At 32.5% G+C, this 53,275-nt stretch carries 55 protein-coding genes and 1 pseudogene (1 of these 56 running past the window's edge); 36 read left to right on the top strand and 20 right to left on the bottom strand.

Annotated elements, in window-relative coordinates; all coding sequences use genetic code 11:
* The 5 genes in view from B2745_RS01245 to B2745_RS01265 are tightly spaced (at most 13 nt apart) and all read left to right on the top strand, a layout consistent with a single transcriptional unit that may run on beyond the window.
* Positions 1 to 167: the 3' portion of a YbbR-like domain-containing protein gene (locus B2745_RS01245; RefSeq protein WP_304062580.1), read on the top strand. Its footprint begins 781 nt before the window's first position; 167 of the gene's 948 nt are visible here — the last part of the coding sequence; its start codon lies off the left edge, out of view; the stop codon is at positions 165 to 167.
* Positions 167 to 763: a dephospho-CoA kinase gene (gene coaE / locus B2745_RS01250; RefSeq protein WP_304062583.1), complete on the top strand. Its 597-nt coding sequence runs from the start codon at positions 167 to 169 to the stop codon at positions 761 to 763. Before B2745_RS01245 ends, coaE begins: the two co-directional genes overlap by 1 nt.
* Positions 760 to 1,698, top strand: coding sequence for an MBL fold metallo-hydrolase (locus tag B2745_RS01255; RefSeq protein ID WP_304062586.1), 939 nt, complete (start codon positions 760 to 762; stop codon positions 1,696 to 1,698). Before coaE ends, B2745_RS01255 begins: the two co-directional genes overlap by 4 nt.
* Positions 1,698 to 1,856 carry a DUF5522 domain-containing protein gene (locus B2745_RS01260; RefSeq protein WP_304062589.1) on the top strand — a complete coding sequence of 53 codons (159 nt, stop codon included), beginning with the start codon at positions 1,698 to 1,700 and terminating at the stop codon, positions 1,854 to 1,856. Before B2745_RS01255 ends, B2745_RS01260 begins: the two co-directional genes overlap by 1 nt.
* Positions 1,857 to 1,869: 13 nt before the next feature.
* Complete coding sequence (locus tag B2745_RS01265; RefSeq protein ID WP_304062592.1) at positions 1,870 to 2,319, top strand: MarR family winged helix-turn-helix transcriptional regulator; 450 nt, start codon at positions 1,870 to 1,872, stop codon at positions 2,317 to 2,319.
* A gap of 2 nt (positions 2,320 to 2,321) precedes the next feature.
* Here B2745_RS01265 and B2745_RS01270 read toward each other — a convergent pair whose 3' ends face one another.
* From B2745_RS01270 to B2745_RS01280, 3 genes are read right to left on the bottom strand one after another with little or no spacing between them, the layout of a single operon-like run.
* Positions 2,322 to 3,026, bottom strand: a complete 705-nt coding sequence (locus tag B2745_RS01270) for a ZIP family metal transporter (RefSeq protein WP_304062595.1) — start codon at positions 3,024 to 3,026, stop codon at positions 2,322 to 2,324.
* Entirely contained in the window at positions 3,023 to 3,595 is a 573-nt protein-coding gene (locus B2745_RS01275; protein ID WP_304062597.1) for a phosphatase PAP2 family protein, read from the bottom strand. Before B2745_RS01275 ends, B2745_RS01270 begins: the two co-directional genes overlap by 4 nt.
* Positions 3,592 to 4,323: an SAM-dependent methyltransferase gene (locus B2745_RS01280; protein ID WP_304062600.1), complete on the bottom strand. Its 732-nt coding sequence runs from the start codon at positions 4,321 to 4,323 to the stop codon at positions 3,592 to 3,594. The genes B2745_RS01275 and B2745_RS01280 overlap by 4 nt, the downstream gene beginning before the upstream one ends.
* Positions 4,324 to 4,438: 115 nt before the next feature.
* Here B2745_RS01280 and glmM point away from each other — a divergent pair, with 115 nt between their 5' ends.
* The 5 genes from glmM to B2745_RS01305 all read left to right on the top strand — a co-directional run bounded on the left by glmM (position 4,439) and on the right by B2745_RS01305 (position 8,776).
* Positions 4,439 to 5,821 (top strand): phosphoglucosamine mutase, encoded by a 1,383-nt coding sequence (gene glmM / locus B2745_RS01285; RefSeq protein WP_304062603.1) that lies wholly within the window; start codon positions 4,439 to 4,441, stop codon positions 5,819 to 5,821.
* Between the two features lie 67 nt (positions 5,822 to 5,888).
* Complete coding sequence (locus tag B2745_RS01290) at positions 5,889 to 6,269, top strand: four helix bundle protein (RefSeq protein WP_304062604.1); 381 nt, start codon at positions 5,889 to 5,891, stop codon at positions 6,267 to 6,269.
* 112 nt (positions 6,270 to 6,381) lie between these two features.
* Positions 6,382 to 7,515, top strand: coding sequence for a cysteine desulfurase family protein (locus B2745_RS01295; RefSeq protein WP_304062607.1), 1,134 nt, complete (start codon positions 6,382 to 6,384; stop codon positions 7,513 to 7,515).
* A gap of 62 nt (positions 7,516 to 7,577) precedes the next feature.
* Positions 7,578 to 7,787, top strand: coding sequence for a hypothetical protein (locus B2745_RS01300; protein ID WP_304062610.1), 210 nt, complete (start codon positions 7,578 to 7,580; stop codon positions 7,785 to 7,787).
* Positions 7,788 to 7,873: 86 nt separating this feature from the next.
* Positions 7,874 to 8,776 (top strand): MBL fold metallo-hydrolase, encoded by a 903-nt coding sequence (locus tag B2745_RS01305; RefSeq protein ID WP_304062613.1) that lies wholly within the window; start codon positions 7,874 to 7,876, stop codon positions 8,774 to 8,776.
* Between the two features lie 36 nt (positions 8,777 to 8,812).
* Here the strand turns inward: B2745_RS01305 and accD are convergent, their stop codons facing one another.
* Complete coding sequence (gene accD / locus B2745_RS01310; protein ID WP_026904803.1) at positions 8,813 to 9,658, bottom strand: acetyl-CoA carboxylase, carboxyltransferase subunit beta; 846 nt, start codon at positions 9,656 to 9,658, stop codon at positions 8,813 to 8,815.
* A gap of 163 nt (positions 9,659 to 9,821) precedes the next feature.
* On the opposite strand from accD, the gene fbaA reads away from it, so the two are divergent.
* The 7 genes from fbaA to B2745_RS01345 all read left to right on the top strand — a co-directional run bounded on the left by fbaA (position 9,822) and on the right by B2745_RS01345 (position 15,946).
* The gene (fbaA, locus tag B2745_RS01315) at positions 9,822 to 10,901 is read left to right on the top strand and encodes a class II fructose-bisphosphate aldolase (protein WP_026904804.1); all 1,080 of its coding nucleotides are present in this window, start codon (positions 9,822 to 9,824) and stop codon (positions 10,899 to 10,901) included.
* A gap of 84 nt (positions 10,902 to 10,985) precedes the next feature.
* Positions 10,986 to 11,405, top strand: coding sequence for a GNAT family N-acetyltransferase (locus tag B2745_RS01320; RefSeq protein ID WP_304062616.1), 420 nt, complete (start codon positions 10,986 to 10,988; stop codon positions 11,403 to 11,405).
* A gap of 125 nt (positions 11,406 to 11,530) precedes the next feature.
* Positions 11,531 to 12,271 (top strand): SGNH/GDSL hydrolase family protein, encoded by a 741-nt coding sequence (locus B2745_RS01325; RefSeq protein ID WP_304062619.1) that lies wholly within the window; start codon positions 11,531 to 11,533, stop codon positions 12,269 to 12,271.
* A 164-nt stretch (positions 12,272 to 12,435) separates the two neighbouring features.
* Positions 12,436 to 13,398 carry a fasciclin domain-containing protein gene (locus B2745_RS01330; RefSeq protein WP_304062622.1) on the top strand — a complete coding sequence of 321 codons (963 nt, stop codon included), beginning with the start codon at positions 12,436 to 12,438 and terminating at the stop codon, positions 13,396 to 13,398.
* A gap of 45 nt (positions 13,399 to 13,443) precedes the next feature.
* Complete coding sequence (locus B2745_RS01335; RefSeq protein ID WP_304062625.1) at positions 13,444 to 14,490, top strand: sensor histidine kinase; 1,047 nt, start codon at positions 13,444 to 13,446, stop codon at positions 14,488 to 14,490.
* Positions 14,471 to 15,217, top strand: coding sequence for a LytR/AlgR family response regulator transcription factor (locus B2745_RS01340; RefSeq protein ID WP_304062629.1), 747 nt, complete (start codon positions 14,471 to 14,473; stop codon positions 15,215 to 15,217). The genes B2745_RS01335 and B2745_RS01340 overlap by 20 nt, the downstream gene beginning before the upstream one ends.
* A 21-nt stretch (positions 15,218 to 15,238) precedes the next feature.
* Positions 15,239 to 15,946 carry a hypothetical protein gene (locus tag B2745_RS01345; protein ID WP_304062632.1) on the top strand — a complete coding sequence of 236 codons (708 nt, stop codon included), beginning with the start codon at positions 15,239 to 15,241 and terminating at the stop codon, positions 15,944 to 15,946.
* A gap of 78 nt (positions 15,947 to 16,024) precedes the next feature.
* On the opposite strand, the gene B2745_RS01350 is transcribed toward B2745_RS01345, so the two are convergent.
* Positions 16,025 to 16,408, bottom strand: coding sequence for an acyl-CoA thioesterase (locus B2745_RS01350; RefSeq protein ID WP_304062635.1), 384 nt, complete (start codon positions 16,406 to 16,408; stop codon positions 16,025 to 16,027).
* On the bottom strand, positions 16,408 to 16,845 hold the full coding sequence (locus B2745_RS01355; protein WP_304062637.1) for an acyl-CoA thioesterase: 438 nt from the start codon (positions 16,843 to 16,845) through the stop codon (positions 16,408 to 16,410). The genes B2745_RS01350 and B2745_RS01355 overlap by 1 nt, the downstream gene beginning before the upstream one ends.
* Before the next feature lie 141 nt (positions 16,846 to 16,986).
* On the opposite strand from B2745_RS01355, the gene B2745_RS01360 reads away from it, so the two are divergent.
* Together B2745_RS01360 and B2745_RS01365 are read left to right on the top strand one after the other, a co-directional pair.
* Positions 16,987 to 17,427 carry an Hsp20/alpha crystallin family protein gene (locus B2745_RS01360; RefSeq protein ID WP_304062640.1) on the top strand — a complete coding sequence of 147 codons (441 nt, stop codon included), beginning with the start codon at positions 16,987 to 16,989 and terminating at the stop codon, positions 17,425 to 17,427.
* A gap of 104 nt (positions 17,428 to 17,531) precedes the next feature.
* Positions 17,532 to 18,830 (top strand): hypothetical protein, encoded by a 1,299-nt coding sequence (locus B2745_RS01365; RefSeq protein ID WP_026904813.1) that lies wholly within the window; start codon positions 17,532 to 17,534, stop codon positions 18,828 to 18,830.
* Here B2745_RS01365 and B2745_RS01370 read toward each other — a convergent pair.
* Genes B2745_RS01370 through ribD form a run of 3 tightly spaced genes read right to left on the bottom strand, consistent with a single transcriptional unit; the run spans position 18,823 to position 21,338 of the window.
* Positions 18,823 to 19,437, bottom strand: coding sequence for an IMPACT family protein (locus B2745_RS01370; RefSeq protein ID WP_304062642.1), 615 nt, complete (start codon positions 19,435 to 19,437; stop codon positions 18,823 to 18,825). The two genes, B2745_RS01365 and B2745_RS01370, sit on opposite strands and share 8 nt — an antisense overlap.
* Before the next feature lie 3 nt (positions 19,438 to 19,440).
* Positions 19,441 to 20,289: an EamA/RhaT family transporter gene (locus B2745_RS01375; RefSeq protein WP_304062645.1), complete on the bottom strand. Its 849-nt coding sequence runs from the start codon at positions 20,287 to 20,289 to the stop codon at positions 19,441 to 19,443.
* Positions 20,286 to 21,338, bottom strand: coding sequence for a bifunctional diaminohydroxyphosphoribosylaminopyrimidine deaminase/5-amino-6-(5-phosphoribosylamino)uracil reductase RibD (ribD, locus tag B2745_RS01380; RefSeq protein WP_304062648.1), 1,053 nt, complete (start codon positions 21,336 to 21,338; stop codon positions 20,286 to 20,288). Before ribD ends, B2745_RS01375 begins: the two co-directional genes overlap by 4 nt.
* A gap of 59 nt (positions 21,339 to 21,397) precedes the next feature.
* Between ribD and B2745_RS01385 the strand changes: the two genes are divergently transcribed.
* Together B2745_RS01385 and prmC are read left to right on the top strand one after the other, a co-directional pair.
* Positions 21,398 to 22,462: a sensor histidine kinase gene (locus tag B2745_RS01385; protein ID WP_304062651.1), complete on the top strand. Its 1,065-nt coding sequence runs from the start codon at positions 21,398 to 21,400 to the stop codon at positions 22,460 to 22,462.
* Positions 22,440 to 23,258 (top strand): peptide chain release factor N(5)-glutamine methyltransferase, encoded by an 819-nt coding sequence (gene prmC / locus B2745_RS01390; RefSeq protein ID WP_304062655.1) that lies wholly within the window; start codon positions 22,440 to 22,442, stop codon positions 23,256 to 23,258. Before B2745_RS01385 ends, prmC begins: the two co-directional genes overlap by 23 nt.
* On the opposite strand, the gene xerD is transcribed toward prmC, so the two are convergent.
* A complete protein-coding gene (xerD, locus tag B2745_RS01395; RefSeq protein WP_304062658.1) occupies positions 23,243 to 24,142 on the bottom strand; it encodes a site-specific tyrosine recombinase XerD in 900 nt (299 codons plus the stop codon). The genes prmC and xerD overlap by 16 nt on opposite strands.
* Positions 24,143 to 24,178: 36 nt before the next feature.
* Between xerD and aroQ the strand changes: the two genes are divergently transcribed.
* Positions 24,179 to 24,592, top strand: coding sequence for a type II 3-dehydroquinate dehydratase (gene aroQ / locus B2745_RS01400; RefSeq protein ID WP_304062661.1), 414 nt, complete (start codon positions 24,179 to 24,181; stop codon positions 24,590 to 24,592).
* On the opposite strand, the gene B2745_RS01405 is transcribed toward aroQ, so the two are convergent.
* Together B2745_RS01405 and B2745_RS01410 are read right to left on the bottom strand one after the other, a co-directional pair.
* Complete coding sequence (locus B2745_RS01405; protein ID WP_304062664.1) at positions 24,593 to 25,609, bottom strand: glycosyltransferase family 2 protein; 1,017 nt, start codon at positions 25,607 to 25,609, stop codon at positions 24,593 to 24,595. It abuts the gene before it with no gap.
* A complete protein-coding gene (locus B2745_RS01410; RefSeq protein ID WP_304062667.1) occupies positions 25,596 to 26,495 on the bottom strand; it encodes a lysophospholipid acyltransferase family protein in 900 nt (299 codons plus the stop codon). The genes B2745_RS01405 and B2745_RS01410 overlap by 14 nt, the downstream gene beginning before the upstream one ends.
* A 40-nt stretch (positions 26,496 to 26,535) precedes the next feature.
* On the opposite strand from B2745_RS01410, the gene B2745_RS01415 reads away from it, so the two are divergent.
* The 9 genes from B2745_RS01415 (at position 26,536) to B2745_RS01455 (ending at position 34,922) form a co-directional block, all read left to right on the top strand.
* The gene (locus B2745_RS01415) at positions 26,536 to 27,147 is read left to right on the top strand and encodes a WbqC family protein (protein WP_304062670.1); all 612 of its coding nucleotides are present in this window, start codon (positions 26,536 to 26,538) and stop codon (positions 27,145 to 27,147) included.
* A gap of 2 nt (positions 27,148 to 27,149) precedes the next feature.
* Positions 27,150 to 28,277: a magnesium/cobalt transporter CorA gene (corA, locus tag B2745_RS01420; protein ID WP_304062673.1), complete on the top strand. Its 1,128-nt coding sequence runs from the start codon at positions 27,150 to 27,152 to the stop codon at positions 28,275 to 28,277.
* Positions 28,278 to 28,315: 38 nt separating this feature from the next.
* Positions 28,316 to 29,665 carry a magnesium transporter gene (gene mgtE, locus B2745_RS01425; protein ID WP_304062676.1) on the top strand — a complete coding sequence of 450 codons (1,350 nt, stop codon included), beginning with the start codon at positions 28,316 to 28,318 and terminating at the stop codon, positions 29,663 to 29,665.
* A gap of 59 nt (positions 29,666 to 29,724) precedes the next feature.
* Positions 29,725 to 30,720: a biotin synthase BioB gene (gene bioB, locus B2745_RS01430; protein WP_414691914.1), complete on the top strand. Its 996-nt coding sequence runs from the start codon at positions 29,725 to 29,727 to the stop codon at positions 30,718 to 30,720.
* 60 nt (positions 30,721 to 30,780) lie between these two features.
* On the top strand, positions 30,781 to 31,263 hold the full coding sequence (locus tag B2745_RS01435) for a GNAT family N-acetyltransferase (protein ID WP_304062678.1): 483 nt from the start codon (positions 30,781 to 30,783) through the stop codon (positions 31,261 to 31,263).
* A gap of 62 nt (positions 31,264 to 31,325) precedes the next feature.
* Complete coding sequence (locus B2745_RS01440; RefSeq protein ID WP_304062681.1) at positions 31,326 to 31,976, top strand: DsbA family protein; 651 nt, start codon at positions 31,326 to 31,328, stop codon at positions 31,974 to 31,976.
* Entirely contained in the window at positions 31,973 to 32,851 is an 879-nt protein-coding gene (locus B2745_RS01445) for an SDR family oxidoreductase (RefSeq protein WP_304062684.1), read from the top strand. Before B2745_RS01440 ends, B2745_RS01445 begins: the two co-directional genes overlap by 4 nt.
* A 44-nt stretch (positions 32,852 to 32,895) precedes the next feature.
* Positions 32,896 to 34,155: a putative DNA modification/repair radical SAM protein gene (locus tag B2745_RS01450; protein ID WP_304062687.1), complete on the top strand. Its 1,260-nt coding sequence runs from the start codon at positions 32,896 to 32,898 to the stop codon at positions 34,153 to 34,155.
* Positions 34,155 to 34,922: a TIGR03915 family putative DNA repair protein gene (locus tag B2745_RS01455; protein ID WP_304062690.1), complete on the top strand. Its 768-nt coding sequence runs from the start codon at positions 34,155 to 34,157 to the stop codon at positions 34,920 to 34,922. The genes B2745_RS01450 and B2745_RS01455 overlap by 1 nt, the downstream gene beginning before the upstream one ends.
* Positions 34,923 to 34,932: 10 nt before the next feature.
* Here the strand turns inward: B2745_RS01455 and B2745_RS01460 are convergent, their stop codons facing one another.
* Positions 34,933 to 37,059, bottom strand: coding sequence for an FUSC family membrane protein (locus B2745_RS01460; RefSeq protein WP_304062693.1), 2,127 nt, complete (start codon positions 37,057 to 37,059; stop codon positions 34,933 to 34,935).
* Positions 37,060 to 37,160: 101 nt separating this feature from the next.
* Here B2745_RS01460 and B2745_RS01465 point away from each other — a divergent pair, with 101 nt between their 5' ends.
* The 3 genes from B2745_RS01465 to B2745_RS01475 are packed head-to-tail and all read left to right on the top strand — an operon-like array spanning position 37,161 to position 39,275.
* Positions 37,161 to 37,886, top strand: coding sequence for a ThuA domain-containing protein (locus tag B2745_RS01465; protein ID WP_304062696.1), 726 nt, complete (start codon positions 37,161 to 37,163; stop codon positions 37,884 to 37,886).
* A 47-nt stretch (positions 37,887 to 37,933) separates the two neighbouring features.
* Positions 37,934 to 39,055: a DEAD/DEAH box helicase gene (locus B2745_RS01470; RefSeq protein ID WP_304062698.1), complete on the top strand. Its 1,122-nt coding sequence runs from the start codon at positions 37,934 to 37,936 to the stop codon at positions 39,053 to 39,055.
* 4 nt (positions 39,056 to 39,059) lie between these two features.
* On the top strand, positions 39,060 to 39,275 hold the full coding sequence (locus B2745_RS01475; protein ID WP_304062699.1) for a VF530 family protein: 216 nt from the start codon (positions 39,060 to 39,062) through the stop codon (positions 39,273 to 39,275).
* Positions 39,276 to 39,378: 103 nt separating this feature from the next.
* Here B2745_RS01475 and B2745_RS01480 read toward each other — a convergent pair whose 3' ends face one another.
* The 7 genes from B2745_RS01480 to B2745_RS01510 all read right to left on the bottom strand — a co-directional run bounded on the left by B2745_RS01480 (position 39,379) and on the right by B2745_RS01510 (position 52,341).
* Positions 39,379 to 41,592: a cation:proton antiporter gene (locus B2745_RS01480; protein ID WP_304062702.1), complete on the bottom strand. Its 2,214-nt coding sequence runs from the start codon at positions 41,590 to 41,592 to the stop codon at positions 39,379 to 39,381.
* A gap of 431 nt (positions 41,593 to 42,023) precedes the next feature.
* Complete coding sequence (ligD, locus tag B2745_RS01485; protein ID WP_304062705.1) at positions 42,024 to 44,477, bottom strand: DNA ligase D; 2,454 nt, start codon at positions 44,475 to 44,477, stop codon at positions 42,024 to 42,026.
* Position 44,478: 1 nt separating this feature from the next.
* Positions 44,479 to 45,246 (bottom strand): Ku protein, encoded by a 768-nt coding sequence (locus B2745_RS01490; protein WP_304062729.1) that lies wholly within the window; start codon positions 45,244 to 45,246, stop codon positions 44,479 to 44,481.
* Between the two features lie 101 nt (positions 45,247 to 45,347).
* Complete coding sequence (locus B2745_RS01495; RefSeq protein WP_304062708.1) at positions 45,348 to 47,936, bottom strand: phosphoenolpyruvate carboxylase; 2,589 nt, start codon at positions 47,934 to 47,936, stop codon at positions 45,348 to 45,350.
* Positions 47,937 to 48,091: 155 nt separating this feature from the next.
* Positions 48,092 to 49,270 carry a tetratricopeptide repeat protein gene (locus B2745_RS01500; protein ID WP_304062711.1) on the bottom strand — a complete coding sequence of 393 codons (1,179 nt, stop codon included), beginning with the start codon at positions 49,268 to 49,270 and terminating at the stop codon, positions 48,092 to 48,094.
* Between the two features lie 41 nt (positions 49,271 to 49,311).
* Complete coding sequence (gene gyrA / locus B2745_RS01505; protein WP_304062714.1) at positions 49,312 to 51,909, bottom strand: DNA gyrase subunit A; 2,598 nt, start codon at positions 51,907 to 51,909, stop codon at positions 49,312 to 49,314.
* Positions 51,910 to 52,014: 105 nt separating this feature from the next.
* Positions 52,015 to 52,341, bottom strand: coding sequence for a Rieske (2Fe-2S) protein (locus B2745_RS01510; protein ID WP_304062717.1), 327 nt, complete (start codon positions 52,339 to 52,341; stop codon positions 52,015 to 52,017).
* Positions 52,342 to 52,412: 71 nt separating this feature from the next.
* Here B2745_RS01510 and B2745_RS01515 point away from each other — a divergent pair, with 71 nt between their 5' ends.
* Together B2745_RS01515 and B2745_RS01520 are read left to right on the top strand one after the other, a co-directional pair.
* Positions 52,413 to 53,036 (top strand): 7-carboxy-7-deazaguanine synthase QueE, encoded by a 624-nt coding sequence (locus B2745_RS01515; RefSeq protein WP_304062720.1) that lies wholly within the window; start codon positions 52,413 to 52,415, stop codon positions 53,034 to 53,036.
* A 38-nt stretch (positions 53,037 to 53,074) separates the two neighbouring features.
* Positions 53,075 to 53,275, top strand: a pseudogene (locus B2745_RS01520) (hypothetical protein); the annotation flags it as partial.

Raw genomic sequence — 53,275 nt, forward strand, 5'->3', positions numbered from 1 at the left:
CTTATTATGCTGATATTACTGAAGAAGATTTTACTGTAATTGCTGATTTAAGCTTATGGCGAAAATCTGGTGCTAGTAAGCTTCCGGTTGTTATCAAAAATAAAAATGCCTATGTGAAAATAAGTCAGGTAATGCCACAACAGGTAGATTTTATGATTCTTAAATAATGATGAAAGTAGGCATTACAGGCGGTATTGGTAGTGGTAAAACCACAATATGTAAGTTGTTTGAACTTTTAGGAATCCCTGTTTTTTATGCTGATACAGCAGGAAAAGAATTGATGTTGAGTGATTTAGAGGTTAAAAAAGCTGTTGTTAACTTATTTGGAGAGGCTGCTTATTCCCCTAACGGAAATTTAGATAGAAAGTATATTGCTGATATTGTTTTTAAGGATGACCAAAAATTAAAGGCTTTAAACGCTATCATTCATCCCGCTGTAAAAGATGCTTTTTTACTTTGGAGCGAGCAACAAAATACTCCTTATGTTTTAAAAGAAGCAGCTTTACTTTTTGAAAGCAAATCTTATTTGGACAATGATTATAATATCTTAGTTTCTTCGCCTACTGAATTACGTATACAAAGGGTAATAGCCAGAGACCAAACTAGTAGAGAAAAGGTTTTAGAACGCATAGAAAAGCAACTTCCAGAAGAGGAAAAACAAAAGCTGGCTGATTTTTTTATCCTTAATAATGAGGAATTACATATCATACCACAGGTTTTAAAATTACATCATCAATTGGTGCTTTTAGCTCAACAGAAATGATTATAGATGATTTTTTAGTCCTTAAACCAGAGGGAATTTATTGCCGATACGCCGATTTTTATTTAGATCCACAATTGCCAGTACAACATGCTGTCATTTCTCACGCACATGGTGACCACGCAAAGGCTAATAACCATAACGTATATTGTACTTCATTTACAAGAAAGTTAATGGAGCTTCGTTATAGAAAGCAAGCTGCTAAAAACTTTAATATTATCCATTATCATCAAGAGTTTTTTATTAAGGACGTGAAGCTAACTTTTTATCCAGCTGGGCATATTTTAGGTTCTGCTATGGTGAAAATGGAATATCTAGGCTGCTCTTATTTATACACTGGAGATTATAAGCTACAAGAAGACGCTACTTGCGAACCAGCCGAATTGGTTAAAGCCGATGTTTTGATTACTGAAACAACCTTCGCAAATCCAGAAATACAACATCCAAACGTAGAGGATGAGATAAAAAAGTTAAATGAAATAGAACAAAATATCATTCTTGGAGTGTACGGTTTAGGCAAAGCACAAAGAATTACAAGTTTAATAAACCAGTTTTGTCCGCAAAAAGAAGTTCATGTACATTACGCTATTTATCCAATACACCAGCTTTACGAAGCTTCTGGATATCAATTAGGCAAATATCAATTATATAATAGAAAAAGTTTAAAACAAAATCAGTTACAACAAGTATATTTAGTGCCACCATTAACTTTTAATAGTTATATAAGAGCTAAAGGAGTAGCCAGAGTATTTGCATCAGGGTGGAAATATTTACAAAAAGGTAATGATGCTGCTTTATATATTTCTGACCATGTAGATTGGAACGATATTTTGTATACTATCAAAGAGGTAAAACCTAAAGAAGTTTGGACTTTACATGGCGATGGTTTGGTGCTTAAACAGTATTTTAAAGAAGATTTAGTTGTTAAATTGCTTTAATGTTGGTAGAGAATATAGATTATTATATAAACGAAGAGGGTAATTTTGTATTTACAGAAGCATATCATTTAAAGCGTGGGTATTGCTGTAAAAACGGATGTAAGCATTGTCCTTGGTCTTATAAAAAGGAAAAAACCGATAAAAATTTAAAGAAGTAAATTTGCTCAAATTATGGAATTAGAAAAAGAGATATTTAGCAAAGGTTTTGATAGTTTTTACAATAAAGCTATCGTGAATATTCTTTACACACATGGTTGGTTAAGCAATCATTTAAAAAGCGAATTAGATAAATCAAATATTACTCCGCAACAGTATAATGTTCTTAGAATTTTAAGAGGACAACTTCCAAACCCGGCTACCATAAATTTACTTAAAGAGCGTATGTTAGATAAAATGTCTGACGCTTCGCGTATTGTAGACCGTTTGGTACAGAAAGAGTTGGTAAAGCGCTCTATCAATAAAAAAGATAGGAGAGCTGTTGATATCATCATTACAGATAAAGGACTTAAGCTATTGGAAACCATCCAAATGGAAGCACATGTTATCAATATCCTAAAAAACAATCTTTCAGAAGAAGAAGCAAAGCAATTAAGCGATTTATTAGATAAGTTTAGGGGTTAAACTTAGTGTAAAAAGTAACCCACTAAAGCCAATATAATACCCAAAGATACTGCTAAAGTCTTTTTTAAAGTAAAACGATGATCTACTGTAGATTCAAATAATATGGTTGTAGAGATATGTAAAAATATACCAATTACAATACCCATAATAGAAGAATAATACTCGCCCAAGAAAGCACCATTTTTAAGAGAAAAGCTGAATAAGTAGCCAAAAGGCGACATTAATGCGAAAACAACCAATAAAATAGAGGTCGTTTGTTTACTGATATGGTTACTTAATAAAACGCTTCCAAGTGCAAAAGCAGCCGGTATATGGTGAATTGCAATTCCTAAAACCAATTCTTGATTGTTGGCCGCTGCAATAGGCATTCCTTCTAAAAAAGCATGCAAACTTAAACTCAGCATAATTCCCCAAGGAAAGCTTTTTTGATGGCTGTGTTTATGGATGTGGCCATGCTCAATACCATCAGAAAATTGTTCTAACAATATCTGTAAGATAAAACCTCCCAAAATAAATAAACCTACCTCATGGTTATGACCTTGATAAACATCTGGTAAAAGATGTAAAACGGTTATGGCAAATAAATAAGCACCACTAAAAGCTAAAATAAGTTTAAGTCTTTGCGGATGATCTTTCTTAACAAAGAATACAGCAAAACCGCCAATAATTGCCCCAGTGGTAAGGATAAGGATGATTAAATAATTCATGATTGCGTAGAAAGAGCAAAATATTTTTGATATAATTTAGCTATACCAAAACCAATAAAAGAACCTAATAAAGCGCCAACAGTAATATCTATAGGAAAATGTACCCCTACATAAACTTGTGCTATAGCTATAGAAGCAGCCCAAATAAGACCAGTTGCAAGGGTATATTTCCAGCGTTTTCTAAATGTCGTAATCAGAAATACAGCTATGGCAAAATGGTCTGTAGCATGCGTAGAAGGGAAACTCAAGCCAGAACCGCAAGGAACCCGGCTAATGACTTGTTCCTTAAGCTCTGTATTGTTACATGGTCTTATTCTCTGGAAAGCAGGTTTTAAGATGCTGGCACTGCCAAAATCTGCGATAGAAACTGTAATGGCTAAGAAAATAACCAGGTACAAGCCTTTCATTTTATACCATTTGATGGCAAAGAATATGATGGCCAGGTAAAGCGGAATCCAAGTGTATTTATTACGCAAAATTGGCATCAGAAAATCAAACACAGGATTGCTTAGGCCATTATTGATTGCAAAAAATAGCTGATGATCTAATTGAATAAGCTGTTCTGTCATATTTTTTCACAAACAAAAATAAGTCTATCAGAATGGTTAATGTCAAACGCGTTTAGCTCATAATTACCAAAGGTATGAGCTATTTCTAAGCCAGCTAGTTTAAACATCCTTTCAAAATCTGTTAATTTAAAATCTCTTACTTCTTCTTTAAAAGAATAGTGTTTAGCATGATGTTCAAAATCTATAGTTTTGATGATTTTACCATCTTTAACTGTTCTGCTGATATGAAATTCAATACCATCAACCTCTTTAACTTCTCTTAAAACCAGTTTGTTGATAATTTTCTGACTGTTCATATAGTCGAAAACTAGTTTTCCATCCGCTTTAAGCGATTTACGGAAAGTTTTTAGCGCATTGATATGCTCTTTTTCAGTTTCAAAATAGCCAAAACTGGTAAACAAGTTAAAAGCAAAATCAAAGTAATTGATATAAAATAGGTAGCGCATATCATGCACTAGAAAGTGCAAACGGCTATTCTCAAAAGAATGTGCGTATTTTATATTAGCAACAGAAAGGTCTATCCCGGTAACGTCAAAGCCTTTTTTGTTCAGATAAATGGCATGTCGGCCTCTTCCACAAGCAATGTCTAGCATTCTTGAGTCTTTGGCAGGTTTTAGTAAAGTACACAGGTTATCAATAAAAAGTTCAGCCTCTTCATCGTCTCTTTGTTTATAAAGAATATGATAGAAAGGCGAGTTAAACCAATTCTGAAACCACTTTTTCGGCATAAATATCAATATTAGAATTGTTGCAAATATAGCTAATTAAGCTTTCAATTTGTTTTTATCCCCAATATTAAGAATTGCAAATGCTTATGTTTATTTTTGCCCAAAATATAAGATCGTGACTTTAATAAAATCAATCTCAGGAATAAGAGGTACTATAGGTGGTAAAGCCGGAGACGCTTTAACCCCGTTTGATGTGGTGAAATTTACAGCTGCTTTTGGTAGTTGGGTAATACAACAAGGTGGAAATAAGAAAATTGTAGTAGGTAGAGATGCTCGTATTTCTGGCGAGATGGTGAGAAACTTGGTTGTAGGTACTTTACAAGGTTTAGGTATTGATGTTATAGATTTAGGCTTGTCTACTACACCAACGGTAGAAATTGCCGTACCGGATGAACAAGCCGGTGGCGGTATTATTTTAACCGCTAGTCACAATCCAAAACAATGGAATGCCTTAAAATTATTGAACCATAAAGGTGAGTTTATCAATGATGAAGAAGGTAAAAAAGTACTTGAAATTGCAGAAAGCGATGCTTTAAGTTTCGCTGATGTAAATGATTTAGGCTCGGTAAAATTTGATGATTCTTATCTGCAAAAGCATATTGACAAGATTTTAGCTTTGCCTTTGGTTGATGTTGAAGCTATTAAAAAAGCTAATTTTAAAATCGCTATAGATGCTGTTAACTCTACCGGAGGTATATTTATTCCTGCTTTATTGAAAGCATTAGGAGTAGAAACTGTTTACGAGCTTTACTGTACGCCGGATGGACATTTTCCTCATAACCCAGAGCCATTGCCAGAAAACTTAACTGAAATTTCTAAAGTAGTAGTACAAAACAGAGCCGATTTGGGCATTGTTGTAGACCCAGATGTGGATAGGTTATGCTTTGTTTGTGAAGATGGTTCTATGTTTGGCGAAGAATATACGTTGGTAGCTGTTGCTGATTATATTTTGAAAAATAATCCGGGTAATACAGTTTCTAATCTATCTTCTACCAGAGCGTTGAGAGATGTTACTGAGGCTGCTGGTGGTGTTTATAAGGCTTCTGCAGTTGGTGAGGTAAATGTTGTAAACCTCATGAAAGCAGAAAATGCTATTATCGGTGGCGAAGGAAATGGTGGAATTATTTATCCTGAATTACATTACGGAAGAGATGCTTTGGTTGGAATTGCCTTATTTTTAACGCATTTAGCTAAATATGGCAAGTCAATTTCTTTGCTAAGAAAAAGCTATCCTTCTTATTTCATTTCAAAAAACAAAATCACGCTTACACCAGAAATGGATATCGATAACTTGCTCAAACAAGTTGAAGAGAAATATAAAAATCAGCCTTATTCTACAATTGATGGTCTCAAAATAGAGTTTGATAAACAGTGGGTACACTTACGTCGATCTAATACAGAGCCTATCATCAGGATTTATTCAGAAGGAGATTCTGAAACTGTTGCCGATAACTTAGCAAATAAGATTATTGCAGATATTAAGGAGATATTAAAGTAATGTTGATTGATTTTTGAATGATAGAATGATAGATTGCGTATACTGATTAACTCATTAGGATTAACAAATGGAAAGAATAAGTAAATCTGAATTTGCGGATATTTTTAAATCTAGAACTAAACAATTTGTGATAGATAATATTTCACTTTTCAGGTTACTTCCTAAAACAGAAGAAGCTAGGATAATTGGTAAGCAGTTATTAAGGTCTTCATCATCAGTTGGGGCAAATTATAGAGCAGCTTGTAGAGCAAGGTCAAAAGCAGAATTTTTTTCTAAATTATCAATTGTAGTAGAAGAAGCAGATGAAAGTGCGTTTTGGTTGGAAGTTTTGGTAGAAAGCAACATATTAAAACTAAATGAAGTAGAAAGACTTTTAAATGAAGCAAATGCGATTTTAAAGGTCGTTTCTTCGGCTAGAAAAACTGTTTCATCAAACAATACTAAATAATTATAAAAGTCAATAAAAGGCAATCATTCAATCAAAAATCACTCAATCAATAAATAAGTAATCATTCAATCAAAAATCACTCAATCAATAAATAAGTAATCACTCAATAAAAATGACTCGTGTATATTTAGATAATGCCGCAACTACGCCTTTAGATAAAGAGGTGATGCAAGCAATGATGGATGTGATGGAGCAAAGTTATGGCAATCCATCTTCTATACATGCGCATGGTAGAGAAGTAAGAACTATTGTGGAGAAGGCAAGGAAAAATGTAGCCAACTTACTTCATACCGCTCCGGCGAATATATTTTTTACTTCCGGAGGTACCGAGGCTGATAATACCGCTATACGTTCTGCTATTCAAGATTTAGGAATTACCCATGCCATTACTTCTAAAATAGAACATCATGCTGTTGGTCATACTTTAGAGATGCTAGAGAAAACAGGTAAAATAACTCTTAGTTATGTGGATATTGATAGCAAAGGAAATATTGATTTTACGCATTTAGAAGAGTTACTAAGTAAAGCTGATAAATCTTTAGTGTCTTTAATGCATGCTAATAATGAAATTGCGACCATCACAGATATTGAAAAGGTTGGTGAGCTTTGCGAGCAATATGGTGCTATTTTTCATTGTGATACAGTGCAAACTATGGGACATTATGCTTTTGATGTTAGTAAGCTGAAAGTGCATTTTATGGTATGCTCTGCCCATAAGTTACATGGCCCAAAAGGAGTAGGCTTTTTATATGTTCATCCATCTATAAAAATAAACCCTATGATTTATGGTGGTTCGCAAGAGCGTAATATGCGTGGTGGAACAGAAAATGTTTACGGAATAGCAGGTTTATCTAAAGCGTTTTCTATCGCTCATGAGCACATGGAAGAGCATCAGAAACATATTCAGGCACTAAAAACATATATGATGGAAAAGCTAAAATTGGCGATTCCAGATATCCATTTCAATGGAGAAACAGCTGCTGATAAAAGCTTATACACTGTTTTAAGTGTTTGCTTTCCTGAAATGGATATGGCAGATATGCTCTTATTTAATTTAGATATCAATGGTATTTCGGCATCTGGTGGTAGTGCGTGTTCATCCGGAACAGATATAGGCTCTCATGTACTTACAGCTATAGGTGCAGATGCTCATCGGCCATCAGTAAGGTTCTCTTTCTCTAAGCTTAATACTACAGAAGAAATTGATTATGTGGTAGAAAAGGTTAAAGAAGTGTATAAACTGTAGATTTAAACTGGCAAGCTATTTGTTTTTAACATCATGCATAAATTTATTTAAAACATGATGTTATGGAAAGTAAAGTAGAAAAACTGAATGAGCTTAAAGAAAAAGAACTTAAGTTAAAAGAGCAATTGTTAAAAGAAGGGCATGAGGATATAAAAGATAATAATCCAGACCCTGTTGTAGATAGTAAGGATACGTTTACAGTATCGCCAGCTAATAAATCAAGAGTACATAAAGGACATATAGGGCCTGATAAAGAACCCGGAACATTTTAAAATAAACGAGAGTCTGCCACAAGCAGGCTCTTTTTTTTGAGAACATTTTATCCTTTTAAACTGTATTAATCTAGTAACCTATTAGCATGATGAAAAGAAGAGATTTTATTAAAACCGGGGCGCTAGCAGTAGCTGCTTCTCAAATACCAGGAAAAGCTTGGGCTTCTTGGTTTAGTATGGCTGATTATCAAATCAAGATGTTAAGTGATAATCTGGGTGTTTTTACAGAACAAGGTGGTACTATCGCATTTTTAAAGTCTAAAAGTGGTATAGTAGTCGTCGACTCTCAGTTTCCAAATCCAGCTCAGCATTTGATAGATGAATTGAAAAAAAGGTATGAGGAAACTCCTTTTCAATTATTAATCAATACACATCATCATGCTGATCATAGTAGTGGTAATATCGTATTTAAAGGATTGGTGAAACATGTGGTGGCACATGAAAATTCGGCTAAAAACCAAATCAGGGTATCGGAAGAAGCTAAAAAAGCAGGTAAAGAAAGCGTGATTTTAGCTCCGGATAAAACTTTTCAAACCACATGGAACTATAAATTAGATAAAGAAAATATCAAGCTCTATTATTTTGGAGCTGGACACACCAACGGAGATTCCTTTGTACATTTTGAAAATCAAAATGCTGTGCATACCGGAGATTTAGTTTTCAATAGAAGATTTCCTTATATCGATAAAACAGCAGGAGCAGATATCCAAAATTGGATTAAAGTTTTGGATAAAGCGGTAAACACATTCGATGCAAAAACGCAATATATTTTTGGTCATGCCTTAAACCCACAAAAGATTATTGGCACACAAGAAGATATTAAAGCGTATCAAAATTATCTAGAAAAGCTTTTAGAATACGTTTCTAAAGAGAAAAAAGCAGGTAAAAGCTTATCAGAGATTTCTAAAGTGAAATTTATATCCGGTGCAGAAGAGTGGCAGGGGCAAGGGATAGAGCGAAGTATAAATGCCGCTTACCAAGAGTTGTAAAACAAAAAGAGCCGAATTTAAATCGGCTCTTTTCGTTTAGTTATTCATGATTCTGATGAAAGTAGAGAGTTTGTTTTTGATTTCTCTTCTATCCACAATAAAATCTAGGAAACCATGCTCTAAAACAAATTCAGATGTTTGGAAACCTTTGGGTAAGTCTTTTTTGATGGTTTCTTTGATAACTCTTGGACCTGCAAAACCAATTAATGCACCTGGTTCTGCAATATTAATATCACCAAGCATCGCATAAGAAGCTGTTACACCACCTGTTGTAGGGTCTGTTAATAAAGAGATGTAAGGTATTTTTGCTTTACTTAATAAAGCTAGTTTAGCTGATGTTTTAGCCATTTGCATTAAAGAGAATGCAGCTTCCATCATCCTTGCTCCACCAGATTTAGAAATCATCAGGAAAGGAATTTTATGCTCAATACAATAATCTATAGATCTTGCAATTTTCTCCCCAACTACTGAGCCCATAGAACCTCCAATAAAGTTGAAATCCATACAAGCGATAACTAAATCCTGTCCATCTATCTTACCATGAGCAGCTCTTATAGCATCTTTTAAGCCTGTTTTTTTATAACTTTCAACTAATCTGTCTTTATATGATTTCGTATCTGTAAAATTAAGTGGATCTCCAGAGGTTAAATTGCCAAATAACTCTGCAAAAGCATTATCATCAAAGAAAATCTCAAAATACTCTTTAGAACCTACTCTTAAATGATAATTGCAATACTGGCAAACGTATTTATGCTCAACCTGCTCAGAGTAATGGAGTGCTTTTTTACAATTAGGGCACTTATTCCATACGCCATCCGGTGCTTCTTTTTTATCCTCTGTAGAGGTAAATATTCCTTTTGTACTTCTTTTAAACCAAGCCATTCTTTTAAAAAAGTGAGAATGCAAATAAACAAAAAATTGATGAATACTTAACCTCTAATGTTTTTTAGTAAGTATAGAAATTACAAAAGGCTTATTTTCAATAAGTATTCAGCCGGTTTAATAAATTTTTTTAACTTCGAGTCTTAGAAAAATTGAAATAGAAATGAGTTTAAAAGATTTTAAAGGGGTAATTACCGGAGAGCAAGTTCAAGAATTATTTGAAGCCGCAAAAAAACATCAGTTTGCTTTACCTGCTGTTAATGTGATTGGTACAAATTCTATTAACGCTGTAATGGAAACAGCTAAAGCTGTTAATTCGCCAGTTATTGTACAACTATCTAACGGAGGAGCACAATTTTACGCAGGTAAATCTCTTGATAATGATAAATTACAAGCATGTATCTTAGGTGGTGTTTCTGCCGCACAACACGTACATTTATTAGCAGAACACTATGGTGTTGCTGTTATTTTACATACCGACCATTGCGCTAAGAAATTATTACCTTGGTTAGATGGATTGTTAGATGCTGGAGAGAAATTTTACGCACAGCATGGTAAACCATTATTTTCTTCACACATGATAGATTTATCTGAAGAGTCTATTGAAGAAAATATAGAGATATGCAAAACCTATTTAGAGCGAATGAGCAAAATGGGGATGACATTAGAAATAGAATTAGGTGTAACCGGTGGTGAAGAAGATGGTGTTGATAATTCTGATGTAGATTCATCAAAACTATATACCCAGCCAGAAGAAGTTTCTTACGCTTACGAAGAGTTAAGCAAAATAAGCCACAGATTTACTGTTGCAGCAGCTTTTGGTAACGTACATGGTGTTTATAAGCCAGGAAACGTAAAACTACAGCCAGTAATCTTACATAACTCTCAAGAGTATGTTAAACAAAAGTTTGGTTTAGATGCAGAGAAACCTATCAATTTTGTGTTCCACGGTGGTTCTGGTTCATCACAAGAAGAAATTAGAGAAGCAATTTCTTACGGTGCTATCAAAATGAATATTGATACAGATATGCAATGGGCATTCTGGGAAGGTATTTTAAACTACTACAAAGGAAAAGAAGGTTACTTACAAGGTCAAATTGGTAACCCTGAAGGTGATGATTCTCCAAACAAAAAATATTACGATCCAAGAGTTTGGTTAAGAAAAGGTGAAGAGCAATTTGTAAAGCGTTTAACCGCAGCATTTGAAGATTTAAATTGCTTAGACGCAAATTCAAAACTTTAATAAACATAAAATAAGAGGAGAGGGTAGAAGAAATTCTACCCTTTTTTATTTGCTTAAAATGCCAGAATAAGATAAGTTTAAGGTATGATAGAAGTTAAGAAGGTTAGCGCCCAAGAAGAACTAGATAAAGTTTTTGCTATTAGAAAAGAAGTTTTTGTAGTAGAACAAAACTGTCCGCCAGAGCTAGAATGGGAAAATGAAGATGTTTCTCATCATTTTTTAGCTTTTTTAGAGAGTAAGCCGGCAGGTGCTTGTAGATGGCGAAAAACAGATAAAGGCTATAAATTAGAGCGTTTTGCTGTATTAAAATCTTGTAGAGGTAAAGGAGTAGCGCAGGCTATGCTTAAAACTGTTTTGGCAGATTTGCCCAAAGATGCTGAGTATGTTTATTTACATGCACAAATAACAGCTATCGGTTTATATCAGAAATTTGACTTTCAAGCGGTAGGTGATATTTTTGAAGAAGCTGGTATACAGCATTATAAAATGGTTTTAAAGAAATAATTTGATTTTGTATTTCAGTAAAAGATAAATTTAAAGCCATACAAGTTTGCTAAGAAATAGCATCAGATAATTTAAATAGAAAGTCTAAAACAATACTAGTAGATATAAAATCAATCATAAACACCATGATAAAAAGAAGAGCATTTTTAAAAAACACCTCTATGGCAGGTGTTTTAGCTTTAAGTATTCCAGAAATTGTGCAGGCGGCTATGCCCAAAGCATCAGGTATAAAACTCCAAAAAGGAGATGTTATCCTTTTTCAAGGAGATTCTATTACAGATGCTGGTAGAAAAAAGGATGATTTAAATTTTAACACACCTAATAGCCTAGGCGGAGGTTATGCCTTACAAGCAGCAGCAGAAATGCTTTTAAAACATCCAGATAAAGGACTTAAAATTTACAATAAGGGTATCAGCGGAAATAAAGTGTACCAATTAGCAGAAAGATGGGATAAGGATTGTTTAGAGCTAAAACCTCAGGTTTTGAGTATTTTAATTGGTGTTAACGACTATTGGCATAAGCACAATGGTAAATATGATGGCACTATAGAAACCTATAAAAAGGATTTTAGAGCTTTATTAAACAGAACAAAAGAGAGCTTACCCAACGTTAAATTGATTATAGGAGAACCATTTGCTGTTAAAGGTATTAAAGCTGTTGATGAATCTTGGTATCCGGCTTTTGATGAATATAGAAAGGCAGCTAAAGAAATAGCAGAAGAATTTCAAGCTATTTTTATCCCGTATCAAAAAGTTTTTGATGAAGCGCAAAAAACTGCCCCCGGCGTTTACTGGACTTATGATGGTGTTCATCCATCTTTAGCTGGTGCAAAACTTATGGCCGAAGCTTGGTTAAAAGCTTTATAATTTTCTCCCTTCGGATAAACAAACATCTATCCGAAGGGAATTTTTAAAAACATTTGGATTTTAAATATGTACAATTCATCCATTAAAATGGCGTCTTCAGTAGGTTAAGCAAATCTAATTTTCGGCTTTTAAGTTATTTCATCATAACTAAAAAAATGAAAATCATGAAAAGCACAACAACACAAAAATGGATGAAATTAGGCATCATAGCCAGCCTAATTCTAGTAACAGTTTCTTTTACGGGATGTAAAAAAGACGATGACCCTGCACCAGTACAAAATAATATTGTACAATTGGTGGTAAACAATCCTAATTTTAGTTTCTTAGAAGCCGCGGTTGTAAAAGCAGAGCTAGTAGAAGCTTTAAGTGGACGAGGACCTTTAACTGTATTTGCACCAACCAATGATGCTTTTATTGCAGCAGGTTTTGCAAATGAGGCAGCAGTTTCTGCATTATCAAAAGAAACTTTAGTTTCTATTTTAACTTATCACGTAGTAGGAAGTGGAATTACTTCTTCTGCTATTCCTACAGCTGCAAACACTCCAGTAGAAACTTTAGCAGAGACAGATGTTTTTGTTACTAAAGATCAAAGAGGGGTTTTTGTAAATGGTGCACAAGTGGTACAAGCAGATGTACAAGCTTCTAATGGTATTATCCATGTAATTAACAAAGTTTTAATGCCAGCAGTAGGCAACATTGTGCAAGCAGCACAAGGCAATGCTAATTTAAGTTATTTAGTAGCTGCAGTATTAAGAGCTAGTGAAGGGACTACCAATGTAGCAGAAGCATTATCAGCAGCAGGACCACTAACTGTATTTGCACCAACAAACCAAGCTTTTATTAATGCAGGTTTTGCAACTACTGCCGCTATTCAACAGGCTACTCCAGCTTCTTTAACCAGTATTTTAACTTATCATGTTGTTCAAGGAAGAGTACTGTCTACAGATTTAACAGAAGGTGCTACACCAACTACACTAAATGGTGGCACCGTAACTATAAGTTTATCAGGTGGAGCTAAAGTTAGAGGTGCAGGTAACACTTCAGCATCTAATATAACATCTGCAGATATCATCACTACTAATGGTGTGGTACATGTAATAGATCAAGTATTGTTACCAGCAAGTTAATTAATCAAGAAAATTTCATAGTATTGATGTAAGAAAATCACCAACATGTTTAGTTTAAAATATAGGTATCTGATTATTTTAGCTTTAGGATTTTATTCTTACATCAATACCTATTTCACAGATTTTTTTAATCATTATCAAGTTAAGGCTTCATCAGAAGCCTTAATACTTTCTTTTTTGCTTATTGTATTTTTTGTTTGGGAGTTAAGCAGACTGGCAGAAAAAGTTTTACAGCATTATTTTAAAACACCATCAGCAGTTAAATTTCTTGCTATTTTATTCATCATCAGTTTACCACTAACGCTTATTTCTGCAATTGCTGTAATTGCGATAGCTGGTGTTTGGTATTCGGGCTATCAACTTACAGAAATCCAAACAGAAATTAAATTAACCCTCTTACTTGCTTTTAGAATCAATTTATTTTTACATTGTATTAACTCCATCGTATATTTCTTTAAGCAATTAAGAGCTAAACAATTAGAAGCAGAGGAGTTGAAAAGAGCAAAAATCCAAGCTCAGCTACAGCAAATTAAAACACAAATCAATCCTCATTTTTTATTCAATAATCTTAATGTATTGGCATCTCTTATCATGAATAAAAGCGAAGAAGCCAATCAGTTTATAGAGAGTTTCTCTGAAGTTTATCGTTATATCTTAAAAAATCAGGAAAAAGAACTGGTAAGTCTTCAAGACGAACTTAAAGTGATGGATTTGTATATTTTTCTGTTAAAAAAACGTTTTGCAGAAGCTATAAAGTTTCATATTTCTTTTGATGAACATCACTTAAAAAACACCTATATCGTACCTGCAACCCTTCAAATTTTAATAGAAAACGCAATAAAACACAATATTGCATCTTCATCAAAACCACTTAGCATAGATATTGTTATAGAAAATAACATATTGATGGTGCGAAACAATTATCAGCCTAAGAAAATTCTAGAAAACTCTAGTCAGATAGGTTTAAAAAGCATCAATCAACAATATAAAATAATCTGTGGAAAGGAAATTACTGTGAAAAACCAGGATGATTATTTTGAAATAACATTACCTGTTTTAAAAGTAGAAAACTATGAAGTTTTTAATCATTGAAGATGAACCACTTGCAGCAGAAAGATTAGTTAATTTATTATCTCAGCATTATCCTCATATAGAAAAACCCGAGACCTGTGACAGCGTAGAAAGTGCAGTTTTATGGCTTAAACATCATCCAATGCCAAATTGTATTTTTATGGATATCCAGTTATCTGATGGTTTGAGTTTTAATATTAGCCATGATGTAGAAATTACATGTCCAGTAATATTTACTACCGCTTATGAAAACTATGCTTTAAAAGCTTTCGAATTATTTAGTATTGATTATTTACTAAAACCAGTAACGCTTAAAAGTCTCAAGCAAGCACTCCATAAACTTGAAACTTATACAAACGCTACCCTAACCCCACAACAAAATTTATTAGATATTCCGGCATCAACATATAAAAACCGCTTTCTGATTAAGATAGGTAATAAAATGTTTTTTGTTGATGTTAGCCATGTGGCTTATTTTTTGTCTGATGATAAATCTGTTTACTTACATACTACAGACGGGAAAGCTTTCCCGATAGATTATACTTTAGATAGCTTGATGGAGCTTTTAAACGAAAAAGAATTTTTTAGACTTAATAGGCAAGTTATCGCCAGAATTGATGCTATTAAAGATATTAAACTTTATACTAACAGAAGATTAAAACTTACCCTAAACAGTGGTAATGCAGTAAATGATTTTATAGTGAGTAGAGAAAGGGTAGCTGCATTTAAAACCTGGGCCGGAAACTAATTATTTCTCTCATTATTAATTATGAAGCTTCAACTATTTTCTACCATTTTTATTATTTTACTTAGTCTCCAAAGCTTAGCACAGAAAAAGGAAGATGTTATTTATCTACTTAATGGATGGGTTATTCGTGGTAAAATCATCAGTAAAGAACAAGACAAAATAAGTATTCAATCAGTAGATAGAAATCTATATGTTTTTAAAGCTAATGAAATTAAAGAAATTACAGAAGAAGAAATTCCTCCAGTTTTTAATATCAAGCAAAAAGGATTTGGACATTTTACAGAGCTAGGGCCGCTAGCATCACAGAACACAGGCGAACTTAATGTAAACACTTCTGCTTTTTCTTTTCAAACTATTAATGGTTATAAGTTTAATCAGTTTTTATTTACCGGAGTAGGTGCTGGTATAGATTTATATGCTACACAAACGTTTTTCCCGGTAATAGGCACCATTCGTGGCGATTTTAGAGCAGGTAAACAATTTGTACCCTTTTATTTTACTGATTTTGGCTATGGCTTTAACGGAACTAAAAATACCATTACGGGTGTTTCTTATGAAGGAGGAACGGTGTTTGCCGCAGGTCTTGGACTTAAAATTGGCTTAAGCAATAATGCAGGTGTGATGATTAGTATTGGTTACCGAGACCAACGTTATGGCACTGTACAGCAAAACTTAAGCACTAGAAATAATTATCAAAGAATAGCGCTTAGGGCAGGTTTTTATCTTTAAAAACAATACAGAATTTGATGTTTTTTTATCATCAAGCAAGAATATCATAAATACCTGGTGTTTTTTACATTTTGTATGTTAAATATCCAGTTGATTTATAACCTCTTTAGGTGCCATAATAGGTTTTCCAAATGAAGTAAAAACTACTACAACTTTAGCTTTTGCTATCAATATATCTGCTTTATAAATATTTTGGTAGAAGATGAACCTTAGATTTCCATCACGCTCTAAATTTAAACTCACATAAAATTTATCACCGCTTTTTAGCGGCTTTTTATAGTCTATCTCTATACGATAAACTACAGGGTCTATATGTTGCTGATGTAGCTTTTCAAAATCTAAACCTTTATGCTTTAAAAATTGATGTCGGGTATGTTCTAAATAATTTTGATAAACGGCGTTATTTACAATTCCTTGTAAATCGCATTCATAATCTCTAACCTCAAAATTTTCTATAAACATTATATTTCTGGGTTGTCATAAGCAATCATTTTAGCTTTTTCTGCTTGAGGAATAGCTATAGGTTTACCCGTTTGATAGTCAATAGCTACTTGTGTAGTTTTGCCAATTGTTTTTAAAATAAACTGATCTTCTTCTTCCGCGTAAAGCAAATAAGCAATATCAAAACTAGTATTACCAACTCTGGTGGTTTTTACACAAGCTGTTATTTTATCTTCCAAAAGTATAGGTTTTAAGTACTCTACTTCTGATTTTACCAATATAATTCCGGTTGCTTTCCAATCCCATTCTATAATATCTTTCCAATAAGCAGACCTAGCTTGTTCAAAATAAGTAAGGTAAACAGCATTGTTAGCATGGCCAAACATATCCATATCCGCAAACCTGATAGGGATAGGAGTTTTATAAGTAAAAGCTGTAATATTTTCTTCTATTTTCATATACGACTGCAATAAAGTCAGTAAAATTAATTTAATAACGACAAAAAGTCTTGTTTTAAACTCAAAATCACCATTGGTATCAGAGTTGATTCATCCTTAAACGTAAACAAATTTAAAATAATTTATAAGGAGGATATAAAAATGACTTTAGTAAAATTTAACAACGAAAAAAACGGTGTAAGAAACTATTCGCCATTTAACGATTTATTTGACAGCTTTTTTAGAGACAGTTATTATAATGACAGTACTTTAAATAAGGTTCCGGCTGTTAATATTTTTGAAAACGAAGAGTCTTACGCCATTGAAGTTGCAGCACCAGGTTTAAAAAAGGAAAATTTTAAGCTTCAATTGGAGAAAAATATTTTGAAAATTTCTGGAGAAAAAGCCACCGAGACAGAAAGTGAAAACAGAAAAGTTACCAGAAAAGAATTCAGTTACAACGCTTTTGCAAGATCATTTACTTTACCAGAAACAGTAGATTTTGCTAAGATTGATGCCAAATACGAAGATGGTATATTACAGGTAACTATTGGTAAAAAAGAAGAGGCTAAAATACAATCCAGAGAAATTGCAATAAGTTAATCATAGTTTTTAGGTTTAGTTTTTTTGATTGGCATCCCGTTTTTGTTAACAGAAACGGGATTGCTTTTTTACTTCAAAATCAACATTATTTACTAAATTTGGACATGAGTTTAGAAATTCTGGATACCCGCCGTAAAGCCTTAACAATTAATCTTGACCCAAATATATACGGTACTTTTGCAGAAATTGGAGCCGGACAAGAAGTAGCTAGAAACTTCTTTACAGCTGGTGCCGCATCTGGTACCATTGCCAAAACCATGTCTGCTTACGATATGACTTTTAGTAATGAAATTTACGGTCAGGAAGAATCCGGAAGATACGTATCTAAATCAAGATTAATAAAAATGCTTGATTATGAATTTAAACTCTTGGGCGATAGATTGTTTGGAGATAAATATCAAACCAAAACTTTTTTCGCTTTTGCAAATACAGTAACCACCCTCAATTATAATAAAACTAACGATCCGCATGGTTGGCTGGGTATAAAATTTCAATTAGAACCCTATGGCCCACCGCATGAAATTATTTTCCATGTGCGTTTGTTAGATAGTGATGCCAGTTTGCAACAAAATGTTTTAGGGATTTTAGGCGTAAATTTAGTTTATGCAGCTTTCCATCTTTATCATAATCCAAAGGCTATGATAGAATCTTTGGCTGATAACTTATCTCAAGGCTCGGTAGAAATTGATTTGATTAGCTTAAAAGGTCCGGTATTTGAGTTTTTGGATGATATTTTGGTAAACTTATATCTGATACAAAAAGGCTTTTCTAGCGCAGCTATTTTTGATCATCATGCTAAAGCAAAACAAGCTAAAGATTTGATGTATAAAAAGCATATCATGATTTTACGTACTCGCTTTAACCAAAAAGTATTGCCAGATTTTAATCTTTTTAGTCATGCAGTTAATCAGTATAAATCTACTTTAGATATTGTTGATACAGAACTGGTTACCCTTGCCGAGCTTACTCTAAATAATTTGATGGAGCATGCTGATAAAAGCGACGAAGATTTATTAAAAAGAGTAGCTAAAAGAGCCAGAGAAATTTCTGAAAAAGGTCATTATGTTATTGTATCTAATTTTAATAGACATAATAAATTAGCAAAATATTTAGCCCTTGCTAAGCCTAAAAGTGTAGGAATTACCACCAATATTTCTAATTTACAACACATTTTTAAATCAGAGTATTATGGCGAAAACTATACGAATGAGTTATTAGCTTATATCAGCGATTTGTTTAGTAGAAATGTAAAACTTTTAACCTATCCTTACCGCGATATTAAAAATAAGACTACGGTTACTACCAAAAATGTTGAAGTATCGCCAGAAGCAAAACCACTTTTTGATTTTTTAATACAAAACAAATATATTATTGATATTGAGGAGATTGCAGAGATTATTTAGTGTATAAAAATTTCATTTGTATATCTCTTAAGCTTTCAAATTTTGATAATATTTTGTTGAGCTCGGCTTTTCTAATGCTAAGGTTTATAATTACATGTAAATCAAATTCTTGGCTCAAAATTTCTAGTCTATCTTCTTTGATGATTTTCATGACATCGTTCATCAATAAATAATTAAACTTTAATTCATAAACATCATTTACCGTTTTTTCAATGATTTGAGCATTTGAAATCGCGTCTTCTGTAGCTGTCTTATAAGCGTTTATTAAGCCTGGCACACCTAATAAAGTACCTCCAAAATACCTTACAACTACTACTATAATATTAGTGAGCTTTTTAGAAAGTAAAACATTTAAAATAGGTCTGCCGGCAGTGCCAGAGGGTTCTCCATCATCATTAACTCTATAAATATTTTTATCCGGTGTAAGCCTGTAAGCATAACAATGATGTCTGGCTTTTGGATGTGCTGTTTTTAAATTAGAAATAATGGTTTTTAAATCATTTTCTTTTAAAAAGGGATAAGCATAGGCTATAAACTTGCTTCCTTTATCTCTAAAAATACCTTCGGATGGTGCTTGTATAGTTTGGTATGTATCCTCAAAAAACATTAATTAAGAAAACGTGAGAATTATAATCGATACAATAGCTAAAAATAAACCTATCTTATTAAGTACATTAAGGCGTTCTTTAAATAAAATTAAACCTGCTAAAGAACCTAAAGTTATAACACCTATATCTAATGCAGCATATACAACAGAAGGGCGATTTTTTTCTATCTGAAGCGCAAAAATATAAAAGTAGATAGAACCAAAATTAAAAAAACCTAAAACAATACCTGCTAAGGCAGCTCGGGTTTGAAATTTTAAAGTTCCATTTATTTTCTGATAAGCCAAACTACCAAAAGCCAGAATAGTAGCAATAGAGAAAACATAAAATAAAGAGCTTGTAAAGCTTATTCCCTCAATTTTGGTTAAAAAATTAAAAAGAATATCAATAATGCCAGTACCTAAAAAAACAATAATAGGAAACCAAAATTTCAAATCCTTTAAAGAAAATTTACCATCGGGCTTAGAAGCTACAATAGCCATAAAACCAATGGTAAGACCAATAATTTTTATAGGAGTTAATTGCTCGTTAAACAATAAAAACGATGCAATTATTGGTAAAGCCAATGATAAGCGTTGTGCTATTACGGTTATAATGATACCAGAAGTGGCTATACTTTTACTTATAAAATAAAAAATAGATAATAACAAAACTGATGTGATACAGTAAAGCGTAAAATCTGGTATGGTAGGAATGGTACTTAAATCGGGTTTGAAAAACAAAAAACACAACAATGCAGCTGTTGGATAATTAAAAACAATGGCTTGATAAGCATTTGTGTAATATCTTCTCAGTAATTTTAAGTTGATACTTACGATAACGCTACATAAAATAGCAATAGCTAAATATATCATGAATGTTGAGGTGTAAGCGTTAATAATTTATCTTTGCCAATATCGGTTAAGCTTTCTTGAATACCATTAATTTCAGGTGCTTTTAAACCATCTTCCCATGTGATAGGAGAGATGAAAATTCTAGCTTCATCCCATAAGCCAGCAGCAATAAACATTTGTAAAGTTTTAACTCCACCTTCTATAATAACAGATTGTATATCTTGTAAATACAACTGATAAAGTAAATACTGAGGTAAAAAATAGTCGAAATCTTCTATGCTGATGTATTTTAACTGGTCTTTTATAGCTGTAAGTTCTTTATTAAACACAAAAGTTTCTATAGAATTATCAAAAAGATAAAGCTTTTCATCCAATTTTAAATCCCTATCAATAACCGCTCTTTTAGGATTTCTTCCGCTTACTAATCTTACATTTAATTGTGGATTATCAATTTCAGCAGTTTTTTTTCCTACCAATACACAATCTTCTTCGCTTCTCCACTGGTGTACCAGCATTTTAGCTTCTTTACCACTTATCCATTTCTGCGAACCATCTTTGGTAGCAAAAAAGCCATTTAATGTTTGGGCCCACTTTAAGATGATATATGGTCTTTGCTTCTCAACCCGGGTAAAAAAACGCTTGTTAAGTTGCAAACATTCTTTTTCTAAAATACCCGATATCACTTCTATACCTGCATTTTTTAACTTCTCTATTCCTTTACCATTAACTTTACTATAAGGGTCTTTACAACCTATAACTACTTTTGGTATTTGATGTTGAATAATTAAATCAGAACAGGGTGGGGTTTTACCAAAATGCGCACAAGGCTCTAAGGTTACATAAATAGTTGCCTGTTTTAGTATTTCTGAAGCGTTTTGATATTTTAAAAATACATCTTTAATAGCATTTACTTCAGCATGTGCTTCGCCATATTTTTGATGATAACCTTCTCCTATAATTTTGCCTTGGTACACAATTACAGCACCTACCATAGGGTTAGGACTTACATATCCGGCACCTAATTTTGCTAATTCTAATGCTCTTTGTATAACTATTTCGTCTTTAGTCACGTATCAAAGATAGTAATTAGTCTTTTAGCCTTTTATTTTAAAATATTTAATACAATTTAATGACCATTAAAAAATATACCATCTTAATATTTATTTTTTTAACCAGTTTTTTTAACGTTTGGAATGTTAAAAACAGCAAGTTATTTGCTGAAATAAGTATGCCCAGAAATCAGCCCGTTGTAACTATATTAGATAGTTTACATTTAGAAAATCAAGATTTGAAGTTGCAAAATCTAAATAAAGAACTCAAAATAGAAAGTAGAAATTTCTTAATCTATACCATTCTTATTTTTTCTTTAACAGCACTGTTTCTGTCATTTAGACTATATAAAAGCGGTAAAAAAGCTAAAATAAATAATAAGATATTAAAAGAGCAAAACGAAGAAATTATTAAGCAAAAGAAAGAATTGGAAGATTTAAATAACCTGAAAAATAAATTCTTCTCTATTATTTCTCATGATGTAAGAGGGCCATTATTATCTTTAAAAGGTACTTTAAATTTGTTAGATGATAATCTATTAAACGAGCAAGAATCTAAAATCTTAATAGCAGAGTTAAAATATCAATTTAATTCAACCTCAAACCTATTAGATAATCTTTTGGTATGGTCAAGAAGTCAAATGCGAGAAGAAAAAATTCAGAAAACAGCATTTTATATACTTCCTATTATTGAAGATAATATTGCCTTAGAACGAAATAATATCATGAAAAAAGATCTTTACATCAAAATAGATGTGCAGGAAGATTTTAAATTATTTGCCGATAAAGAGATGACTAAGATTATAATTAGAAATCTGATTAATAACGCATTAAAATTTACACCTAATAAAGGTAAGATAGAAGTTTTATGTACAAAGAATGATGGTTTTGCAGAGATTTCTATAACCGATACGGGTATAGGCTTAACAGAAAAAGAGATTAAAGAAATATTAAAATGTAATTTTTACACAACTAAAGGATTAAACGAAGAAAAAGGTACCGGTTTAGGTTTAAGCCTTAGTCAAGAATTTATTAAAAAGAACAATGGCGATTTCAAAATAAAAAGTAAAAAAGGAGAAGGTTCTACATTTTTATTTACTTTGCCACTTTTTAAAGAAATTCATGTTAAAGAAGCAAGCTATTAAAGCCAATTATGTGGAAGCACTTAAGAGCATTTATGAAAAAGATGAAATAAACGCTCTTTTTAAGTGGATAAGCGAAGATGTAATACATTTACCTGAACTACAACAAAAAGAATTATTTGATGATTATTTAACAAAACTAGCACTAAAACAACCGCTTCAACAAGTTTTGGGCTATACCTATTTTTACAACTTAAAATTTAAAGTGAATAAACATGTACTTATTCCAAGGCCAGAAACCGAAGAATTGGTTTACATGATGCTTCAAGAATGCGGAAAAACATCAAATCAAGAAATTTTAGATATAGGTACCGGTAGCGGATGTATAGCCATCTCTTTAAAAAAGAATTTACCAACTGCTCAAGTTCATGCTATTGATGTGAGCGAAGAAGCTTTAAAAATTGCTTACACAAATGCTAAAGAGAATGGGGTAGAGGTACACTTTAAAAAAGATAACGCTTTGGCTTTAAAAGCTGATGATTATCCTAAATTTCATATTATTGTTAGTAATCCGCCTTATATTGCACTATCAGAAAAGCAAAATATGCATGATAATGTAGTAAACTTTGAGCCACATTTAGCTTTATTTGTTGAAGATGATGCCCCCTTGATTTTTTATGATAAAATAGCTGATTTTGCACTAAAAAATCTTTACCCAAACGGATTATTGTTTTTTGAGATTAATCAAAATTTAGCAGTAGAAACACAAGAACTTATCCAGAAAAAAGGCTTTAAAGCTCAAATCATCAAAGATTTAAACAATAACAATCGTTTTATAAAAGCTCAACTTCTTGGGTGATATTGTGTAATGGTTTGTTTTAAAAAATCTCTATCCAGATGGGTGTAAATTTCTGTTGTAGTGATGCTTTCATGACCTAACATTTCTTGTATAGCTCTTAAGTCTGCACCACCTTCTATCAAATGCGTAGCAAAAGAATGTCTAAACGTATGCGGACTAATCGTTTTTTGAATTCCCACAGCTTTTGCCAAATCTTTGATAATCATAAAAATCATCACTCTAGAGAGTTTAGTACCTCTTTTATTGAGGAATATAAAATCCTCATGACCTTTTTTTATATCCAGATGATTTCTAACGGTATCTAAATATATTTGAAGATATTTTAAAGCAGAACTTCCAACAGGCACTAACCTCTCTTTATTACCCTTTCCTTTAATTTTTAGAAATTCTAAATCAAGATATAAGTCAGATAATTTAAGATTTACAAGCTCGCTAACCCGTAGTCCAGAACCATATAAAATCTCTAATATGGCTTTATTTCTGGTGTTTTCTGGTTTTGATAAATCTAAACCATCAAGCAATAAATTAATCTCATGTACGCTTAAAACTTCTGGTAGTTTTCTTCTCGTTTTTGGAGTCTCTAATAATGCAGAAGGGTCTGTTTCTAATAAATCCTCTATAATTAAATATTTATAAAAAGCTTTTATACCACTAATTATTCTAGCCTGAGTGGTAGCTAACATTCCTAACTCGGCAATCCATTTGATAAAATCTCTTAAATCCTGAGGTTTAGCTTTCAACAGAGAAACAGGCGTGGTTTTCATCTCTAAAAACTGAACTAGCTTTTCAACATCACGTATATAAGCCTGAACAGAATTTTCTGATAAGGATTTCTCTAATTTCAAAAAAGATTTAAATCCCTTTTTAAATGATTGCCATTCCACTTTATCTTTTGAATTTTTAATGATAAGTTTGAGGTGATGAAGATACAAATTATCAACGGACCAAATTTAAATTTATTAGGTAAACGCGAACCTGGAATTTATGGTAGCGAAGGTTTTGAGAGCTTTTATAAACAGCTTTTAGCTCAATATCCTAATGTTGAGTTAAGCTATTATCAAAGTAATGTAGAAGGCGAAATTATCAATAAGCTGCATGAGATTGGTTTTAATTATGATGGCATTATCTTAAATGCCGGAGCTTATACGCATACATCTGTTGCTATTGCAGATGCTATTGCTGGTATAAAAACTCCAGTTGTTGAAGTTCATATTTCTAATGTATATGCTCGTGAAGAGTTTAGACATCACAGCATGATGGCAAAAAACTGCAAAGGTATTATCACAGGTTTTGGTTTAATGTCTTATGAATTAGCGTTAAAAAGCTTTTTATAACTATTTCCAAATCTCTCTAAAAAACTTTTTGCTTTTTATAAAGTAATCAAAAACAATGCTACTGTGGTATTTACCAGTAAGGTTTTGTTGTGGAGATATAGGGCTATTTTTGATTTTTCCTTCAAATAAAGCACTTATAAAATGCCGGTGAGCTTTAGAAATAGCCCAGGCATTATCTGCTTTTTTATCTACCAAAAATTTAATTAAGGCTAAGAAATCTAAACAAAATCTAAAAGGAATTAAGAATATAGAACGAGAAAGAGGCTCGTTCTTTTTAATCAGATAAAGGTTGTTACGGAAGTTTAAATACGTTTTGTACGGACTTTCAGCCTGTAAAGTACCTCCACCAACATGGTAAACCGTAGAAAAGCCACAATACATCACTTTGTATCCTATATTTTTTGCTCTCCAACACAAATCAATTTCTTCCATGTGGGCAAAAAAATGTTCATCTAAGCCACCTATTTCTTTCCAGATATTAGCTTTAATGAATAAAGCGCATCCAGAAGCCCAAAATATTTCTATTTCATCATCATATTGGCCATTATCTTTTTCTATAGTTTCAAATAATCGTCCCCTGCAAAATGGGTAAGCAAAAGTATCTATAAAACCTCCGGCAGCACCGGCATATTCAAAACTATCTCTGTTATAATAAGAACGTATTTTAGGTTGCGCTATCGCTATTTTGTCATCAGCTTCCATCATTTTGATCACCGGTTCTATCCAGTTTGGCGTAACTTCAACATCAGAGTTTAAGAGTACAAAATAATCGGCTTCTATTTGTTTTAATACTTGATTATAACCATCTGCAAAACCATAATTTTTATTGTTAATGATGACTTTTACTAAAGGAAAATTATTCTTAAGAAAGTTTAAAGAATTATCTGTTGATGCGTTATCACCAATAATAATTTCCATATTAGGATAAGTACTATTAAATACCGAAGGTAGAAAATTTGCTAAATGCTTTTCTCCATTCCAGTTTAAGATAACAACGGCAACTTTAGGATAATTCATGAATAATTGTATTTGCAGCTGGTTTAAATTTCCAGCGTTTATGAGACCAAAGCCAAAATTCTGGTTTTTGTTTTATCCTGTCCTCTAAAATTCTAGCATGTTTTAAGGTAATCTCTTTATCTGTGGTAATGGATGGATTATCGTGAACCAATTTAAAATCGCAAGCATAATAACCTCTTTTAACTCTATCAACATCACAAAAAATAACAGGATAGTTTGTAGAACGAGCTATTTTTTCTATCCCCATAAAAATTGCTGTAGGCTGGTTTAAGAATTTTATCCACTCGTGTGGGTCTGCCAAAGCAGGCGTTTGGTCGGCGGCAAAAACAGTAACTGTTAGCTGATTTTTGAAACGAGCCATCTCACGTAAAGTCATTTTCATACGCACCATTACTGTTCCACTTTTTTCTCTAGCCCTTTTAAAAACCTCATTAAAAACGTTATTGTTTAATGGTTTATAAATAATAAGCGGTTTGCTTTTAACAATTAAAGGCGTAACAATAGTACACCATTCCCAATTTCCATAATGTCCAACGGCAAATAAATAACTCTTATTTTGGTCTTCAAACTTTCTTACTAAATCTGTATTGGTAAAAGTAAAACGTCTAAAAAGCTCTTCTTTTGATACAGAAAGCATTTTAATGGTTTCAAAAATTAAATCAGCCAGATAACTGAAAAATCTTTTTTCAATTCCATTAATTTCTTCTGCACTTTTTTCTGGAAATGAGTTCATTAGATTCTCTCTAACTACCTTCCTTCTGTATTTGATAACATGAAAAATAATGATAAAGGCAAAATCAGACAATAGATATAGCACTCTTAAGGGCAGCAAAGAAACTAAGTACAAAAAAAACGCAGCTACATAAGAAAGCCATTTATTTATCATTATTTTCGTTGGTTTTAATTGCAAACATAAATATTTTGAAATGGAATCTGGTGCAATATTTCCTTTACTTTATTTACCACCTATAGAATTTTTTAAAGAGTTACTAAACTTTAAAAATGAAATAATTTTAATTGATAAAAATGAGCATTTCCCTAAACAAACTTATAGAAATAGAGCAAGTATTTACGGTGCTAATGGAACTTTAAGTATTACAGTTCCGGTGGTAAAAGGGGCTAAATTACATACTTGTGTAAAGGATGTTAAAATTAGTTATGATGCCAATTGGCAACGCATCCATTGGATGAGTTTACAAGCATCTTACAGAAGTTCTGCTTATTTTGAGTTTTATGAAGATGCGTTTGCTCCGTTTTATCATCAGAAATATGATTTTCTGTTTGATTATAATTTAGAGCTTTTAAATACCGTATTAAAGCTTTTGAAGCAAAACGTAGCTTTAAATTTTACTGAAGGTTATCAAGCTGAATATCCACAACTGAAAGATTTTAGAAGCACTATTCATCCTAAAATAACAAGTAGCTATCAACCTAAAAAATATTATCAGGTTTTTGAAGATAAATACAATTTTATACCTAATTTAAGTATCGTTGATTTATTATTTAATCAAGGTCCGCAGGCTTTAAAATATCTTTAAACATGGTAAAAACACCACAATTTTTCAATATCAAAGCTAAACAACGTAGAAGTAAACCTGGCGAAGTACCAGGTACTTTTGTAATTACAGAAAATGCTTTAGCTAGTAAAATTGTAGTTTATGCTTATCATCAAAACCAAATAAAAGAATTTGAAACCCTACATATAGATGAAGCTTTTAAATTTATTCAAGAACATCCAGATAACTTTTATTGGATAGATATTAAAGGTTTAGGTTCACAAGAAGTTTTAAATCAAATTCAGCAACATTATAATATTAACGCTTTGGTAATGGAGGATATTGTTAATACTTACCAAAGACCAAAATGCGATGATTATGATGATTATATGTTCATCACCAGCAGAATGCTTGAACTAGATAGCGGTTTGGTGATGCGTAATGAACAATTATCTTTCCTGATTTTTAAAGATACTTTAATAACCTTTCAAGAAGATTATCAAGATGTTTTAGAACCAGTTAGAGTAAGACTGAAAACAAAAGTAGGTGGTAATTTACGCTCTTTAGGTCCTTCTTATTTGCTTTACGCTTTAATGGATACCGTTATAGACCATTATTTTACCATTGTAAATAGGTTAGGAGATGAGTTAGAAATTGTTGAAGAACATCTTTACCAAAGACCACATAAATTATTAATGTACAGGATTTTAGGCGTTAAAAAAATCATGATAGCCATGAGAAGAGCCGCCTGGCCTGAAAGAGATAAATTAATAGAAATTCTAAAAAAGCCAACCCATATCATTCATCCAGAAGTTGCGGTTTTCTTTAAAGATGCTTATGACCACAGCGTTCAGATTATAGATCTGATAGAATCTTATAAAGAAACCTCAATAAGTTTAATGGATGTTTATTTGTCTTTAATGAGTAACAAGATGAATGAAGTGATGAAATTCTTAACCGTTATTTCATCATTATTTATTCCTTTAACTTTTATTGTAGGCGTTTATGGAATGAATTTTTCTTATCAAGACCCTAAAACAGGAGAGATATTACCCTACAACATGCCCGAATTATACATGCCTCATGGTTATATCATGGTTTGTTTAGTGATGCTGCTTATTGTGATTGGGCAATTATGGTATTTCGGTAAAAAAGGGTGGTTTAAAGATTAAAATATCGAATTGGAGATTTTTAGCTTAAATTAGCAAAGATGCAATCATTTGAAATTGATAAAACCGACGTTTTAAAATTAAAACAAGCTTTAGAGGGTAATGAGGAGGATTTAATAAAGCTTTTAGGAGAATATCACGCATCAGAAATTGCTATCCTTTTCAGTAAAATTCCTTTAGAATCGCAAAAGCGAATCATCAATTTATTACCAGCAGAAAGTGCCTCAGAAGTAATCTCTGAAATGGATTTTGAGGCTCATCCCGAAGAACTTTTACTAGAACTAGATCCAGAACGCAGGCAAGAAATTGTTGAAGAACTTGATTATGATGATGCAACAGATATCATCGCCCAGTTGGATGAAGAAGATCAAAAAGAAATTCTTCAAGATTTAGATACCGAAGACGCATCAAATATTCGTAACTTATTAAGTTATAAAGAAGATTCTGCCGGTGGTTTAATGAATACCCAGCTGATTAAGATATATGCAAATATGTCTAAAAAGCAGGCTATTGATGAAATTATCCAACAAAGTGAAGAAATAGAAGAATTTTACACCGTTTATGTTGTTGATGAAGCTGATACGCTAAAAGGAATTATATCACTCAAAAATCTTATTAAAGCAAAAGCAAGTGTTAAAGTTGCTGATTTAATTAACGAAGACTTTATCTATGTTAAAGCCCAAGTAGACCAAGAAGAGGTTGCCGATTTAATCTCTCAATATAATCTTACCAGTATCCCGGTAGTGGATGATGATATGAAACTTTTAGGAAGAGTAACTTTTGATGATGTTATTGACGTTTTAGAAGAAGAAAATACTGAGGATATGTTAAAAATATCCGGGGTATCAGAAGATGAGGAATTAAGTGGTAATTGGCAGGCGGCTGTAAAATCTAGGTTACCTTGGCTACTTCTAAATCTAGTAACGGCCTTTTTAGCATCATCAGTAATTAGATATTTTGAGCCCACCATTAATCACCTTCTAATTTTACCAGCCTACATGACTATTATTGCTGGTATGGGTGGTAATACAGCCACGCAGGCATTAGCTGTAACCGTAAGAAGAATTACTTTAAGTGATTTATCAGATAATCAAGCTTATCAAACTGTAATAAAGGAGTTTACAGTAGGTTTGGTAAACGGTGCTGTTATAGGTTTAGTTTTATTTTTAGTAGCTTTTTTTTATGATTCAAACCCTATGTTGGGCTTGGTCATTTTTATTGCCATGGCTGGCAATTTAATTATTGCTGGTTTAGCAGGTTCTACCATTCCTTTAGTTCTTAAACGTATTGGTATAGACCCTGCAATTGCTTCTTCTATCATCATTACTACCTTTACAGATGTTTTTGGATTCTTGCTTTTATTAGGTTTAGCCTCAAAATTATTATTATAATTGTAGCAAATTTGACTATTCTATTTTAGCAGTAGTTAATGCTCAAAAAAATACAAATCATGCAAACAAAACATAACTGGACAAAAGAAGAAATTCTAGAGATTTATAATAGACCATTTTTAGATTTAGTTTACGAAGCCGCTACCATCCACAGAGCTAATAAAGACTACTCAGAAGTGCAAATAAGCTCTTTAATATCTATAAAAACTGGCGGTTGTCCAGAAGATTGTTCTTATTGCCCACAGGCAGCCCGTTACCATACAGATGTTGATGTGCATGCCATGATGAAAGTAGACGAAGTATTGGATGCAGCTAAAAAAGCTAAAGAAGGTGGTGCTTCTCGTTTATGTATGGGTGCAGCTTGGAGAGAAGTGCGTGATAACCGCGATTTTGACAAGGTTATTGATATGGTAAAAGCCGTAAACGAAATGGATATGGAGGTTTGCTGTACTTTAGGAATGCTAAATGCAGACCAAGCACAAAGACTTGCTGATGCTGGTTTATATGCTTACAATCATAATTTAGATACTTCAGAAGAAGATTATAAGAGAATCATCAGTACACGTACTTATGATGACCGTTTAAAAACTATAGAAAACGTTCGTAAAGCAAAATTAACGGTTTGCAGCGGCGGAATCATCGGTTTAGGAGAAACTGTTAACGATAGGGTTTCTATGCTACGTGTTTTGGCCAATATGCCACAGCATCCAGAATCTGTTCCAGTAAATGCATTGGTTCCGGTAAAAGGTACGCCTTTAGAAAACCAACCTCGTGTTCCAATTTGGGATATGGTTCGTATGATTGCAACAGCTCGTATCATCATGCCAAAAACTTGTGTAAGGTTATCTGCCGGAAGAACAGAAATGAGCACTATAGAACAAGCTTTATGCTTTATGGCTGGTGCAAATTCTATTTTCGCTGGTGATAAATTGTTAACCACACCAAATCCTGATTTTAAAGATGATATGGCGATGTTTGAACTTTTAGGTTTAACACCTAGAAAAGCCTTCAAAAACGGAAAACCAAATCAAAAAGCAGAAGAAGTAACTGCTTAAAATAAAAAATTAAATTCTTAATCAGGACAATCTTTTTCGATTGTCCTTTTTTGTTTAAAAATGAAACTCATAGCTTTTGAAGAACAGCATATCCCAATTTTAATAAATTGGATTAAAGATGAAGATACACTTCTGAAATTTGCAGGTATAGCTTTTCAATATCCACTTACAGCAGCACAAATGGAAAGCTATATTGAGAAATATCCCGAAAGGCTTATTTATTTAGTTATTGATGATGAGCATCAGCCTGTAGCGTATGGCGAAGTTATTCCTCAAGAAGATCATTCTGCTCGTTTAGGTCATTTACTCATCGGCGAAAGCCAACAAAGGGGTAAAGGTTTAGGTAAGCAATTGATATCATTATTAATAGAAAAAGCTAAACAGGAGCTTAATATTAACCGTATAGATTTATACCTGCTTTCTAATAATGATGTAGCGGCAAAATGTTATTTAAATTTTGGCTTTAAGTTTATTGATAATGATTTTAGCATCACTTACAAAAATCAAAGTTATGCCATTCTAAAAATGACGATGCCTTTATAATTCAAAGTCTAATTTGACTATCCATAAACACTTCTAAAAAAGCTTTCTTTTAGCTTTGTTTCATGGAAAATAAGAAGCCTTCTATCATCTACGTTTACGATGCTATTTGTGGCTGGTGTTATGGGTTTAGCCCCGTTATGAAAAGCCTTTTCGATAATTATTCAGATACTTTTGATTTTGAAGTATTATCTGGAGGAATGATGATGGGCGAAAGAGAAGGTACCATTAATGATGTGGCTCCTTATATCAAAACTGCCTATAAAGATGTTGAAAACGCTACCGGAGTTAAGTTTGGAGAAGCTTTTTTGACCGAATTAGAGAAAGGAGATTTATACTTAAGTTCAGAAAAACCGGCCATAGCACTATCTGTTTTTAAATCTTATTTTCCAGAAAAGGCTATTTTATTTGCTCATGATTTACAATCTGCCATTTATGTTCATGGATTAGATTTAAGAAATGATGAGAGCTATGTTTATTTAGCCGAGAAATATCAGATTCCTGCTGAAGAATTTATTAAAAAGCTAAATCAGGAAGAATTTAAACAAGCTGCTTATTATGATTTTGCTTTAGCCAGACAATTACAAGTAACAGGCTATCCAGCAGCATTTATCAGAACTGGCGAACTTAAATTTTATATGATAGCTAAAGGATATGCTAACCTAGAGACTATGGAGTTGCGTGTTCAAAATGTATTAAAAGAAATAGCTTTATGAAGAAAATAGCGGTGTTGGGCGCTACGGGTATGTTAGGCAAACCTGTAGCAGATGAATTGATAAAAGCAGGTTTTGAGGTAACTATTCTGGCTAGAAATATAAAAAAAGCTAAAGAGCTATTTCCTCAAGCAAATATTGTTTTTGCCGATTTAGCTTCAAGAACTACTTTATCTCAAGCTTTAAAAGGGCAGGAGGCTATTTATTTAAATCTTCATATTCCGCAACACGCTAAACCTAAAGATTTCATGCCAGAAACAACTGGTTTATTAAATTTAATAGAAGCCGCAAAAGAAAATAATATCCAAAGAATTGCCTATTTATCTTCTTTAGTTAAAGATTATCAAGGACAAAATAATTTCAATTGGTGGGTTTTTGATGTTAAACAAAAAGCGGTTCAAATTCTTAAAAGTAGTAAAATACCTTATACCATATTTTATCCAAGTAGCTTCATGGAGAACTTCGATAAAGGTGGGTTTATGAACGGCAACCAAATGAATTTAGCTGGCAAAGCCGAAGCCAAAATGTATTGGATTTCTGGTGCCGATTATGGTAAACAAGTAGCTAAATCTTTTGAGGTTTTAACCGATGAAAATAGAGAATATAATGTTCAAGGTCCTGAGGCATATTATCCAGAAGAAGCCGTAAGAATATTTATTGATAACTATAAAAAGAAACGTTTAAACGTATTTAAAACCCCAATAGGTGTTTTAAAATTTATGGGTAAATTTTCTAATAAAATCAATTACATCTATCATATACTGGAAGCGCTTAATAAGTACGATGAGAAATTTGTATCCCAATTCACTTGGGATGAACTAGGGCAACCTAAAGAAACTATCAAAAAATACACCATCAGAATTCAAAAACAAAACTAAAATTTTTAGTTTAAAATTTACTAAATATTTTAGTAAATTTGAATATGAATTTTGATAGGATAACAGAAAAACTAGAAATCCTGGCTGATGCAGCTAAATATGATGTTTCCTGCTCATCCAGTGGTGCTAAAAGAAATAATCAAAACAAAGGTTTAGGAAATTCTACCGGAATGGGTATTTGCCATTCTTATACAGAAGACGGGAGGTGCGTTTCTTTACTCAAAATTTTATTGACCAACCATTGTATTTATGATTGCGCTTATTGCGTAACTCGTAAAAGTAATGATATTAAAAGAGCCGCTTTTACCGTACAAGAAGTGGTTGATTTAACCATAAACTTTTATAGAAGAAATTATATTGAAGGTTTATTCTTAAGCTCAGGTATTTTTAAAGATGCTGATTTTACGATGGAGCGATTGGTCTTAGTAGCTAAAAAGCTCCGTTTAGAAGAAAATTTCAATGGTTATATTCATTTAAAAAGTATCCCTGGCGCATCAGACGAGTTGATGAAAGAAGCCGGACTTTATGCTGATAGATTGAGTATTAATCTAGAACTTCCTACAGAAAAGGGACTAAAACTTTTAGCTCCGGATAAAAATAGGGAAGACATGATTAAACCCATGAATTATGTTAAAAACGAAATCATTGTTTTTAAAGAAGAAAAAAAGCTTTTCAGAAATACCCCAAAATTTGCTCCCGCAGGGCAAAGTACACAATTGATTATTGGTGCTACCCAAGAAAACGATTTAGAAATTATCCAAACCGCCGATTCTTTTTACAAAAATTACCAATTGAAAAGGGTTTACTATTCTGGCTATGTTCCCATAGCCGATGATGCTCGTTTACCTTCTCTGCAAAGTAAAGTGCCTATGGTAAGAGAAAACAGATTGTATCAAGCAGATTGGTTAATGAGGTTTTATGGCTTTAAAGCCGATGAAATATTAGATCCTAACTTGCCCTTTTTAGATTTAGATGTTGATCCTAAACTAAGTTGGGCACTAAGAAATCAGCATATATTTCCTATAGATATTCAAAAAGCAGATTTCGAAATGATTTTAAGAGTACCTGGTATTGGGGTTAAATCTGCTTGGAAAATTATTGAAGCCAGACGCTTTAGTCATCTAAATGAAAATCATCTAAAAAAACTAGGCGTAGCATTAAACAGAGCCAAATATTTTATTTCTTACGGACTACATTTTGGAAATCTTAAGTTTTTAAATAGCAGTAATTTAAAGCAATTTATATTAGGTAATACTAAAAGTAAATATCAAGACCAATACAACGCTCAGTTAGCTTTATTCTGATGAATATTTTATTGTATGACCATACTTTTGAGGGCTTCTTAACCGCTGTTTTTGAAGCTTATGAATTTAAGCTAAAACAAGTTAAGATTGTAAAAGAGGCTTTACAAACCGAGCAGCTTTTTGCTAAAATAACAAAAGTATTTACACAAGCTCCTAAAGCAGAAAGGGTTTATCAAAAACTTAAAACTTTAATAGGTGATTTAGGCTTACACCGCATGCTTTATACTTTTTTATCAGAAGATGAAGATTTAGAAACACATTTATGGGCGGTTGTTCAATATGCTTTAAATAACTCAAAACGAAATATTATACAGGACTTTTCTCATCCATCTGTTTTAAAACTATCTCAATATGAGCAAATGGTACATCGCGAAAAGCATAGGATGGAAGCTTTTGTACGTTTTAGGTTAACCCTAGATGATATTTATTATGCCGAAATAGAGCCAGATTTTAATGTTTTACCTGTTATTGCAAAACATTTTAAAGACCGTTATCAAGACCAAAAGTGGATGATTTTTGACCAAAAAAGAACCTATGGTATTTATTATGATTTACACAAGGTTGAATTGGTAGAAATGAAATTTGCTAACCATTTAAACAAACAAGAGGGTTTAGAAATGTTGGTTAAAGACGAAAAATTATATCAACATTTATGGCAAACTTATTTTAAGAAAACTACCATCCAAGCTAGAAAAAATTCGCGTTTACATATTCAACACGTACCTAAAAGATACTGGAAATACCTTACAGAAAAATTCCCTGTTTAACAGCAGAACACTAAATCTTCTCTGTAATTTTCAATATATCAGCAGAAACTTTAACGATAAGTTCTAATTGTTCTGTAGCTAAATCCTCATTGGTTTCTGTTACACCCTCAAAAACATGCACAAATTCTTGCTCGTGTGTAGTTTCAGATAACCATTCTATAGCAAGCTTTAAATAATACTGAGATTTCCTAAAAAGCTTCTGCTGATCAGCATTAAACATCATTTGAGAATCTTGTAAACTGGTTGATAAATTTGCAAGGTAAGAGGATAAAATATGGTTTAACACTACAAATTTATGTACATCTAAAACGGCTTTGTGTTGCTTGGTTTTAGGCTCGTTCAACATTCTTTGAAAAGCAGCGGCTAAATTAGCTGTGTTCACGTAAACTTCCTTTCTGGCTAATTTATACTCCGTAATATTAATTTGATTTTGAGGATTAAACCTTCTAAAAATAGCATCCAAATACTTCTGATTGGCTTTCAGCATATCCAGCATATAATTCTTAAACTGATACGACTCCCAACTAGGTAAAACTAAATAGCTAGATAAAAAGGCAATACCAGAACCAATAAGGGTATCAATAATTCTTTCTACCGCCAAGCTTTCATTAATAGTGGAGCTGATAAAGCTAAATAAGATGAGAATAAAAGGTGTCATGAACAACACACTGATGAAATAGTTTACCCTTTGTAAGCTATAGGTAATCAGCATGAATACAACCATTAAAACAAACCTAGCAGTTTCATCTTTGATAAAATAAATGATTAAGGCTCCTGTAATACCTCCTATAATGGTTCCAATTACTCTTTCAAAATTTCTTTGCTTGGTAGTGCTAAAGCCAGGTTTTAAAATCACCAGTATGGTTAAAATAATCCAATAACTATGATGTCCAACTGGCAATAAGAAACCTACTAAATAGCCTGTAAAAACAACCAAAGAAACCCTAAGAGCATACCTGAAATTACCAGATTTTAAGTTGAGGTTATTTCTAAGAAGCTTAAAATCAAAACTTTGGTGACTAACAAATTTATCATGATCTGTTGAGCCAGATTTAGCTTGTTTAATAAAACTCTCTTTATCAAAATAACCAAAAATGGTATTGGTTTTAGAAAAAATATGTCTAAGATTTACCAGTATTTTCTTTAAAACCAAAACAGATATACCTGCTTTTTCTAATTCATCTAGCTGCTTCTTAAGCTTATCTAAATCTTCAATTTTTACAGCATGTTTTCTTGGTTTTACCTGATGAATCAAACAAAAACCTATATACTCTATTTCTGATGCTAGTTTATGGATTAATAAAGCATAAGCAGGTAAAATATCATGATTTTTATAACGCTTCCTGATGATTTCATAATCATGATGGGTAGCCATAGTTTGCTCAAATAAATCAACAATATCCACAAAAATCATGATGAGCAATCTTCCATCACTTGTTGATTCATTAACGAGCTTTCTGGTTTTAAACAGTATCTCTCTTACATTATCTTGTATTTCATGTACCAGAACCTGTTTATCAACCAAAGTTTTAAAAATATCTTCTACAGGGATTTTATCATTATAAAAATCAGCTCTTAACCTCATATAGCCAGCAACTTCTTGTACACATTCACCTAAGGTTTGTCTGGCATATCTAAATGGTCTTACAAATGAAAATAAGGCACTTAATAAAAAATACCATATTCCACCAGTTAAAACCAAACCAGCATGTTCATAAGAATTTAGGGTAGTTTCGTGGTTGGCAACGTTCAAAACCATAATCAATAACGCAGCAGTACCTACAGATGATGCTCTTGCTCCGTAAACATAAAACATAGAAAAAATGAAGCAGAAAACAAGTATCTCTATACCAACTAAAACCGGGTTTTGATTAATGATAGAGGTTACAAGAGCCACCAAAAACACCAAAAAATTTGTTATCAGCATGGCGTTTCTTCTATGCAGCCAAGGCCCTGGTGTGTCTGCAATACTACAACAAACAGCACCTAATGAAAGATTTATCCCTATCTCTAAGAGGTTAAACTGAGCGAAAATTAAAGAGGGGAGAAGCACCCCAATCGTTATCTTGATACCATCAGAAAAATACTGAGTATATAAGAAATTTCTAAAATTATCTAAAGGCTTCTGAAGTAGCATATATGCAATTTATAAATTGTTTAATGATTTATATTTATTAAATACAATTAAATTAAAGAAGTTTTTATTCCTTTGTGATTATAAACCAATAACCCTTATTCATGAAAAATTTATTTGTTAGCCTAACTATTGCGGCGGTTTTAATATCGTTAAGCAGTTTTATAATTAAAAAAAGAGAAATCAAAATTTTAGTATTTTCATGTACTAAAGGGTTTAGGCATAAGAGTATTGAACCTGGGTTAGAAGCTATCAAAAAGATTGGAAAAGAAAAAGGCTACACCATTGTACATTCAGAAAATCCAGAAGATTTTACAGATAAAAACTTGAAGCAATTTAAAGCATTGTTATTTTTAAACCCAACAGGAAAATCATTATTTAACGATGCTCAGAAAGCAGCTTTCAAAAAATATATCAATAGAGGAGGAGGCTTTGTAGGTGTACACGCAGCTACAGACTGCAATTATGATTGGCCTTGGTACGGTAAGCTAGTAGGAGGCTTTTTTGCAGGTCATCCAAAAGTACAAGAAGCAAAACTTGATATTTTAGATACAAATCATCCGGCAACAAAGGGTTTACCAAACCCTTGGATGCATACAGATGAATGGTATAATTTTAAAGACTTTAATAAAGATGTTAAAGTAATCATGACGGTTGATGAAAAGAGCTATACAGGTGGTAAAATGCCTGATTTTCATCCGATGGCTTGGTATCATGAATTTGATGGTGGAAAAGTTTTTTATACCGGTTTAGGACATACTATTGAAGATTTCCAAGATGAATTATTCCTAAAACATTTAACCGGAGGCATAGAATATGTCTTAAAATAGCATATCCTTATAAATAAGCTTAACTTTGCCAGCTTAATTATCATATTTTGAACAATTTTAAAGATTTAGGAATTCATCAAGAGCTTATCAAGGCCCTTGATGAATTAAATATAAATACCCCAACGGTTATCCAAACCCAAGCTATTCCGGTTTTATTAGAAAGCAAAACAGATTTTATAGGCCAGGCACAAACCGGAACCGGTAAAACAGCTGCTTTTGGTTTACCATTATTACAATTGGTAAATCCAGAGCAAAAAAATATTCAAGCCGTAATCATTTGTCCAACCAGAGAATTAGGACAACAAATAGCCAAACAGCTTTTTAAATTCACCAAATACCTAAGCAAAAAGATTTTTGTTGAAGCAGTTTACGGCGGTGAAAAAATTGATATCCAAATAGGTAAATTAAAACGCCCAACACAAATTTTGGTAGCAACACCAGGGCGTTTGATAGATTTATTAGAGCGTAAAGCGGTTGATTTAACAGGAGTTAAAAACATTATTTTAGACGAAGCCGATGAAATGTTAAGCATGGGCTTTAAACCAGATATTGATAAAATTTTAAGCTTTACAGCACAAATAGATAGAAATATTTGGCTATTTTCTGCAACCATACCATCAGCTATTAAGCAAATTATAAATGATTATATGGCTGATGATGCTTATAAAATTGAAGTAGACCATAAAGATGTAATGAATACAGCCATCAAACATCAATATGTGATTTGCGATATCAAAGACAAGCCTAATCTTCTACAGAGTTTTATTAAAAATAATGATGGTAAACGTGGTATTGTATTTTGTAAAACAAAAGCTGGTGCGCAAACGCTTGCTAAGCAATTATTAGCCAAAAATTTAAAGGTTGAAGCTATACACGGAGATTTAGGTCAAAGAGATCGCGAAAAGGTAATGCGAGCTTTTAAAAGCGAAAGATTACAAGTTTTAATTGCTACAGATATTTCTGCAAGAGGAATCGACGTCAGTAATTTGTCTTATGTTATTCATTATCAATTACCAGAGCAATTAGAATATTTTACACACAGAAGCGGCAGAACTGCAAGAGCCGGAAACAAAGGACTTTCTTTGGCATTTGTTGCGCCATCAGAATTAGAAAAAATTACGGCTTTAGAAAAAGAGCTAAATATTTATTTCGAAAAGATTAGCATTTAAAGAAATGGAGAAGCAACCAAATAATCCATTACATGGCAGAACTTTAGAAGCTATTCTAAATGATTTGGTTGACTTTTATGGATGGCCAACACTTGGATTAAAAATTAAAATTAAATGTTTTAATGAGCATCCAAGTGTTAGCTCTAGTTTAAAATTCCTGAGAAAAACAGATTGGGCTCGTAAAAAAGTTGAAGAGCTTTGGATAAGAACTTTTAGGTAATCTCAATACATAATATATATAATATTTTTATGTATAATAATGTCTTATAATTAACATTATGTTAAGTAAAAAAGTAACCTCCCTTTAAGGGAAGTATGTATAATTATAAAGTTGATTGTATTTTAGAACTATCTCCCACAATCCAAACCATATCGTTTTCTTGGAAAACCCAATTAGATTCAGGATTCACTATACGCTCTGCGTTTCTTTCTATACCTACAACAATTCCGTCTGTTAAATCTTTAATTTTTGATTCTTTTAAAGATTTACCTTCTAAGAATGAATTCTTCCTAACCAATAACTTATGTAGTTTAGGCTGATAATGGTCTTGTTGTTCTAGCACTTTTTTGTCTGGCCTGATGATAGAGTTCAGCTTTCTAATTTGTGCATCTGTACCTATAATGTTTAAAATATCACCCGGATAAATAATGGTATTACTCTCTGGAGAATGAATGGTTAAACTTCCTCTGTTAATCATAGCTACGTTTATACCAGCTCTTTCTCTCCACTTTAATTCCATTAAAGTTTTTCCAACAGCTGGAGATTCTGGCTTAACTTCTATTTCTGTAAAGTGAGCATCCCATGGAGCTAAAATTTCTTGCTCTTTTTTTGGATGATATTCTTCATCGTTATAATTTTTTAAGAAAAGCATTTCTAATTTTAGATACACTTTCTGAACCTGCTTCCAGAAAATTAGTAATACTACGATAATGATTAAGGCTGCATATAGCGCTACTTCTACAGAAAGCAAATTATTTAATAAGGTAATGATTAAAGCAGCAGACAATAAAAGTCTAAATAAACGCATTACCACCACCAAATTACGATACAAACGTTCGTTTTTTAACTCCACTACTACCCCACTATATAAATTTCTAAAGGTTAAAGCATATAAAAAGGGTGATAAAATAAGCATCGTTATTACTAAAGATATAATATTGCTCCAAACTGCATTCTCTGTTTTATTTTGAATAAACGGACTTAAGTAATTAGACGATATTAAGATGATTGCTAAACTTATACTAAAGTGTATTAAGGTATTAGCTGTATATGATTTAACAAATAATTGCCAATTAGAAACGGTTGTAACGCTTTGTGTAGCAGAGCTATATCTGTTTAAATTTTCTATCCATTTGGATGGTAAAACCTTATTTAGCCAATTATAAAATGGGAAAGATAATTTTATAAGATAAGGTGTTGTAAAAGTACTTATTGCTGATACTGCTACGGCAATTGGATATAAAAAAGAACTAGTTACATTTAAAGTAACCCCAAGTGTGGCAATAATAAATGAAAACTCTCCTATTTGTGCCAGGCTGAAACCGGTTTGTACAGATGTTTTTAAAGGTTGCCCAGATGCTAAAGCGCCTATTGATGAACTAAATATTTTCCCCACTATAGTTACTAAAACAATTATTACAACAGGTAAAGCATGTTCAACCAACATGGCTGGATCTATCAGCATCCCAACAGAGACAAAAAAAACTGCACCAAAAAGGTCTTTAATAGGCATTACTAAATGTTCTATTTTCTTACCCTGACTGGTTTCTGCTAATATAGATCCCATGATAAAGGCTCCTAATGCCGGAGAAAAACCAACTTTTGTTGCTGCAATCACCATTAAAAAGCATAAAGCCAAAGAAATAATGAGTAACATTTCTTCGCTTATCAAAGGTTTAATTTTCTTTAAAAAACTTGGTAAAAAGAATATGCCTAACACAAACCAAATCACTAAAAAGAAAATTAGTTTTAAAATAGAAAACAACATTTCTGAGCCCGCAAATTGTTGACTAACAGCTAATGTAGAAAGCAAAACTAAGAGTACTACAGCTACTAAATCTTCTACCACAAGCACTCCAAATACTAAGCCCGCAAACTTTTGCCCCTTTACGCCTAGCTCTTCAAATGCTCTGATGATAATGGTTGTAGATGATATAGAAAGTATACCGCCTAGAAAAATACTATCCATGGTAGACCAACCGAAAGCTTTGCCTGTAAAATAACCTAACAAAAGCATCACCACTACTTCCGTAACAGCTGTTATAGAGGCCGAGCCTCCTACTTTCATCAATTTTTTAAAGCTAAATTCTAATCCTAAACTAAATAGGAGAATAATTACACCAATTTCTGCCCATACGGTTACGTTTTCGGTTTCTACAATAGTTGGAAATAAGGTAAAATGTGGGCCTACTAAAAAGCCCGCAATGAGATACCCTAAAACTAAGGGCTGTTTTAAGTATTTAAATATGAGTGTAATTATGGCTGCTGCGCCTAGTATAAGTCCTAAATCGGTAATGAGATTTGGTAAGTGTATCATAAATTATATATCGTATTATTTGATTTAATAGAGTTCATTAGCTTTAAGAAAGCTTTTCCAGAAAACTATGAAATGGAAATAATAACTGAGATATATAATGATGTTGTGATATTGAGGGTAATAAACTTTTATGAAGGATATAAGTATAATTATTTTCAAAATTTAATTTAAAACCAGACCTATTAAAATTGGCTGTTAGCCTGGTGTTTTTTCTTAAAATAAATTGGTTTTCCTGATTAATATCTGATGTGAGTAATTTATTAGCTTTTACATACTTCTTAAAATAACTTTTTGCTGAAAAGCCATCGTTTTTAAGCAATAAAGATTGTTTTTGCTTATTTATTGCTAAGCTATGGCAGCTAAAGGATATTAAAATTATAGTAATTAAAGTAAATAAAAACCTCATATCGCAAAATATAATAAAAAAACAACTATTTAAGGGTTTTGAGTGTCTTTAAAATGTCTATTTTTTGATTTTTCATATCTCGCCAAGGGTCTTCTCTGTATTTTAAAAGTGTTAAAACGTTTTTAAGATGGAAATCCTTCATATCTAAGTTTTCATTTACTTCATCCCAACTTAATGGAAAAGAAACTGTTGCGTTTGGTTTAGGCCTTACAGAATATGGTGCTGCTATGGTTTGTCCTCTTCTATTTTGCAGGTAATCCAGGTAAATAAGATTTTTTCTTTTGTAAGGACTCCTTTCTAAACTGGTAATTTCTGATGTTTTTTCATGTACTTTTTGTGCTATAAATTCAGCAAAATTTTTAACGATTTTAAAATCATATTTGGCTGCCAAATAAACAAAAATATGTAAGCCGCTAGAGCCAGATGTTTTGATATAACTGTTAACTTTTAAGCTGTCTAACACTTCTTTAACTGCTAAAGCTACCTGTACAACTTCTTTGAAATCATTTTTATCAGGGTCAAGATCTATAACTAAATACTCTGGATTTTCTGGTTTCTTGTAAGTGCTTAACCATGGATTTATCTCTATACAACCTAAATTAACCATATATAATAAAGATGCTTTATCATTACAAATAAGATAATCTATCTCTTTATTATTACTTTCTGAGTGCATTTGAGCCGATTTAGCCCATTTTGGAATTTGTGCTGTATCCACATCTTTTTGATAAAAACCAGGTTTAGTTATCCCATTTGGATGCCTGTTTAAAGAAAGTGGTTTATCTTTCAAATAAGGTAAAATATAATCGGCAATACGCTCATAATAATTTAATAATTCTCCTTTGGTAATTTTTTCTTTTGGCCAATAATACTTGTCCAAATTGGTCAATTTTACTTTTTTAGTTCCAAAAGTTTTAGTTTCTTCAGTTCTAGTAATCTTTTCTTCTTTTACTTCCTCCATATCTTTATCTAATCTTAAGCCTTTAAAAACCGGATGTCTTAGATGATGATCCATTGTCCATTCCGTATAAGTTACTTCACAAATCATCTTAGGTTTTACCCAAGTTACCTTACTTTCCATATTCACTTTATCATAAAAGGGTTTATCTACAGTTATGATATCCTCCATTTGCTGATAAAGGCTTTTCAAAGTTTCATCATTAAAACCTGTACCACAATTACCTATATATTTAAGCTCTTGGTTATTATCGTATAGTCCTAAAACTAAAGCTCCAAAATACTTTCTACTTCCAGCAGGTTGTGTAAAGCCACAAATGATAGCCTCTTGGCTATTACTCAATTTAATTTTCAGCCAAGAGTCTGTTCTTTTACCAGGATAATATTCATCATCAATTCTTTTGGCAATAACTCCCTCCCATTTTTTCTTTTTGGCATCTTCAAAAAGTTTTTCGCCATCAGCTAAAACATATTCATTAAATACTATATTTTGAGGCTTATATTTATCCATCAAAGCTTTTAAAAGCTCTTTTCTTTTTAAGAGAGGAATATCTAAAAGGTCATTTCCATTGAGTTTTAAAATATCAAACACATAAAATTTAAGTGTAAGTCCTTTAGCATTTGTATCAAAATGTTGTAGCCATTGAAACTGATGAACCCCAGCTTTATTCTCAGCAACAATTTCACCATCTAAAATCGCATCAACCTTAATTTCTTTCAGATGATTACTGATTTGTTGATAATTTGAAGTATAATCAATACCATTTCTTGAAGTTAAAGAGGTATTATCGCCAGTTGTTGCTATCATCCTGTAACCATCTATTTTTCTTTCAAATAGCCAATTTTTATCATTAAAAATATGATTTGATGATTTGGCTAACATGGGCGAATAGGTACGCTCTTCTGTTAGCTGTTGAGTTTGCTTAGGCTGATGTTTATTTTCAGGCTTCTTTTTTTTAAAATCTTTGCCAGCTTTTATTATTTGTTTAGGGATAAGATTTTCGATATTAAAATTCTTGTCTACAGAAAATTCATCCTGATGTTTGATAAGTAACCAAGCATTTTGTTCTGAGTTTTTAAGCTTAACCAAAGCAAATTCTCCTTTAAGTACTTTACCATTCAATTTAAACTTTAAACTTCCTGCTGATAAGCCTTTTTTTAGCTCTTTTTCATCATCTTTTCTAGATTTTGATAAGGATTGATAAGTACCTTTATCAAAAATATAAACCGTACCTGCACCGTAATTACCTTTAGGAATTTCGCCTTCAAAATTTTTATAATCATAAGGATGGTCTTCTACCATCATAGCCAAGCGCTTATCTTTAGGGTTTAGTGATGGCCCTTTAGGAACTGCCCAACTTTTTAAAACACCATCTATTTCTAACCTAAAATCATAATGTAAATGTGAAGCATGATGCCTTTGTAGCACAAAACTTAATGTTTTTCCAGTTGCTTTTTTTTGTGATTTTGGTTCTGTAGTTTGCTTAAAATCTCTTATTTCATCATATTTTTTTAAAGACATTTTATGCTCCTTTCTTATTTAGGCTTTCTAATAACTGTTCATACAAATCATCACTTTTAGCTTTTTTAGGTTTTAATTTTTTTATGGTTGGTCGTTTTCCTTTGGCTTTAGCTTTGATGATTTTTAAAAGTTCTGCAGTGTAGGTATCCTTATATTTATCGATGTTAAAGTCGGCAGTATATTGTTTGATTAAGGCTAAAGCTACATCCAGTTCTTTTTTAGGAATATTCACATCATCTGGAGTATTAATATCTGATGTGTCTTTGATTTCCTGAGCAAAGCGTATTCTTGAAATTACAATAACATTGTCTTGCGGATGTATGATGCATAAATTTTCTTTCTGCCTTAATACAAACTGCCCTAGTCCGGCCATTTTTGTCTTTTTTAAAGCATTTAAAAGTAAAGCATAAGCTTTTTGTCCTTGTTTACTAGCTTCTGCATAGTAAGAAGTTTCAAACAGCATTGGGTTAATTTCTAATGCTTTTACAAATGTTTGAATATCAATGGTTTTTGTTTTCTCTGGACTTGCATCTTCAAAATCTTGATCTTCTAAAATGACATAATCATCTTTCAAGAGAAATCCTTTAACTATCTTTTCATAAGGGACTTCTTTCTTTGTTTTCTCATTAACCCGTAAAAACCGGATACGAGCGTGGTCTCGACTATCCAACATATCTAAATCTAAAGTGCTATTATCTATAGCCGAGTAGAGCTTGATAGGAATATTTACTAAACCAAAGGCAATGGTGCCATTCCAGATAGATCTCATAGTAATTGTTTTCATTTTAAAAACAATTACTATTCCAAAGAAGAAATCATAAAAAAAGCCCTCTGCTTTTGCAGAAGGCTTCTATTATTATTTTTTAAGTATTAAGCAGAATTTCTAGCTGCATTAACAATACCATAAAGAGTTCTCAGAATCAGCTTGTTATAAATTTGCTTTCTTTCATCAGATACATCATCAGATAAGGATTTGATAATCGCATATCTTTGAATAATCACCAAAGGCAATACAATTTTCTCTCTCAAAGAAATAGAACGTTTATCTGTTGGATAATTCTCCATCAATGTTTCTGTATTAGACAGCTCTAATAGCAAATTTTGAGTAAGGTCAAACTCGGTCTTCATGCCTTTCCAGAACTCACCAAATGTTGTATCTTCTGATAAATACTCGGTTAATCTAAAATCGGCTTTACTCATAGACATCATACAATTGTCTACAACTGTTTTAAAGAAACCAGCGTTTTTGTATAAGCTTTTTACTTGTTCCCATTGTCCAGACTCTTTTAAAGTTTTTAAAGCTGTACCCACACCATAAAAACCCGGTATGTTTAATTTAGCTTGGCTCCATGAGGTAACAAAGCTAATCGCTCTTAAATCTTCTAATTTCAATTCTGCATCAGAGTTTCTTTTTACTGGTCTACTACTGATGTTAATTTGAGAAAGCATTTTTAATGGAGTTTGTACCTCCATAAATTTAAGGAATAAAGGATGTTTCCTTAAATCCATAAATGCGTGATAACTTATATCTGCCATTTGAGAGAAAAGTAATTTCTCATCATCATTCATGGTATTGCTGCTTTGTTTTTCTAGTGCAGAGTTAATACCGGCATGAATCAATTGCTCCATGTTATTGGTAGAGCTTTCGTAAGTTCCATAATGCGAACTAATAGTTTGCCCTTGTACTGTCATTTGGATTTGCTTATTCGCAATATCTTTACCAAAGGAAGCATAGAATTTATGTGTTTTACCTCCACCTCTTGCCGGAGGTCCTCCTCTACCATCAAAAAAGGCTAAATCAATATCATACTTTCTAGAAACAGCTGTTAAGCTAGATTTTGCATAGAAAATAGAATAGTTTGCCATTAGATAGCCCCCATCTTTGGTACTATCAGAGAAACCAAGCATAATAACCTGACGTTTTTTTCTGATTTCTAGATGTTTACTGTAAACAGGATGAGCATATAAAATTTCCATCACGTTATCGGCAAACTTTAAATCGTCTATAGTTTCAAAAAGTGGTACAAAGTCTACATCCAATTCTTCTGCTTTCCAGCCACTCCATAAAAATAGTTGTTTAAGTTGTAGAATATCAGACGCTTTTTGGCAATTACTAATGATAAACCTATGGCAAGCTCTCTTTCCGTTATCTGCTTGCATTTGCTTAATTAAACGGATAACATCTAAAGAATCTTTACTTAACTCACCAAAAGAGCTATAATTAGTAAAGTCTGCCTCGTTTAAAGGTATAGCAGCTATTTTTTCCTCTTCGCTTAAATCAAAATAATTTTCTGGCAAAAGCCCTTTCAACTCTTCTGATTCGATACATTCTTTAAATAAAGTTCTTAAAATTCGGCTATCTTGTCTAATATCTAGAGAGGCAAAATGACAACCAAAAAGCTTTACTTTCCAAATCATATCATCTACAAGCTCAATAAATAAACTATCGTGATGATTGATTAAAACCTCTTTAACCTTTCTTAAATTACTTAAAAGGGTTTCTTTAATATTTGAACAAGACGTATTTTGTTGGTAAGCGTTATTATAAATAAGTTCTTCTAACTCTAGCAAATATTGCTCGGTACCGTTAAAAGTTATTCTGCGTTTAAGTTTTTTAAAATCTCTATAATAACATCTGAAAAGTGCTTGTCTTAAGAAAACAGAAACCTGTTTAGTTGTTTCGGCGGTAACAAAAGGATTCCCATCTCTATCGCCTCCAGGCCAAAAACCTAATTCTATTAAACTATGGTTTCCTAAATTAAGTTTAAAAACTTCCTCTAGGTTATTATGTACATCTGATGCTGTTTGGTAAAGAATATTTTCTAAATACCAGTTTAAACTAACGGCTTCATCAACCGGAGTTGGTTTTTTCTTTTTAAAGAAAGGCGTTTTACCCAGTTGCTGTAAAAGAAGGTTGATAGCATTTACATCATTGTTTTTGATAGCCTCGGTTAAGTCTGTCATAATACTTAATACCGGACCTGGATAAAACTGAGTTGGATGTGCTGTTAAAACTAATCTTAATTTAAACTCTCTTAAACAATCTTGAATACGTTTATACAATTCTTCATCTTCTAAAGCACTACTCATTAAGCTGCTTAAAGAGCTTAAATCTTCATTAGACCTTGTTTTTACAAATGCTGCATCTTCTACAGCATCAAAAAGTACAACTTGCCTTTCTATGTATTGTATAAATCTAAAAAGTAAGTCTGTAATCTCATGCTGGTCTGTTATCCCTTTTTGCTTGGCAAAGAAAGATTCAATAATATCATCTGGTCTTTGCTTTTCTTCTACCCCACTCTCGCAATGTGCAAAGAAATAAGGAAGCGCTAAACCCGTATTTTTTACACGATAAAATGGTAAAGTAAGAAAAAGACTATTATACAGTTCGAATTTTGTAGTGATTTCGTTTTTAAATACAGTCTCTTTTGAATTTAGTTGAGGTCTTTGTGTAAACATAATTGGGCGAAAATTACGTTAATCTAAAAATCAATCCAAATTAAATTGTAATTAAAAGCCAAATTGATGATAATTTTCTAGAAAATAACCTTATAAAAACAAATAGCTTGCAAATTGCAAGCTATTGTTATAATTTTTGAAAGAAACGATGTTAATTACATTTGGTCTAATTGCTTTTTCAATTCAGCAGCTTTGTCTAACTTATTCAGTTTAACATAAACTTCTCTTAAAGCTTTAGCTACGTTTCTGTCTTTAGGATTTAACTCTCTGGCTTTTTCTAATAAAGGTAATGCTTTAGTTAATTGAGCATTAAACTGTCCTTTTAACGCATTATATTTTGCTTCGTTATTTTTGGTATTAGGTAAAGCATTAGCTTGGTTAATAAAAGCATTCCCTCTATCAATATAAATAACGGCAAGGTTATATACTGCATCAGCATAAGAAGGGTCTATTTCTAAAGCTTTGTTATAAGCTTCCTCTGCTTTATCAAATTGTTTATTAGAGGCATAAGCTACACCCGCAACAAAATGTAAGGTTTTATTTTTAGGTTCTTGAGCAATAGCACTCTCAATTTTTGAAATTTGTTTACTTGCTTGACCTCTTGCTAAATACACATTTAACTCATCATAAATTAAGTTTAAATTATTTGGATGAAGTGCTCTACCAGCTTCTATAACCTTTAAAGCATTAGCAGTATCGGCTTTAGCCATATACAACCTACCTAATTCTTGATATAAAGCAGGATTCTTGGTATTTAACTCCAAAGTTTTGTTGTAATACTTGATAGCTTCATCTGTCATTTGGGCACTATTAGCCGCAATAGCTGTGTACATGCTATACAAAGAATCTGTAGGCATTACATCTGAAATATACTTAAAAGAAGTATAAGCTGTTTTGTAGTCTTTTTTATTAAATGCAGAAACGCCTCTGTTTTGCATCACAATAGAAAGATTTCTTTCAGAATTATCAATATTGTTTTTCTCTTTTCCTTCTTTATCTAATTCTTTAGCTTTTGCGATAGCTTCCTGGGCTGTTTTAAATGCCGCATCAGCATTACTCATATTGACAGTGTCAGTTACTGCTATGGCAGAATAAATTAAAGCTTTGTATGACCAAGCTTCTGGAGAATTTAAAGTTTTTTCGTGTACTGTAGCCTTATCAATAGATGCTTTGGCAGTATTTAAGGTTTCTAATTGCTTTTTTACAGAAGCTTTTGTTTGCATACCTACTTCAAAAATGGCATAAGTATTTTTGGCGGCACTAATTTCAGCTTTTTGAGCCATAGCAACTGTACAAAAACTTAATGCTATAAGGCTCGATAATAGTTTTTTCATTTTACGATTAATTGTATGTGTTAAACGATTAATTATTTTATTTATTCTGTTGTTTCTTCTCCTTCGTCTTCAATTGCATCGTCATCATCCTCGTCTATATCCTCATCAGAAAGGTCAGCTTCAATAACCTCAATATCGGTTACAATTGCATCAGTATTCTCTTCTGCTGTTTCATCATGTTCTACTTTAGCAACAGACGCAATTTCATCATTAGCTTTCAGATTGATCAGTCTTACCCCTTGTGTAGCTCTTCCCATAACTCTTAAATGACTCATCGCAATTCTGATAACGATACCCGATTTATTGATAATCATTAAATCATCTTTATCGGTAACATCTTTTATAGCTACAAGTTCACCAGTTTTATCGGTTACTTTAATGGTTTTAACCCCTTTACCACCACGGTTGGTTACTCTGTAATCTTCTAAATCTGTACGTTTACCGTATCCTTTTTCAGAAACTACTAAAATGGTTGCTTCTGGTGAATCAATACTAATCATACCTACTACCTCATCTTTATCATGAGCTAGTCTTAAACCTCTTACACCAGTAGCAGTTCTGCCCATTGGTCTTACCGTAGATTCATTAAATCTGATTGCTCTACCAGAACGTAAAGCCATAATAATTTCTGAATTACCAGTAGTTAAGTTGGCTTCTAATAGTTCATCACCATCATTGATATTGATAGCATTTATACCATTGGTTCTTGGGCGACTGTAAGCTTGAAGTGTAGTTTTCTTAATAGTGCCCTTTTTGGTACACATAATAATGAAATTGTTTTCAAGATAATCTTGATCTTTAAGATTAACAACCTTAATATATGCTCTTATCTTTTCTTCTTTCTCAATATTGATGATGTTTTGGAGCGCTCTTCCTTTGCTTATTCTTGTCCCTTCTGGGATTTCAAATACCCTTAACCAGTAACATTTACCTTTGTCTGTAAAGAATAATAGATAATTATGGTTAGATGCGATGAAAATATGCTCAATAAAATCTTCATCTCTTGAAGTAGAACCTATAGAACCTTTACCACCTCTACCCTGTGTTCTATATTCGGTTAAAGGAGTTCTTTTAATGTAACCTTCTCTTGAGATGGTAATTACAACATCCTCATCCTCAATGAAATCTTCTGTTAAAAGTTCGGCTGCAGAGTGTACAACTTCTGTTCTTCTTTCGTCGCCGTATTTTTCTTTTAGCTCGGTTAATTCATCCTTAATAATTTGCATTCTTAAGCCTTCATCAGCTAAAATAGCTTGTAAACGCTCAATTAATTTCATCAACTCGGCATACTCCTCTTTAATCTTATCTCTTTCAAGACCTGTTAAACGGCGCAGCGTCATATCTAATATAGCTCTTGCCTGAATGTCTGTTAAACCAAACTGATTGATTAAACCTTCGCGGGCATCATCAGGCGTTTGAGAGCTTCTGATTAATTTAATAACCTCATCTAAATGGTCTAAAGCAATTAATAAACCTTCTAAGATATGGGCTCTTTTTTGAGCCTCATTAAGCTCAAACTTGGTTCTTCTAATAACTACTTCATGCCTGTGGTCAACAAAATGTCTTATTAAATCTTTAAGATTTAAAAGCATTGGTCGGCCATTAACTAAAGCAATATTGTTAACGCTAAATGAGGTTTGTAAAGCGGTATATTTATAAAGATTATTAAGTACGATAGCAGCATTTGAATCGCGTTTAATTTCGTAAACGATACGCATACCGTCTCTGTCAGACTCATCTCTAATTTCAGAAATACCTTCTATTTTTTTCTCGTTAACAAGATCGGCAGTACGCTCAATCATCATTGCCTTATTCACTTGATAAGGAATTTCTGTAACAATGATACGCTCTCTTTCGTTACCAAAAGTTTCAATTTCTGCTCTACCACGCATCATTACCCTACCTCTACCAGTTTCAAAAGCTTCTCTTACGCCTTCATAACCATAAATAAATCCTCCGGTAGGAAAATCTGGAGCTTTAACATGCTTCATCAACTCACTTATCTCAATATCTTTATTATCAATTAAAGCGGCTGTAGCATCAACAATTTCACTTAAATTATGTGGAGGCATATTTGTTGCCATACCAACAGCAATACCCGATGATCCGTTAACCAAAAGGTTAGGGAATTTTGATGGTAAAACCGTTGGCTCTTCTAAAGAGTCGTCAAAGTTTAAGCGAAAATCAATGGTATCCTTATTGATATCTGCCAATAACTCTTCAGCCATTTTTTTGAAACGAGCCTCGGTATAACGCATGGCTGCTGGCGAGTCGCCATCTACCGAACCAAAGTTACCCTGTCCATCTACCAAAGGGTAGCGCAAAGACCAAGGCTGTGCCATACGCACCATGGTATCATAAACAGACGCATCACCATGTGGGTGATACTTACCTAATACCTCACCCACAATACGGGCAGATTTTTTGTAAGGTTTGTTACTTGCCAAACCTAAGTCTAGCATACCAAATAATACCCTTCTATGAACTGGTTTTAAACCGTCTCTTACATCAGGTAAAGCTCTGGAAACGATAACAGACATTGAATAATCAATGTATGCGGACTTCATTTCCTCCTCAATATTAATAGGTATAATTTTGTCGTGTTGGTTTTCGTTTTGATTATCAGTTTCTTCGGCCATATTTAAAATATTCTATAAAAGAAAGTGCTTATGTAAAAGCATAACTGCGAAGTTAATAAATTAGATGTAATTGCTTCTTCCTGTGGAAAAATTCTTGAAGATTAATCACCATATCATCCACCAAGGTTTTTTTATCTGTATAAAAACGCCATGAGCTTCGATTTTTAAGGGATAAGTTCTGAGATAATCACCTTGTCCTGCTTTTCCTTTTCCTGTTTTTAAGCAATATCCATAACGATGTACTGGGCAAATGATATAACCTTCTTTGCACCAACCTCTGCTTAAATCAGCACCAGCATGCGGGCATGTTGATGCAAAAGCATAATATGTATTTTGATTATATGCAATACTAATTTTCTTACCATAAAGCTTAATCTGTATCATAAGATCATTTTCCGGAAGCTTATCTAAAACTTTAATCCACTGTATCATTAGTTTCTGCGCTATAAAAACAGGATTTTTAAGCAAAATAGCATTATCTTTGCGAAATTAAAAAGATTAGCTTGAAGAATTTTATCCCAGAAGACGGCACTTTACTTCCTTTAATGGAAGAGTTTTACACCATACAAGGCGAAGGATTTAATACCGGTAAAGCTGCCTATTTTATTAGATTAGGTGGTTGTGATGTGGGTTGCCATTGGTGTGATGTAAAAGAAAGCTGGGATGCTGATTTACATCCACTTACACCTAGTGATGAAATTGTTAAAAATGCTACTCAATATCCGGGTAAAGCTGTTGTAATTACCGGTGGCGAACCCTTGTTATATAATCTTGATTATTTGACAAACAAGTTAAAAGAGAACAAGATTTTAACTTTTATTGAAACTTCTGGTGCCTACCCATTATCAGGCAGTTGGGATTGGATTTGCTTATCTCCAAAAAAATTTAAAGCCCCTAACCCATCAATAGCTCAATTTGCAAATGAACTTAAAATCATTGTTTTTAACAAAAGTGATTTTGCCTGGGCAGAGGAGCATGCTTTGTTGGTTGGCCCCAATTGTAAACTGTATTTACAACCAGAATGGTCTAAGGCTAATGAAATGCTTCCTCTGATTATAGATTATGTTAAGAATAACCCTAAATGGGAAATATCTTTACAAACGCATAAATATTTGAATATCCCCTAATAATACATAATTTAGTTAACTGAACTTAAATTATACTGATGAGATTTTTATCCTGTTTATTATTATTAAGCATAAGTATATTATGCTTCGGACAGGATAAGTATTCCTCTAAAGACAAAACTGCTATCAGAAGTTACGAGAAAGCCAGTTACTTCTTAGATTTAAATCGCTTTTCAGAAGCAAAAGTTGAGTTAAACTATGCTGTTAAACAGGATGATGAATTTATTGAAGCTTATTTG

The organism is Pedobacter glucosidilyticus, assembly GCF_002483235.1.
Classification (GTDB): Bacteria; Bacteroidota; Bacteroidia; order Sphingobacteriales; family Sphingobacteriaceae; genus Pseudopedobacter; species Pseudopedobacter glucosidilyticum_B.

What these genes read in the sequence shown, in the direction of transcription:
- coaE (WP_304062583.1), top strand. Translation starts at nt 167, where the DNA reads ATGATGAAAGTAGGCATTACAGGCGGTATTGGTAGTGGTAAAACCACA.
- B2745_RS01255 (WP_304062586.1), top strand. Translation starts at nt 760, where the DNA reads ATGATTATAGATGATTTTTTAGTCCTTAAACCAGAGGGAATTTATTGC.
- B2745_RS01260 (WP_304062589.1), top strand. Translation starts at nt 1,698, where the DNA reads ATGTTGGTAGAGAATATAGATTATTATATAAACGAAGAGGGTAATTTT.
- B2745_RS01265 (WP_304062592.1), top strand. Translation starts at nt 1,870, where the DNA reads ATGGAATTAGAAAAAGAGATATTTAGCAAAGGTTTTGATAGTTTTTAC.
- B2745_RS01270 (WP_304062595.1), bottom strand. Translation starts at nt 3,026, where the DNA reads ATGAATTATTTAATCATCCTTATCCTTACCACTGGGGCAATTATTGGC.
- B2745_RS01275 (WP_304062597.1), bottom strand. Translation starts at nt 3,595, where the DNA reads ATGACAGAACAGCTTATTCAATTAGATCATCAGCTATTTTTTGCAATC.
- B2745_RS01280 (WP_304062600.1), bottom strand. Translation starts at nt 4,323, where the DNA reads ATGCCGAAAAAGTGGTTTCAGAATTGGTTTAACTCGCCTTTCTATCAT.
- B2745_RS01290 (WP_304062604.1), top strand. Translation starts at nt 5,889, where the DNA reads ATGGAAAGAATAAGTAAATCTGAATTTGCGGATATTTTTAAATCTAGA.
- B2745_RS01295 (WP_304062607.1), top strand. Translation starts at nt 6,382, where the DNA reads ATGACTCGTGTATATTTAGATAATGCCGCAACTACGCCTTTAGATAAA.
- B2745_RS01300 (WP_304062610.1), top strand. Translation starts at nt 7,578, where the DNA reads ATGGAAAGTAAAGTAGAAAAACTGAATGAGCTTAAAGAAAAAGAACTT.
- B2745_RS01305 (WP_304062613.1), top strand. Translation starts at nt 7,874, where the DNA reads ATGATGAAAAGAAGAGATTTTATTAAAACCGGGGCGCTAGCAGTAGCT.
- accD (WP_026904803.1), bottom strand. Translation starts at nt 9,658, where the DNA reads ATGGCTTGGTTTAAAAGAAGTACAAAAGGAATATTTACCTCTACAGAG.
- fbaA (WP_026904804.1), top strand. Translation starts at nt 9,822, where the DNA reads ATGAGTTTAAAAGATTTTAAAGGGGTAATTACCGGAGAGCAAGTTCAA.
- B2745_RS01320 (WP_304062616.1), top strand. Translation starts at nt 10,986, where the DNA reads ATGATAGAAGTTAAGAAGGTTAGCGCCCAAGAAGAACTAGATAAAGTT.
- B2745_RS01325 (WP_304062619.1), top strand. Translation starts at nt 11,531, where the DNA reads ATGATAAAAAGAAGAGCATTTTTAAAAAACACCTCTATGGCAGGTGTT.
- B2745_RS01330 (WP_304062622.1), top strand. Translation starts at nt 12,436, where the DNA reads ATGAAAAGCACAACAACACAAAAATGGATGAAATTAGGCATCATAGCC.
- B2745_RS01335 (WP_304062625.1), top strand. Translation starts at nt 13,444, where the DNA reads ATGTTTAGTTTAAAATATAGGTATCTGATTATTTTAGCTTTAGGATTT.
- B2745_RS01340 (WP_304062629.1), top strand. Translation starts at nt 14,471, where the DNA reads ATGAAGTTTTTAATCATTGAAGATGAACCACTTGCAGCAGAAAGATTA.
- B2745_RS01345 (WP_304062632.1), top strand. Translation starts at nt 15,239, where the DNA reads ATGAAGCTTCAACTATTTTCTACCATTTTTATTATTTTACTTAGTCTC.
- B2745_RS01350 (WP_304062635.1), bottom strand. Translation starts at nt 16,408, where the DNA reads ATGTTTATAGAAAATTTTGAGGTTAGAGATTATGAATGCGATTTACAA.
- B2745_RS01355 (WP_304062637.1), bottom strand. Translation starts at nt 16,845, where the DNA reads ATGAAAATAGAAGAAAATATTACAGCTTTTACTTATAAAACTCCTATC.
- B2745_RS01360 (WP_304062640.1), top strand. Translation starts at nt 16,987, where the DNA reads ATGACTTTAGTAAAATTTAACAACGAAAAAAACGGTGTAAGAAACTAT.
- B2745_RS01365 (WP_026904813.1), top strand. Translation starts at nt 17,532, where the DNA reads ATGAGTTTAGAAATTCTGGATACCCGCCGTAAAGCCTTAACAATTAAT.
- B2745_RS01370 (WP_304062642.1), bottom strand. Translation starts at nt 19,437, where the DNA reads ATGTTTTTTGAGGATACATACCAAACTATACAAGCACCATCCGAAGGT.
- B2745_RS01375 (WP_304062645.1), bottom strand. Translation starts at nt 20,289, where the DNA reads ATGATATATTTAGCTATTGCTATTTTATGTAGCGTTATCGTAAGTATC.
- B2745_RS01385 (WP_304062651.1), top strand. Translation starts at nt 21,398, where the DNA reads ATGACCATTAAAAAATATACCATCTTAATATTTATTTTTTTAACCAGT.
- prmC (WP_304062655.1), top strand. Translation starts at nt 22,440, where the DNA reads ATGTTAAAGAAGCAAGCTATTAAAGCCAATTATGTGGAAGCACTTAAG.
- aroQ (WP_304062661.1), top strand. Translation starts at nt 24,179, where the DNA reads ATGAAGATACAAATTATCAACGGACCAAATTTAAATTTATTAGGTAAA.
- B2745_RS01405 (WP_304062664.1), bottom strand. Translation starts at nt 25,609, where the DNA reads ATGAATTATCCTAAAGTTGCCGTTGTTATCTTAAACTGGAATGGAGAA.
- B2745_RS01410 (WP_304062667.1), bottom strand. Translation starts at nt 26,495, where the DNA reads ATGATAAATAAATGGCTTTCTTATGTAGCTGCGTTTTTTTTGTACTTA.
- B2745_RS01415 (WP_304062670.1), top strand. Translation starts at nt 26,536, where the DNA reads ATGGAATCTGGTGCAATATTTCCTTTACTTTATTTACCACCTATAGAA.
- corA (WP_304062673.1), top strand. Translation starts at nt 27,150, where the DNA reads ATGGTAAAAACACCACAATTTTTCAATATCAAAGCTAAACAACGTAGA.
- mgtE (WP_304062676.1), top strand. Translation starts at nt 28,316, where the DNA reads ATGCAATCATTTGAAATTGATAAAACCGACGTTTTAAAATTAAAACAA.
- bioB (WP_414691914.1), top strand. Translation starts at nt 29,725, where the DNA reads ATGCAAACAAAACATAACTGGACAAAAGAAGAAATTCTAGAGATTTAT.
- B2745_RS01435 (WP_304062678.1), top strand. Translation starts at nt 30,781, where the DNA reads ATGAAACTCATAGCTTTTGAAGAACAGCATATCCCAATTTTAATAAAT.
- B2745_RS01440 (WP_304062681.1), top strand. Translation starts at nt 31,326, where the DNA reads ATGGAAAATAAGAAGCCTTCTATCATCTACGTTTACGATGCTATTTGT.
- B2745_RS01445 (WP_304062684.1), top strand. Translation starts at nt 31,973, where the DNA reads ATGAAGAAAATAGCGGTGTTGGGCGCTACGGGTATGTTAGGCAAACCT.
- B2745_RS01450 (WP_304062687.1), top strand. Translation starts at nt 32,896, where the DNA reads ATGAATTTTGATAGGATAACAGAAAAACTAGAAATCCTGGCTGATGCA.
- B2745_RS01455 (WP_304062690.1), top strand. Translation starts at nt 34,155, where the DNA reads ATGAATATTTTATTGTATGACCATACTTTTGAGGGCTTCTTAACCGCT.
- B2745_RS01460 (WP_304062693.1), bottom strand. Translation starts at nt 37,059, where the DNA reads ATGCTACTTCAGAAGCCTTTAGATAATTTTAGAAATTTCTTATATACT.
- B2745_RS01465 (WP_304062696.1), top strand. Translation starts at nt 37,161, where the DNA reads ATGAAAAATTTATTTGTTAGCCTAACTATTGCGGCGGTTTTAATATCG.
- B2745_RS01475 (WP_304062699.1), top strand. Translation starts at nt 39,060, where the DNA reads ATGGAGAAGCAACCAAATAATCCATTACATGGCAGAACTTTAGAAGCT.
- B2745_RS01480 (WP_304062702.1), bottom strand. Translation starts at nt 41,592, where the DNA reads ATGATACACTTACCAAATCTCATTACCGATTTAGGACTTATACTAGGC.
- ligD (WP_304062705.1), bottom strand. Translation starts at nt 44,477, where the DNA reads ATGTCTTTAAAAAAATATGATGAAATAAGAGATTTTAAGCAAACTACA.
- B2745_RS01490 (WP_304062729.1), bottom strand. Translation starts at nt 45,246, where the DNA reads ATGAGATCTATCTGGAATGGCACCATTGCCTTTGGTTTAGTAAATATT.
- B2745_RS01495 (WP_304062708.1), bottom strand. Translation starts at nt 47,936, where the DNA reads ATGTTTACACAAAGACCTCAACTAAATTCAAAAGAGACTGTATTTAAA.
- B2745_RS01500 (WP_304062711.1), bottom strand. Translation starts at nt 49,270, where the DNA reads ATGAAAAAACTATTATCGAGCCTTATAGCATTAAGTTTTTGTACAGTT.
- gyrA (WP_304062714.1), bottom strand. Translation starts at nt 51,909, where the DNA reads ATGGCCGAAGAAACTGATAATCAAAACGAAAACCAACACGACAAAATT.
- B2745_RS01510 (WP_304062717.1), bottom strand. Translation starts at nt 52,341, where the DNA reads ATGATACAGTGGATTAAAGTTTTAGATAAGCTTCCGGAAAATGATCTT.